Raw genomic sequence first — 53,177 nt, 5'->3', positions numbered from 1 at the left:
GTAGAGTGCTCGCACGGCTTCTTTTTCATGTTCTGTTTGTGTAACGAACATGACTGAGACTTCACTTGAACCTTGCGAAATCATTTCCAAGTTGATGTGTTTATCTGATAGGGCTTTAGTTGCTGTCGCTGTTACCCCAATATGATTCTTCATGTCTTCACCGACAATCATAATGATTGAAAGGTTGTGTTCGATGTCTACTTCATCAACACCAAGCTCTCTTGTAAGATATGAAATGATTTCTTGTTCTTTAATAGGGGTTAGTTCTCGTTCACGAACAATAACTGACATGTCGTCGATACCTGTAGGCATGTGTTCCCAACGGATATTTAAATCTTCGAGAATTTGAAGAACTTTACGACCGAATCCGACTTCACGGTTCATAAGGTATTTAGACATGTTAATACTTGCAAATTCATCGTCTGCTGCAATACCAATGACTGGGACTGTAGGTCCACTGTGTTTTAGGGTGATACGTGTACCTGGGTGTTCTGGGTTATTTGTGTTTTTGATAACGAGAGGAATTTTACCACGGTAAGCAGGAATAAGTGCTTCATCGTGTAGAACAGAAAATCCAGCGTAAGCAAGTTCACGCATTTCACGGTATGTTAATTCTTGGATTGTGTGTGGTTTGTGAACAACACCTGGGTGAGCTGCAAAGATACCGTCAACATCAGTAAAGTTTTCGTATAAATCTGCTTTCACACCAGCTGCAACGATTGATCCCGAAATATCAGAACCTCCGCGAGAGAATGTACAGATTTGATTGTCAACAGTTACACCAAAGAATCCAGGGATAACAAGAATTTCTTCAGAATCGCGCAATTCTTCAAGTTTATCATAACTTGATGGAAGAATTCGTGCATTTCCAGGTTCGCTTGAAACAATAATACCAGCTTCTTTAGGGTGAACGTAACGAGCATTGAGTCCATTTTTACGGAAAAATTCTGCTACGAGTTTAGCGTTATTATCCTCACCAGCTGCTAGGAATGTATCATACAAGAATTCATTGCATTCGATAGGAAGTGTCGCAAGATTTGTAATCGCGCCTGCAATTTTGCTCATGACTGATGAACTAAGTTCAAGTTCATCAGCAATAGCTTGGTAACGGTTAATAATCCATTCTTGTGCAGCAGTGACGTCATCACCTGAGGTGTAGTTCTTGTAATACTTAATAAGAGCATCGGTAACTTTAGTATCTTCTGAGTTACGTTTTCCGGGTGCTGATACAACAACAAAACGTCGTTCGTTATCAGATTTCACAATATTCAAAACTTTTTTCAGTTGTTCAGCCGAAGCCAGTGAACTACCACCAAATTTGATTACTTTCATGACCTTCTCCAAAATTCTAAAATTTGTATACAATTATAGCAAAATTCTGAAAACTTGTCAGTAGTTTTTCAAATAAAAAGATAGTATAATAGAGGAATGGAAAAATTTAAAGCAATTATTTTTGATATGGATGGTGTTTTATTTGATACTGAAACCTTTTATTATCGTCGCCGTGAAAAGTTTTTGGCTGAAAAGGGGATTAGTATAAAGCATCTTCCGCCTAGTTTTTTTATTGGTGGCAATATGAAGCAAATTTGGCCTGATATTTTACGAGATGATTTTGATAAGTGGGATACTGATCAGCTTCAAAAAGAGTACTCTATTTACAAAAAAATTCATCCACTTCCTTATAAAGATTTAATTTTTGAAGATACTTTTGAAGTGATTAAAGGTCTTTTTGATAAAGGGTACCATTTGGGGCTTGCTTCTAGCTCAACTAAGCATGATATTTTGAAGGCACTTGATGAAACAGGGTTAAGAGAGTATTTTTCAGTGATTTTATCAGGTGAGGAATTCGAAAAAGGAAAACCACATCCTGCCATTTATCAAGAAGCAAGACGTCAACTTGGCTTTAATGATGAAGAAACTCTTGTTATTGAAGATAGTGAAAAAGGTATTCAAGCTGGTGTTTCTGCTAATTTACCCGTTTGGGCTATTGAAGATACCTTGTTTGATATGAACCAGAGTAAAGCCACTCGATTAGTGAAAAACTTGACTCAAGTTATTGAAGATTTGTCAAAAAAATAGTAAAAAAGTAGGTTCAAGCCTACTTTTTTTGAATAATAGTTTGATATAAAAAATATTAAAAACTCAAACTAAATTATCAAAAATGCGATTTTTTCTTGATTTATCAATGATTATTATGCTAAAATAGCTTTTGCTAAATAGTTTAATTATCAAACTATTTTTATCACATCTGATGGAGGTAGGTAGATGTCTTTCGATAATGTGATTTATGAAAAGGGAGAAGTTGCAACTTTAACCTTGAATCGCCCAGATATTTCGAATGGTTTCAATATTCCAACTTGTCAAGAGATTCTTGAAGTTATGGAACTTGTAAAAGCAGATAACTCTGTGAAGATTTTGGTCATTAAAGCAGTTGGTAAAGTTTTTTCAATTGGTGGTGACTTAGCAGAAATGCAACGTGCGGTTGAATCTGACAATGTAGAATCTCTTGTTGAAATTGCTAGTTTGGTTAATAAAATTTCTTTTGCAATGAAGAAATTGCCTAAACCAGTCATTATGAGTGTTGATGGTGCGGTTGCAGGTGCGGCTGCTAACATGGCTGTTGCAGCAGATTTTGTAGTGGCAAGTGAAAAAGCTAAATTTATTCAAGCGTTTGTTGGTGTTGGTCTTGCTCCTGATGCTGGTGGTCTTTTCTTGATGAGTCGAGCTATTGGAACAACACGTGCTGTTCAGTTAGCAATGACTGGTGAGGGCTTAAATGCTGAAAAAGCTCTTGATTATGGAATTGTTTACCGCCTTTGTGAGTCTGAGAAGCTTGAACGAACTACGAATCAGTTAACGAAACGTTTACTCCGTGGCTCTATCAATTCTTATCGAGCAATTAAAGAAATGTCTTGGAAAGCCCAATTTGAAGGTTGGGAAGATTATGCGAAACTTGAATTGCAGCTTCAAGAAGAATTAGCGTTTAAGGAAGATTTCAAAGAAGGTGTTCGTGCTTTTGCTGAAAAACGCCGCCCGAAATTTTCTGGAAAATAGTGTAAATAATTGTTTGATTTTCAAATTATTTTTTCAGTTTGAGCCGAAATACCTTGCAAAATATTTTGATGTTTGATATACTTTGATTGTCAAAGTTTATTTAGGAGGTGAAATCTTGGATTATAATAGAATTAATGAATATCTGGTTGATATTTTTAATCGTGTTCAGGTTATTGAAGAGACTAGTTTGCGAACAAGTCAATTCAACGATGTTTCATTAAAGGAAATGCATACCATTGAGATTATTGGTAAGAATTCTAATGTGACTCCAAGTGATATTGCACGTGAGTTGATGTTGACCCTCGGTACAATAACCACTAGTTTAAATAAGCTTGAGGCAAAAGGTTATATTGAAAGACGACGCTCAAAATTAGACCGTCGTGTGGTTCATTTAACTTTGACAAAAAAAGGAAGATTATTAGATAGGCTTCATCATAAATTCCATAAGAATATGGTTTCTCATATTGCTGAGGATATGAATGAAGAAGAACTAGAAGCTCTTTTGAGAGGGCTTAAAAATCTTCATAAGTTTCTTGAGGAGTTAATGTAATAATGGTATTTGCAAGAATTGCTCAGGCAGCAGCCTATGCCCCTGAACAAGTGATTACAAACGATGATTTGTCTGAAATCATGGACACTAGCGATGAATGGATTTCATCACGTACTGGAATTAGAAGACGACACATCACTCGAACTGAAACAACTAGTGATTTAGGGACGCAAGTTGCCAAGCAACTAATTTCAAAAGCTGGTTTGTCAGCTGAGGATATTGATTTCATCATTGTTGCAACAATTACCCCTGATAGTCTTATGCCATCAACAGCGGCTCGTGTTCAAGCCAATGTTGGTGCCGTTAATGCCTTTGCGATGGATATGACAGCAGCATGTAGTGGATTTGTATTTGCACTTGCGACTGCTGATAAATTTATTCAATCAGGTATGTATAAACGAGGAATCGTTATTGGTGCTGAAACATTGTCAAAAACGCTAGATTGGTCAGATCGAAGCACTTCTGTTTTATTCGGTGATGGCGCTGGTGGTGTCTTACTTGAAGCATCAGATACAAAACATTTCCTAGCGGAATCTTTGAACACTGATGGTAGCCGTGGCCTTAGCTTAACTTCAGGAAAAGTTGGCTTATCTTCACCATTTTCTGAAAAAAAAGAGGATGATAAATTCTTGAAAATGGATGGCCGAGCTATTTTTGATTTTGCAATCAGAGATGTGGCTAAGAATATCAAAGCGCTTATTGAAGATTCTGACGTTTCAGCAGATGATTTAGATTATCTGTTCTTACACCAAGCTAATATCCGTATTTTGGATAAAATCGCTAAAAAAGTTGGTGTTGATGTCAGCAAGTTGCCAGCAAACATGATGGAGTATGGTAACACAAGTGCTGCAAGTATTCCGATCTTATTGGCAGAATATGTTGATAAAGGACTTGTAAAATTAGATGGCTCTCAAACAGTTCTTTTCTCTGCTTTCGGTGGAGGTTTGACATGGGGAAGCCTAATTGTTAAAATTTAGTTACAAACTTGTGCATTAGCATGAGATAAATTTATATATATTTATTAAGGAGAAATTAATCATGGCAGTATTTGAAAAAGTACAAGAAATTATCGTTGAAGAACTTGGTAAAGAAGCAGAAGAAGTTAAATTGGAAACTACTTTCGATGAACTTGATGCTGATTCACTTGATGTTTTCCAAGTAATCTCAGAAATCGAAGATGCATTTGATATTCAAATCGAAACTGAAGAAGGTCTTAACACTGTAGGTGACTTGGTTGCTTACGTTGAAGAAAAAACAAAATAATTACATGGATGGAGTTGGAATTAAAAACTAACTCCACTATATATTTAGTTGAAAGGGCTGTGGGATAAGTTGCTAAAGAGCGAAAAACTTATCTTACTCCCTCTCTTCTTATTATGATAGTTTGACTATCAAATTATTGTTTGGTAAAGACTAAGAAGGTTTAACATGAAAACACGTATTACAGAATTATTAAATATCAAATATCCAATTTTTCAAGGTGGTATGGCTTGGGTTGCCGATGGTGACTTGGCTGGTGCCGTTTCAAACGCTGGTGGTTTAGGTATTATTGGTGGTGGTAATGCACCTAAAGAAGTTGTAAAAGCAAATATTGATAAGGTTAAAGAAATTACTGATAAGCCTTTTGGTGTTAATATTATGCTTTTGTCACCATTTGTTGATGATATTGTTGATCTTGTTATTGAAGAAGGGGTCAAAGTTGTTACAACTGGTGCAGGTAACCCAGGTAAATATATGGAACGTTTCCACGAAGCTGGTATTACAGTTATTCCAGTTGTCCCTAGTGTTGCTCTTGCAAAACGTATGGAAAAACTAGGAGCAGATGCTGTTATTGCAGAAGGTATGGAAGCTGGTGGTCACATTGGTAAATTGACAACAATGACACTTGTCCGTCAAGTTGTTGATGCTGTCAACATTCCAGTTATTGGTGCTGGTGGTGTTGGTGATGGTCGTGGTGCAGCAGCAATCTTTATGCTTGGTGCAGAAGCTATTCAAGTCGGAACTCGCTTTGCTGTTTCAAAAGAATCTAATGCACACCAAAATTTCAAAGATAAAATCTTAAAAGCAAAAGATATTGACACAGTTATTTCTGCATCCGTTGTTGGACATCCAGTTCGTGCTGTTAAAAATAAATTGACAACATCATATGCACACGCAGAAAAAGATTTCTTGGCTGGTCGTAAGACTAAAGAAGATATCGAAGTATTGGGAGCAGGCGCTTTGCGTAATGCTGTTGTTGATGGTGATGTTGTGACTGGTTCAGTCATGGCAGGCCAAATTGCAGGTTTGATTCGTAAAGAAGAAACTTGCGAAGAAATCTTAAAAGATCTCTATTATGGTACTCAAGAAGTTATCTTAGAAGAAGCTAAACGTTGGGCTGATATTGAGAAAGATTAATATTTCTATTTAGAAAAATCAAATTCCGTTTGGGAGGATTTAATGACGAAAACTGCCTTTTTATTTGCTGGTCAAGGGGCTCAAAAACTTGGAATGGCAAGTGATTTATATGAAAAATATCCGATTGTTAGGGAGACTTTTGATCAAGCTAGTTCTATTCTTGGCTATAATCTTCGTGATTTAATTGATAAGGAAGAAGATAAATTAAATCAAACACGCTACACACAGCCAGCTATTTTGACGACATCCGTTGCAATTTATCGCTTATTGCAAGAGAAAGGCTTTAAAGCAGATATGGTTGCTGGGCTTTCACTAGGTGAATACTCAGCTTTGGTGGCTTCAGGAGCTTTGAACTTTGAGGATGCTGTTGCTTTAGTGGCAAAACGTGGTGAATTTATGGAGACTGCAGCTCCAGCTGGAACTGGAAAAATGGTTGCTGTCATGAATACGGAAGCATCTCTTATTGAAGATATTTGTCAAAAAGCTTCTATTAAAGGTGTGGTAACACCAGCAAACTATAATACCCCAGCACAAATTGTGATTGGTGGTGAAACAGAAGCTGTTAATTATGCTGTTGAGTTACTTAAGGAAGTTGGAGTGAAACGTTTGATTCCATTGAAAGTTTCAGGACCATTTCACACTGCTTTGTTAGCGCCAGCTAGCAAACGTCTTTCAGAAGTACTTGATAAAGTTACTTTTTCTGATTTTGACATTCCATTGGTTGGAAATACTGAAGCTAAAGTGATGGAATACAGTGATATCAAAGCTTTGCTTGCTAGACAAGTGAAAGAACCTGTTCGTTTTTACGATTCTATTGAAACAATGCGTAAACTCGGAATGACAGAAGTTATTGAAGTTGGTCCAGGTAAAGTTTTAAGCGGATTCCTTCGCAAAATCGATAAAAGTATTTCAACATCAACAGTTGAAGATGAAGCAAGCTTGAATGCTTTGCTAGAAAAATAGGAGATAGTCATGGATATCAAAAATAAGAACGTTTTTGTAACAGGGTCAACCCGAGGAATTGGTTTAGCTATTGCTCATCGTTTTGCTAGCCTTGGAGCTAACGTTGTTCTTAATGGTCGTTCACAGATTTCAGCAGAAGTGATTGATAGTTTTAAAGAGTATCATGTGAAAGTTGTTGCTATTTCTGGTGATGTTTCACAATTTGAAGATGCGAAACGCATGGTTGATGAAGCTATTGCTGAGCTAGGTTCAGTTGATATTTTGGTCAACAATGCGGGTATCACAAATGATAAATTAATGTTGAAAATGACTGAAGCTGACTTTGAATCAGTGCTTAAAGTGAATTTGACTGGTGCTTTTAACATGACGCAATCAGTCTTGAAGCCGATGACACGTGCTCGTCAGGGTGCTATCATTAACTTGTCTAGTGTTGTTGGATTGACAGGTAATGTTGGTCAAGCAAACTATGCTGCTTCAAAAGCTGGTTTGATTGGATTTACAAAATCAGTTGCTCGTGAAGTTGCTGCGCGTGGCGTTCGCGTGAATGCTATTGCACCAGGATTTATTGAATCAGATATGACTGATGCGATTCCTGAAAAAATGCAAGAAGCGATTTTAGCAGGTATTCCAATGAAACGTATTGGTAAAGCAGAGGAAGTAGCTTCTGTAGCTAGCTTCCTTGCTGAGCAAGAATACTTGACTGGACAAGTCATTGCAATTGATGGTGGTATGGCAATGTAAACTATTGTTTGCTTTGCTGTAATAGTTTAAAATTAGAAGTATAATTTCTCTTAAGAGGAGACAAAAATGACATTAAATAGAGTTGTAGTAACAGGTTACGGTTTAACATCACCTATCGGAAATACTCCAGAAGAATTCTGGAACAATCTTCATGACGGTAAAATTGGTATCGGACCAATCACTAAATTTGATAATTCTGAAATTCCTGTACGTAATGCTGGTGAAATCCATGATTTCCCATTTGATAAATATTTTGTTCGTAAAGATAAAAATCGTATGGATCAATACTCACTTTATGCGATTTATGCGACTTTAGAAGCTCTTGAAAATGCAAAACTTGATATGGATACAGTTGATCGTGACCGTACTGGTGTCATCGTATCATCTGGTATCGGTGGTTTGCAAGAAATGCAAGAGCAAATCATTCGTATGCACGAAAAAGGTATCAAACGTATTCAACCAATGTTCATTCCTAAAGCCCTTTCAAATATGGCTGCCGGAAACATTGCTTTGCGTATTGGTGCGCGTGGTGTATGTAAATCAATCACGACTGCTTGTGCCTCATCTAACGATGCTATTGGTGAAGCTTTCCGTGAAATTAAATTCGGTTACCACGATGTTATTTTGGCAGGTGGTGCAGAATCTACAATTAATGAAATCGGTATTGGTGGTTTCAATGCTTTGACTGCTCTTTCAACAACTGAAGATCCTGCTCGCTCAGCTATTCCATTTGACAAAGATCGTAATGGTTTTGTTATGGGTGAAGGTGCTGGTGTCCTTGTTCTTGAAAGTCTTGAACACGCTCAAAAACGTGGTGCAACAATCCTTGCTGAAGTTGTTGGTTATGGTAGCAACTGTGATGCTTATCACCAAACAACTCCAACACCAGATGGTTCAGGTGCTGCTAAAGCTATCCAATTGGCTATTGATGAAGCAGGAATTGCTCCAGAAGACGTTGATTACGTTAACGCACACGGTACATCAACTCAAGCCAATGAAAAAGGTGAAAGTAAAGCAATCGTAACTGTTCTTGGTAAAGATGTTCCAGTTTCTTCAACTAAATCATTTACTGGTCACCTTCTTGGTGCAGCAGGTGCTGTTGAAGCTGTTGCTACAATTGAAGCTATCCGACACAACTATATTCCAATGACAGCTGGTACACGTGAATTGTCAGAAGACATTGAAGCAAATGTTGTCTATGGACAGGGTCAAGAAGCAGAATTGACTTACGCTATTTCAAATACATTCGGATTTGGTGGACACAATTCTGTATTAGCATTTAAACGTTGGGAGGCGTAAACGTGAATATTTCTGAAGTAAAAGACTTGATGGCTCAATTTGACCAGTCAAGCCTACGTGAATTTTCATTTAAAACTGCTGAATCTGAATTATCATTTAGTAAAAATGAATACACAGCTCCTGTAGCGCCTGTTGCTGCTAGCGCAGCTCCAGTTGCTCCAGCTGTTGAAACGGTATCTGCCCCAGCAGCTACAGCAGCATCTACAGATTCAGAAGAAGCAACTGCAGCTGATACTGATATTTTTGCAGAAGGTGAAGAAGTGACAAGCCCTCTTGTTGGTGTGGCTTATCTTGCTCCAGCACCTGATAAACCAGCCTTTGTATCAGTTGGCGATTCAGTTAAAAAAGGTCAAACATTGTTAATCATTGAAGCTATGAAAGTCATGAATGAAATTCCAGCTCCAAAAGATGGTATCGTGACAGACGTTATGGTAGACAACGAAGATGTTGTTGAATTCGGACAAGGATTGGTACGTATTAAATGATTGATATTAAACAAATTCGTGAAGCTTTACCACACCGTTACCCAATGCTTTTGGTTGACCGAGTGCTTGAAGTGAGTGATGATGAAATTGTTGCTATTAAAAATGTGACAATTAATGAACCATTTTTCAATGGACATTTTCCAGAATACCCTGTTATGCCAGGTGTTCTTATCATGGAAGCTCTTGCTCAAACAGCAGGTGTCTTAGAACTTTCAAAAGAAGAAAATAAAGGTAAATTGGTTTTTTACGCTGGAATGGACAAAGTACGTTTTAAAAAACAAGTCGTTCCTGGTGACCAATTGATTATGACAGCGAAATTTGTTAAACGCCGTGGCACAATTGCTGTGGTGGAAGCAAAAGCAGAAGTTGATGGTAAATTAGCAGCTTCTGGCACATTGACGTTTGCTATTGGTAGTTAAGAAATAGTAGTTTAACGTAAACTGTGACAAAAAAAGAATTTTGACTGGAATGCTAAAACATTCCAAATAGGAGGAAAAAGCAGACGTATGTTTAAAAAGATATTAATTGCCAATCGTGGAGAAATTGCGGTACGTATCATTCGTGCGGCACGTGAATTGGGAATCAATACGGTAGCTGTCTATTCTGAAGCTGATAAAAATTCTTTGCATACGATTTTGGCTGATGAAGCAATTTGTATCGGTCCAGCTCGTTCGACAGACTCTTATCTTAATATGAATGCCGTCTTGTCAGCTGCTATTGTAACAGGTGCTGAAGCGATTCACCCTGGTTTTGGATTTTTGAGTGAAAACTCAAAATTCGCAACCATGTGTGAAGAAATGCATATCAAGTTTATAGGACCAAGTGCTGAAATCATGGACAAAATGGGTGATAAAATTAATGCTCGTGCTGAAATGATTGCAGCTAATGTCCCAGTTATTCCAGGATCAGATGGCGAAGTCTTTACAGCTGAGCAAGCTTTAGAAGTTGCTGAGAGACTTGGCTACCCAGTGATGCTTAAAGCTTCAGCTGGTGGCGGCGGTAAAGGTATTCGTAAAGTTGAATCAGCACAAGACCTTGTGCCAGCCTTTGAATCAGCTTCTCAAGAAGCTTTGGCAGCGTTTGGTAATGGTGCCATGTATATTGAAAAAGTGGTTTACCCAGCACGTCATATTGAGGTTCAAATTTTAGGTGATAGTCATGGTAATGTGGTTCACCTAGGAGAACGTGATTGTTCTCTTCAACGTAATAACCAAAAAGTCCTTGAAGAAAGTCCATCCATTGCGATTGGTAAAACACTTCGTGGTAAAATCGGTGAAGCTGCTGTTCGTGCCGCTAAAGCTGTTGGTTATGAAAATGCTGGAACAATTGAATTCTTGCTTGATGAAAAGACTTCACAATTCTATTTCATGGAAATGAATACACGTGTTCAAGTTGAACACCCTGTAACTGAATTTGTCACTGGTGTTGATATTGTTAAGGAGCAAATTCGTATTGCTGCTGGACAAGAATTATCAGTCACACAAGATGACATTAAAATTACTGGTCATGCTATTGAATGTCGTATCAATGCTGAAAATCCGAAATTTAACTTTGCACCAAGTCCTGGTAAAATTACAGATTTGTATTTGCCAAGTGGTGGTGTTGGATTGCGTGTAGACTCTGCTGTTTATAATGGCTATACGATTCCACCATATTATGATAGTATGATTGCGAAAATTATTGTACATGGTGAAAATCGTTTTGATGCATTGATGAAAATGCAACGTGCTCTTTACGAATTAGAAATTGAAGGAGTGACAACTAACGTTGAATTCCAAATGGATTTGATTTGTGATGAGCATGTTATTGCAGGAGACTATGATACTTCATTCTTGATGGAGACATTCTTGCCAAACTACAACAAGGAAAATGATTAGGAGATTTCATGGCTTTATTTAGTAAAAAAGATAAGTACATCCGAATTACTCCCAATAATTCTATTAAACAATCGGAACCTCGTGAAGTTCCTGAGGTTCCTGATGAATTGTTTGCCAAGTGCCCAGCTTGTAAGCACATGATTTATCAAAAAGACTTAGGGGTTGCAAAGATTTGTCCAGCTTGTTCTTATAACTTCCGTATTTCTGCTAAAGAACGTTTGGCGATTACAGTAGATGAAGGAAGCTTTGAAGAACTCTTTACTGGGCTTGAAACAAGTGACCCACTTAAGTTCCCTGGCTATCAAGAAAAATTGGCTAAAATGCGTGAAAAGACTGGCCTTGAAGAGGCTGTCGTTACTGGTAAAACTTTGATTAAGGGAGAAAAGATTGCACTTGCTATCATGGATTCAAACTTTATCATGGCTTCAATGGGAACTGTTGTTGGTGAAAAAATCACTCGTTTGTTCGAGATGGCAATTGATGAAAAATTACCAGTTGTTATTTTTACGGCATCAGGTGGCGCTCGAATGCAAGAAGGTATTATGAGCTTGATGCAAATGGCGAAAGTTTCAGCTGCTGTAAAACGTCATTCTGAAGCAGGTCTGTTCTATTTGACAATCTTGACTGACCCTACAACAGGAGGGGTGACAGCAAGTTTTGCTATGGAAGGTGACATTATTTTAGCAGAGCCTCAAGCTTTGGTTGGTTTTGCTGGTCGACGTGTTATTGAGACAACAGTGCGAGAAAACTTGCCAGAGGATTTCCAAAGAGCTGAATTCCTTTTGGAACATGGCTTTGTTGATGCCATTGTAAAACGTACTGAAATGCCTAATGTTATTGCCAAACTAGTCGCATTTCATGGAGGTGCCAAATGAGTAGTGATGTATCAAGAATTTTGAAAGAAGCGCGTGATCAAGGACGTTTGACAACCTTGGAATACGCTAATTTGATTTTTGATGATTTTATGGAACTTCATGGAGATCGTCATTTTGCAGATGACGGAGCAATCGTTGGGGGAATTGCTCGACTTGCTGGTCGTCCTGTGACAGTTATTGGTATTCAAAAAGGGAAAAATTTACAGGAAAATCTTAAACGCAATTTTGGTCAACCTAATCCAGAAGGTTACCGTAAAGCGCTTCGCTTGATGAAACAAGCTGAAAAATTCGGTCGTCCTGTCGTTACCTTCATTAACACTGCTGGTGCTTATCCGGGTGTTGGTGCCGAAGAACGTGGACAAGGTGAAGCAATCGCGCGTAACTTGCTTGAGATGAGTGACCTTAAGGTGCCAATTATTGCTATTATCATTGGTGAAGGTGGTTCAGGTGGTGCTCTTGCCCTTGCTGTGGCTGATAAAGTTTGGATGCTTGAACACAGCATGTATGCGATTTTGAGTCCAGAAGGCTTTGCATCAATTTTATGGAAAGATGGTTCACGTGCTACTGAAGCTGCTGAACTGATGAAAATAACTGCTGGTGAGCTTTACAATATGGGAGTTGTCGACAAAGTGATTCCAGAACATGGTTATTTCTCAAGTGAAATCGTTGAGATGATTAAGACAAATCTTATTTCTGAATTAGAGGAACTTAGTCAACTTCCTTTAGAGCAATTAATCAAAAATCGTTATCAACGTTTTAGAAAATTTTAAAAATCCCACATTGTACTAACCTCAAGTCAAAGAAAATTATTTCCTTGATTTTGAGGATGGTTCAAGGGGATTTTTTTCTGATAAAAAAACACCTGCTAATCAATGGACTAGCAGGATTGTTTTATTATTTAGGTGAAATAACTTCAGCTCCACCCATGTATGGACGAAGTACTTCTGGAATTGTTACAGAACCATCTTCGTTTTGGTAGTTTTCAAGGATTGCAGCAACTGTACGTCCAACAGCAAGACCTGAACCGTTAAGAGTGTGAAGAAGTTTAACTTTACCATCAGCTTCGTCACGGTAACGGATTTGGGCACGGCGTGCTTGGAAATCTTCTGTATTTGAGCAGCTTGAGATTTCACGGTAAGTGTTTTGTGCTGGAATCCAAACTTCTAAGTCGTAAGTTTTAGCAGCTGAGAATCCCATGTCTCCAGTACATAGTGTGATAACGCGGTATGGTAAACCAAGTCTTTGAAGAATATTTTCAGCGTTAGCAACCATTTTTTCCAATTCATCATATGAAGTTTCTGGTTTTGAGAATTTAACCATTTCAACTTTGTGGAATTGGTGAAGACGAATCAAACCACGTGTGTCACGACCAGCTGAACCAGCTTCTGAACGGAATGATGGGCTCATTGCTGTGAAGTAAACTGGAAGTTCTTTGCCGTCTAGGATTTCACCACGGTAGTAGTTTGTAAGTGGTACTTCAGCAGTTGGGATAAGAACGTAGTCAGAATCAGCCAATTCAAATGTATCTTCTTTGAATTTTGGATATTGACCAGTACCGAACATTGAATCGTGGTTTACCATGTAAGGAGGAATAACTTCTGTGTAACCTTCTTTAGCGTGTTCATCCAACATGAAGTTGTAGATAGCACGTTCTAGGCGAGCACCAAGTCCTTTGTAGAAAAGGAAGCGAGATCCAGTGACTTTCGCACCACGTTCCCAGTCAAGAATATCAAGAGCTTCACCAAGATCCCAGTGAGCTTTGATATCAAAGTCGAATTCACGAGGTGTTCCCCAACGACGAACTTCAACGTTTTCGTCTTCGTCAGCACCGACAGGAACGTCAGCTGCAGGGATATTTGGAAGTGTTGCTGTGAATTCAGATAATTTTTCATCGATTTCAGCTAATTCAGCATCAGTAGCTTTGATGTCTGCTGACAATTTTTGCATAGCAGCGATTTGTTCAGAAGCATCTTCTTTGTTGCGTTTAGCTTGAGCGATAGCAGCAGATGCAGTGTTACGTTCAGCTTTAGCTGATTCAGATTTTACAAGCAATTCACGACGTTTGTCGTCAAGTTCTTTAAGTTCAGCAAGTTTTTCAGCAGCAACGCCACGTGTAGCTAATTTTTTAGCCACTTCGTCGAAATCGTTACGAATACGTTTGATGTCTAACATAAGTTTCCTCCAATGGTTTTTGGTGTTCAGAGGGCCTTATATAGCCCAGAATGAACAAAAAGCACAGCATGTTAACTGCTGGAGCGCAATTGCGCGGTTCCATCCAGCTTCACATCCTGTGCACTTAATTTCTTATTTTAAATGATATAACGGTAGAATTTCGGAATTATCACTCTATCTGCTCACAGCGACCGCAGACTTTCTGAAAGAGCTCAACTCTTACTTATCCGTACTATTTATTATACAAAAATTATTTCTTTTTGACAAATCGTGACAGTTTTGCCATAAGGGTTTGAACTAGGGTAAGCATGCGAACAACCTTATCGTTACCGATATGTTGGCGAGCCACTTTTAAGATTTTTCCTGAGTCTTTTGAGGCAAAGAGAAATTTTCCTTTATCTGTAAAGACTTCAAAGTGACGGCTTACTTTATTGCGAGAAACGTTAGCTCCGATTTTTTCAATGTTTTCCCAAGGAATTTGAATATAATCTTCAACGTTAGCATCGCTATAGAATTCAAGTCCTTTATTACCGAGAAGGAATTTACCAACTTTCCCCCCCATACCAAGGTAAGAAACACCAGTAGTCGTTAATTCCACGGTAGAGTTAAGTGATTGTGCCATGTCATCTCCTCTGATTAAGCTTTTTGTCTATTATAACATAATAAAAAAAGAAGGACCGAAATCCTTCCTTTCTTTTATTACATGATTCCGAAGAAACGTGCGATAATACCAACGATGAACAATCCGATAATGATTGTAATTGGAGAAACTTTTTTCTTAAGTAACCACATGCAAAGGAATGTAAGGGCAAGTCCCATCAAACCAGGAATCAATGAGTTCAATTGGCCTTGAAGTGTGTTAGTTTTTTCAGCTGATAGGCTAAGTCCGCTAGCAACATCACCAAGGATACCTTTCAATTGTTCACCAGTAACGTTTCCTTTAGGGAATTCGATGTAAGCACCTTCTGAAAGTTTAGTTGAAGGAAGATCAACAGTGAAGTTAATTGATACCCAACGTTCAACCAATACAGCAAGGATGAACATACCTAGGATTGAAGCACCTTTAGTGATTTTTTGGATGATACCACCTGAAAGGTCTTTAGTGATTTCAGAACCAGCTTTGTAACCAAGTTCTTGAGTGTACCACAAGAATGCCATACGGATGATGTTCCATCCAAAGAAGAATAGAAGTGGACCAACGATGTTACCTGCCATAGCAAGTGAAGCACCAAGGGCACCAAGGATAGGACGAACTGTAAACCAGAAGACTGGGTCACCAACACCAGCAAGAGGTCCCATCATACCGATTTTAACCCCTTGGATAGCTGTGTCATCAATTTCAGCACCATTTGCACGTTCTTCTTCAAGGGCAAGAGTTACACCGATGATTGGAGCAGCAACGTATGGGTGAGTATTGAAGAATTCCAAGTGACGTTCAAGAGCAGCAGCTCGGTCTTCTTTAGATGTATAAAGTTTTTTGATAGCAGGGATCAAAGCGTATGCCCAACCTAAGTTTTGCATACGTTCGTAGTTCCAAGATCCTTGAAGGAAAGTAGAACGCCACCAAACTTTTTGACGATCAGATTTTGATAATTGAAGTTTTTCAGCCATGTTTGTACCCCTTTCTAGTAGTCTTCCAAGATGTCGCCGATTGGGTCACCAGAACCTGAAACAGTTCCGCCACCGTTTCCACCTTTCGCTGAAAGGTTAAGGTAGATGAAGGCAAGAGCAACACCAATTGTACCAAGGGCGATAAGAGTAAGGTCAGAGATAGCAGCAACGGCAAAACCGATTGCGAAGAAAGGCCATACTTCGCTTGTAGCCATCATGTTGATAACCATAGCATAACCTACGGCAACAACCATACCACCACCGACAGCCATACCACCTGACAACCAGTCTGGCATAGCGTTAAGGATAGATTGTACTGCTGAAGTTGGTACTGCAAGAAGAAGCGCAGCAGGAACAGCAATACGAAGACCTTGAAGGAATAGGGCAACTAAGTGAGTACGTTCTACAGCAGCGATGTTACCATCTTTGGCAGCAGCGTCAGCACCGTGAACAAGGGCAACAGAAGCTGTACGAACAAGCATAGTAAGGAAAAGACCTGCAACTGCAAGAGGGATAGCTGTTGCTGTTGCAACTGCGATACCTTTAGAAGTGAAGTCTCCACCTTTAACCATGATGATAGCAGCAGCTACAGAAGCAAGGGCAGCATCTGGTGCAACAGCGGCACCAATGTTAGCCCAACCAAGAGCGATCATTTGTAGAGAACCGCCAAGGATGATACCTGCTTCAAGGTTACCAGTAACAAGACCGATAAGTGTGCAGGCAACTAGTGGTTGGTGGAATTGGAATTCGTCAAGGATACCTTCAAGACCAGCGAAGAAGGCAACTACAACGACTAAAATCATAGAAATAACTGACATTATTCTAGTTCCTTTCGTTTATAAAAGTTTTCAATGTGCAATTGTAAGCCAGAAACCACGGCTTACATGTTTTGGATAAAACAGAAAGTTTGAATCTTTCTGACAGGTGAAAGCACTTCATAGAAACGCTAACTTTTTGTTCCTGCCTGAAGCATTATTCAAAAATTATTGAACGTTTGCTTTTTTGATTAGATCAAACAAGTCTTTTTTAGAATCATTAGGGACTTTACGAACATCGAATGTTACGCCAAGGTCACGTAATTTTTCAAATGTAGCAACGTCATCTTTGTCCATAGACAATACGTTGTTAACCATTGTTTTACCTGTTGAGTGAGCCATTGAACCAACGTTAAGTTCTTTAATTGGCACACCGCCTTCGATAGCTTCAAGAGCTTCTTGAGGTGTTTCAAACAAGATAAGTGCGTGTGTGTTACCAAAACGAGGGTCTTTAGAAGCTTCAATCAATTTTTTGATTGGAACAACGTTTGCTTTAACACCGTTTGGTGCTGCTTGTTTGATCAAGCCTTTACGCAATTCATCTTTAGATACAGTGTCAGATGCAACGATGATACGGTCAGCTTTAGAAGCTGGTGTCCAGTTTGTTGCAACTTGTCCGTGAAGAAGACGTGTGTCGATACGAGCGAGGTTGATTTTAAGTTTACCATCACCAATGACAGTTCCTTCAGGAATAGCACCTTGAGGGGCAGCTTGTGCAGCAGGTGCAGTAGCTGCTGTTTCAGCAGGGTTGAGTTCTTCAGGAAGTGCTTTAACACCGTCTTTAGACTCTTTAATGATATTTGCGGCAACTTGTTCAACACCTGCATTTGCGTCCATCATACGCTCAGTGTAGGCTTGGATAAGCATTGGCAAATTAAGACCTGTAATGATAGCCATCTTGCGGTCTGGATTTTCACCCATAACGCGACTAGCTTGGTTAAATGGAGAACCACTCCAAAGGTCAGCTAGTACAAGGATTTCATCATCAGCATCAAATTGTGCGATAGCATCGTTGAAGTGTGCATATAAATCATCTGGTCCTTCACTTGGCATGAAAGTTACAACTTGAACTTTTTCTTGGTCACCAAAGATCATAGAACCTGATTGATGAATACCTTCAGCAAATTTACCATGGCTGGCAATAATAATACCGATACCCATTCTTGTTCTTCCTCCTTATGATTATTTTTCGTTGAAACAAAAAAGAATAATCTCCTTCCAGGCAAGCCCGGCAATTCTTTTCCGTTCCAAGGAAATTTTAAGAACGATATTATTGTAAAACGTTTTCACAAAAAATGCAATAGCTTTTTGAGAAAAAATAACAGAAATCATGAAAAATTTTCAGAAACTCGCAAAATAAAGCGATTAAATTGGATAAAACACAAAATAACGTTCGGATAATGCGTTATGATTATTGTGGGATTTATGAAAATGTTTTGAAAACGATGAAAAAAAGAAAAAACTTCCTAAAAAGAAGTTTTTCAGAAATTTATAGAAAAATTTTCGCTAATTCTTTCGCAACACCGTCTTCTTCATTGGTGAAGTCTGTTTGTTTGTCAGCAAATGGTAGGAGAACATCGCTTGCATTTTTCATAGCATAACCAGTTCCTGCTAAAGCAAGCATTTCAGTGTCGTTGTGCTCATCACCAAAGGCAATCAAATCATCTTTGTCCATATTTAGTGTTTTTAGCAGATGTTTGAGGGCGTAAGCTTTGTTGATGCCTTTAGGTGAGAATTCTAAGATATTAAGCGGTCCTCCCCATGAATCAATTTCGATTTCGTGGTTGAAGTATTTGCGCATTTCATCGGCAAGAGCATATTTGTCTTCGTGATGAGTTTGCATCAAAAGACCATTTGGATTTTCGGTAATTTTTGTTACATCAAGTGTCATTTTATCGGTGATTTTATCGACACCAAAAAGTTGTGGATTGATGATGTCGTGATTATCGGCACTGATGAAGAATTTTTTACGGTATTCACTAGCGATAAAGTCTGCTTGGATACTTTTTTGGATGTCTAGGACATCAAGCAGGTATTGTTTATCGATAGTGACGCTGTGTTCAAAGTCCCATTTTTTTTCGGGAAGGTGTGTCAAGGAACCGTTAAAGGTGATCATAGGTGTCTCAAGTTGTAAGCGGCTGTAGTGCTCAAGAGCCATACGGTATGGGCGACCTGTCGCAATAACGACCTTGTGACCTTTTTCTTGTATTTTTTTAATGGTATTAACAGTATAATCTGAAATGGTATTATCACTACGCAGTAGTGTTCCATCCAAATCAAGAGCAATCATTTTTTTCTTTGTCATAGGTGTTATTATAACAAAAAAGACTAGCAAAGAAAAAGAAAAGTATTATGGTATAATGGTTTTAATAAAAAATGAGGTTACAAGTTAATGTATAAAATTTTTTGGAGTCATGTCTTTGCTTTAGGAATTATTTTGAGCATTACGTTTTTCCATGCAAATAGTGATGGTCTTATGAATGATGTGCTATTTTCGTTGTTAACAGTGGAAATGGGATTTTTCTTTTTTTATTTTAAACATATCGTGTTACGTGTAGCTGCATTTGTTTTGTGGTGCTTTTTCTACCCAAATAACTTAAATGTTTTGTTCAGTGTGGCAGATACATCATGGGCAACATCGGTTTTATGGTCATCAGATGGTATGACATCGTTTATGATTTACCTAGCAGTTCTTGTTTTTTCATTGGTTGCAGGAACTTTGAGTTTACGAATGATTTTAAAACCTTTGAAATTAAATCAATACATTCAAGTATTCTTTGTGATGGGAGTAGCTTTTTTTGCTAGTTTGCTATTTCAAGTACTCCGAACATTGGGAATTACTTGGAAGGTTATTGTTAATCAGCATTTGAATATTTTTGAAGAAGCAGCCAAAGCATTATCGACGATTAATATGCCATTTATTATCGGTTTAATGGTTGTTCAAGTAATGATGTTTGTCGTACTTGATAATGATTGATAGAAGTCAAAAGGAGGTGAGAGTTTCTCATCTCCTTTACTTGCTTTTAAGGGTAATTTCAATGCTTTTTTGCTATAATAAGCTTTAAGAAAGGGGGAGAAGATATGGTTAAAAAGAATGTTATGATTCATATCTTTTTTGGAATCATTTCGTTTGGTATTTATTATTATCATTTGCGAGGTCCGGATCTGGTTTGGAATATGTTTCTGGCGCTACTTGCTCTTGATTTTTCACTCCTTTCTTATTTTACAAAACAAAAAGTGGTGAGAGGGGCAAGTAGTCTCTTATGGTTGTTTTTTTACCCGAACACTTTTTATATGTTGACAGATATTGTTCATATGAACTTTACGGATTCGGTTTTATGGAATAAAACTAGCTTGATTTTGTACATGTTGTACGTGTCTAGTATTTTATTTGGAGTTTTATGTGGGATTGAAAGTGTTAAGAACATTGTGGTGACTTTTAAAATCAAAAATTATTATATCCGAATGTTTTTTATTGCAATCCTATCTTTTGTTTCGAGTTTCGCGATTCATATTGGACGCTATGCACGATTAAATTCTTGGGATATTTTTACTAGACCAGGTCTTGTCATTGATGAAATCTTAAATGTCATTAGCTGGAACGCTATTCATTTCGTGCTTGGCTTTACTTTTTTACAGATTTTATGTCTTATCTTTTTAGATCGTGAAAATTTTAAATAAAGTTATTGAAAACTGAACGATCTTTTGATAAAATATATAAGTCGTTCGGAAATAGAAGAAAAAGCGACTATTATTAACCTTATTAAAGGAGAAACCATTTAAAAATGGAAAAGTTTTTTAAACTTAAAGAACATGGTACAGATGTTCGTACAGAAGTAACTGCTGGTTTAACAACATTCTTTGCAATGTCATACGTATTGTTTGTTAACCCATCAATCCTTTCACAAGCTGGAATGCCTGCCCAAGGTGTGTTCCTTGCCACAATTATTGGTGCTGTCGTTGGTACATTGATGATGGCTTTCTACGCTAATCTTCCATATGCACAAGCACCAGGTATGGGACTTAACGCCTTCTTCACATATACAGTTGTCTTTTCACTAGGTTACTCTTGGCAAGAAGCTCTTGCGATGGTCTTCATCTGCGGACTTATCTCACTTGTTATTACAGTAACTAAAGTTCGTAAATTGATTATTGAATCAATCCCAGCAGCATTGAAATCAGCTATTTCAGCTGGTATTGGTATTTTCCTTGCTTATGTTGGTATTAAAAATGCCGGCTTCTTGAAATTCTCTATCGATGCTGGTACTTATACGGTAGCTGGGACTGGTGCTGATAAAGGTCTTGCTTCAATTACAGCTAACGCATCAGCTACACCAGGTTTGGTCGCTTTTAACACACCAGGTGTTATCCTTGCTTTGATTGGTCTTGCTATCTCAATCTTCTTTATCGTTAAAGGAATTCGTGGTGGTGTTATCCTTTCAATTGCTGCAACTACAGTTGTTGGTATTTTGATTGGTGTTGTTGATCTTGGTTCAGTTAACTGGGCTGCAACTAACTTGTCTGCTTCAATCAATGATTTGAAAGAAATCTTTGGTGTAGCTCTTGGTAGTCAAGGTCTTGGTTCATTATTCTCAGATGCTTCACGTATTCCAGGTGTCTTGATGGCAATTCTTGCTTTCTCATTGACAGATATTTTTGATACAATTGGTACACTTGTTGGTACTGGTGAAAAAGTTGGTATTGTTGCCACAACTGGTGAAAATAAAGAATCTAAATCACTTGACCGTGCCCTTTATTCTGATTTGGTTGGTACAACATTAGGTGCGATTGCAGGTACTTCAAACGTAACAACTTACGTTGAATCAGCAGCAGGTATCGGTGCTGGTGGTCGTACTGGTTTGACTGCTCTTGTTGTAGCTGTTCTCTTTGCTATTTCAAGCTTCTTTAGTCCACTTGTTTCAATCGTTCCTACACAAGCAACAGCACCTATCCTTATCATCGTTGGTGTTATGATGCTTTCAAACCTTAAAAATGTTAAATGGGACGATCTTGGTGAAGCAGTTCCAGCATTCTTTACATCAATCTTCATGGGATTTAGCTACAGCATTACTTATGGTATCGCTGCTGGATTCATCACTTACACATTGGTTAAAATTGTAAAAGGTCAAGCAAAAGAAGTTCACGCTATTATGTGGATTCTAGACTTCTTGTTTATTCTTAACTTTGTTAGCTTGGCAATTTTATAAAAATATAGTTTTTGACAAAAAGCTGAAGGTAAAAGTTCTCTCGCCTTCAGCTTTTTTATACATAAAACATGCTGTAAGTCTTGGCCTGGTTGACTTTTTAAAAATTTTTTTATAAAACCACTTGTGAAAAACTGGCGAGACTTGGAAGGTAAGCAGAATTTTGATATAATGGACTCATGTTTTATAGTCATAATGAAGATGAGTTGATGGCATATGGTTATCAGCTCGGTCGAAAGTTACAAGCAGGAGATGTTCTGGTGTTAACAGGAACTCTTGGTGCTGGTAAAACGACATTAACTAAAGGAATCGCAAAAGGGCTTGATATCGATCAGATGATTAAGAGTCCTACCTATACGATTGTTCGGGAATACGAGGGGCGTTTACCGCTCTATCATCTAGATGTTTACCGTATCGGAAATGACCCAGATTCTATTGATCTGGATGATTTCTTGTATGGCGATGGTGTTGCCGTGATTGAATGGGGTGAACTTTTAGAAGAGGATTTACTCGGCGATTACTTAGAAATCATTATCACTCCTTCAGGAGATGGTCGTGACATAGAGTTACAATCTAATGGCCCACGAAGTAAGGAGCTTCTGGAGGCTGTAGAACGTGGCTGAACAAGAGGTAATCGCTGAAGAAGCACAGCTTACTGATGCCAAAGCTTTAGCTAACTTGCTTAAGCAAGTTAGCTTAGAGACAGATTTTGTTGTTGCAGAGACGCTTTTGTCGCAAAAGGATATGGAAATCTTTTTGGAGCGACATCTTGCATCTGTTAATGAAATTTGTTTGGTAGTAAGAGTTGGTCATGAGTTAGCTGGTGTTTTGAATATATCTAGTACTAGCTCACCGCAGACAAATCACATTGGTGATATTTTTATTGCTGTTCAAGAAAAATATTGGGGATATGGTCTTGGCTCGCTTCTTATGGAAGTTGCTCTTGACTGGGCTTGCCACACGCCAGTGATTCGTCGTTTGGAATTAACAGTTCAAGCTAGAAATAGCAGAGCTGTTCACCTTTATGAAAAGTTCGGTTTTAAGATTGAAGCTACTAAGGAACGTGGCGCAAAAACTAAAGATGGAGAATTTCTTGACGTCTACTTGATGAGTAGGTTGATAGACTAAAAGTAAACAAATGAAACTCGGAAAAAAAATACTGCTCATGATAGCAGCAATCTTTGTAACAACAATTGTTGCATTAGGTGTTTATATTACAAGTGCTTACAGTTTTTCAACAAGTGAGCTCTCAAAAACGTTTAAAGATTACAAAACGTCTGGTTCAAGCAGCAATGCTATCAAACAGACAAAACCTTTCTCAATTCTTTTGATGGGGGTCGATACAGGAGATTCTGAACGTCAATCAACTTGGGAAGGTAACAGTGACTCAATGATTTTGGTAACTGTTAATCCTAAAACAAAAACAACGACGATGACTAGTCTTGAACGTGATATTCTAATTGAATTGACTGGTCCTGAAGATAATAATATGAATGGCGCTCAAGCTAAGTTGAACGCAGCTTATGCTTCAGGTGGGGCTCAAATGGCTATCATGACTATTCAGGATTTGTTGGATATTAAGATTGACTATTATATGCAAATCAATATGCAAGGTCTTGTTGATTTGGTTAACGCTGTTGGTGGTATTACAGTAACCAACAATTTTGATTTCCCTATTTCAATTGAAGAAACAGAGCCAGATTATACATCTTCAGTTGAACCAGGAACTCATAAAATTAATGGTGACCAAGCTTTGGTTTACGCACGTATGCGTCACCAAGATCCAAAGGGAGACTATGGTCGTCAACAACGTCAACGCGAAGTTATTCAAAAAGTTCTTAAGAAGATTTTAGCGCTTGATAGTGTATCGTCATACAAGAAGATTCTTTCTGCTGTAAGTAAGAACATGCAGACAAACGTTGAGATTTCATCAAGTACTATTCCAAGTCTTCTTGGCTATGCGGACTCTCTTAAAAATATCGAAACTTATCAATTAGAGGGTGAAGGACAAACAATTAATGAAATTTCTTATCAAATTGTAAGTTCAGATCATTTGCTTGAAGTGCAAAACCGCATCAAGAAACAACTTGGCTTAGAGGAAAGTACCGAACTAAAAACAACAGCTGTTCTTTCTGAGAACCTTTATGGTACATCAGGATATGGTTATAGTTCTGATTACAGTAGCTACAGCGATTATAGCAGTGATGGCTACAGTGATTACATAACTGATACATACTCAGAAGATGCTGCTTACCCATATTAAGATTAAAAAGCCGACCTTTGGTCGGCTTTTTAATTATTTAGTTTGAATAAAAAAGCTTGGAAAAATCCTAGCTCTTTTTATGATTGATCACTTTCTTGATATTTTGCCAAAGTTGTTTTGATTTGTTCGAGTCGACTATTTGTTTCTTGTTCAAATAAGCGACGTTTATAATCTAATTCTTGGCTAATGCTTTGAAGTTTTGGCAATTGCTGATTGATATCGTCAATAGTATGATGAATTTTTGTGATATCTTCAGCGATTTTGTCACTGATTTCATTAGCGTCAGCAATATCTGCTTTGATTTCATCGCGTTTTTGGTAAGTTTTGTAGGCTGCAAAACCAGCGCAGCTTGCAAGGCCAAATGCGACAAGACGGCTTAATTTCATGCTTCTACCTCTTTAGCAATTTGCTCTGCTAATTTTCCAAGAGCTTCGAAATCTGGTTCATGTTCTGTAAAGTTGATGGCAAATTCATCATCTTTGGCATAACGTGGAATAAGATGAACGTGAGCATGGAAAACAGTTTGTCCAGCAATTTCTTCGTTGTTGTTAACGATATTCATCCCAACTGCACCTGTTGCTTTTTGAACAGCACGCGCAACTTTTGGTAAACGTGCAAAGAGTTCTTGTGATGTTTCTTCTGACATTTCAAGGACGTTTTTAACATGTTCTTTTGGAATAAGGAGTGTATGTCCTTTAGTAGTTTGTGAAATGTCTAAGAAAGCTAAGACTTTATCGTCTTCATAAACTTTTGATGACGGAATGTCACCTGCGATAATTTTACAAAAGATGCAATTTTCCATTTGAATCACCTATAATCCTTTGATTTTGTTATAATTATTATATCAAAAAAATGTGGGTATCTTATGTTAAAAATTGAAAATGTCACAGGTGGATACATTAATATCCCTGTTTTAAAAAATATTTCATTTGAAGTTTCTGATGGTGAGTTAGTTGGTTTGATTGGACTTAATGGTGCAGGAAAATCAACAACTATTAATGAAATTATCGGACTTTTGACACCATATCAAGGACAAATTACTTTGGATGGTTTGACTTTGGCTGATAATCAAGCAGACTATCGTAAAAAAATTGGTTTTATTCCTGAAACACCAAGTCTATATGAAGAGTTGACTCTGCGTGAGCATCTAGAGACGGTGGCTATGGCTTATGATCTTGACTTTGAACAAGCAATGGCGCGTGCAAAAGAATTATTAGAGCTTTTTCGTTTGTCTGATAAATTGGATTGGTTTCCGATTAATTTTTCAAAAGGGATGAAGCAAAAGGTTATGATTGTTTGTGCCTTTATGATTGATCCTCATTTATTTATCGTTGATGAACCGTTCTTGGGATTAGATCCGTTGGCAATTTCTGACCTGACTGATTTGTTAGCACAAGAAAAGGCTAAGGGAAAAGCTATTTTAATGTCAACACATGTTTTAGATGCTGCTGAAAAGATGTGTGATCGTTTTGTGATTTTACATCATGGACAAGTACGTGCTATGGGAAATTTGGCTGAATTGCGTCAAGCTTTTGATCAGCCAGATGCTAGTCTAAATGGCATTTATATGGCTTTAACTAAAGAGGGATAGAGATGAAAGAAGTTTTTCTTAAACGACGTAGTCTTTTTTTAGGGCAATGTCTGAAATACTTACGTTATGTATTGAATGATCATTTTGTACTGGTTTTGTTGTTTTTATCAGGGTTCTTAATGGTCCAATACGGGGAATTGCTAAAACATTTTCCAAAGCAGACAATCTGGATTGACGTGATTCTGGTAATTGTGACAGTTCTTCTGCTTAGTCTTGGGAGAATTGCGACTTATATTGAAGCGCCAGATAAGTTATTTTACCTGCCTAAGGAACAAGAAGTGGTTGCTTGGATTCATCTGGCAAGAATTCGTTCTTTTGGAATTTGGGCATTTTTACAAACGGCTGTTTTGCTACTTTTAGCACCAATTTTCTTTAAGTTGGGCGTAACAGTGCCAGTTTTTGCTGCACTTTTGTTAGTGCTGATTGGTATTAAGTGGTTTATCATGCTGAGAAAAGAAAAAGTCTTTTTTAGAGATGGATATTTTTCTTGGGAGGCGGCGATTACTTATGAAAATAAGCGCCGTCAAGCTATCTTAAAATTCTTTGCTCTCTTTACAACAGTTAAAGGAATTTCTGCTAGTGTCAAACGACGCGCTTACTTAGATAAGATTCTTGGTTTGGTTAAAAAACGTCATGATAAAACTTGGTCAAATTTATATTTGCGAGCTTTCCTTCGAAGTTCGGATTATTTAGCACTGACCTTACGTTTGGTACTTCTAAGCATTTTAGCCTTGGTTGTTATTCCGAATCATTTAGTAGCAGCAGGGCTTGCTTTGATTTTTAATTATCTCTTACTCTTTCAGTTATTAGGACTTGGTAGACATTTTGAATATCAATATTTAACACGCTTATACCCTATTTCAGAAATGCAGAAAATGGCTAATTTAAAAGCTTTATTGAAACGTTTGTCTTATTTGATTTGTATGATTGAATTGTTGCTATGCTTTTCTTTGAAAGCAGCAGGGCTTCTTATTTTGATTACAATAATTGTTACAGAATGTTATCTTCCTTACAAAATTGCGAAGATGATTGACTAGGAACTGTAAAACAAGTAAAATAAAAAGTGACGAATCGTATTATATAGGAAAGAAAAGGAGGGCAGACAGGTGACAACAGTATCAGATCAGGAATTGACAATGGCACCACTTCGAGGTAAAAGTGGTAAAGCCTTTATTGGTCAATATCCAAACGGTGAAAAAATCTTTATCAAGTTTAACACGACACCAATTTTACCAGCTCTTGCTAAAGAGCAGATTGCTCCGCAATTATTGTGGGTGCGACGTACAGGTAATGGCGATACAATGAGTGCACAGGAATGGCTTGATGGAAGAATTTTGACTAAAGAGGATATGGGTAGTAAACAAATTGTCCATATTCTTTTGCGTTTACACAAGTCACGACCATTGGTTAATCAATTACTACAGTTAAACTATAAGATTGAAAATCCGTATGATTTATTGGTTGACTGGGAAAAAAATGCACCATTGCAAATTCGTGAAAATACTTATTTGCAAGGTATTGTAAAAGAATTAAAACGTAGCTTGCCAGAATTTCGTTCTGAAGTTGCGACCATTGTACATGGAGATATCAAGCACAGTAACTGGGTCATTACAACAAGTGGTATGATTTATCTTGTTGACTGGGATTCTGTTCGTTTGACAGATCGAATGTACGACGTAGCCTTTCTTTTGAGTCACTATATTCCTTACACACGTTGGGGTGAGTGGTTGAATTATTATGGCTATAAAGACAATGAAAAAGTACGCAGTAAAGTTGCTTGGTACGGACAATTTTCATATCTTTCACAAATTTTGAAATGCTTTGATAAGCGAGATATGGAACATGTCAACCAAGAAATTTACGGCTTACGAAAATTTAGGGAGTTAGTTAGTAAAAAGAAATAATGCGAGTTAGAAAACGTAAGGGTGCTGAGGAGCACTTAGAAAATAACCCACACTATGTTATCTTAAATCCAGAAGAAGCAAAAGGTCATTGGCGTGAAGTCTTTGGTAATGATAACCCAATCCACATCGAAGTTGGTTCAGGAAAAGGAGCATTCATTACAGGAATGGCTTTGCAAAATCCAGATATTAACTATATCGGAATTGACATTCAAGTATCAGTACTTAGCTACGCTTTGGATAAAGTTTTAGATAGTCAAGCACCAAATGTTCGTTTGTTGCTAGTTGATGGTTCTGATTTGACAAATTATTTTGCGGATGGCGAAATTGATTTGATGTATTTGAATTTCTCAGATCCATGGCCTAAAAAGCGTCACGAAAAACGTCGTTTGACTTATAAAACATTTTTAGACACTTATCGTCAAATTTTACCGGAACATGGTGAAATTCACTTCAAAACTGATAACCGTGGCTTGTTCGAATACAGTTTGGCAAGTTTCTCACAATATGGCATGATTTTAAAACAAGTTTGGTTAGACTTACATGCTAGTGATTTTGAAGGAAATGTCATGACTGAATATGAAGAGAAATTTTCTAAAAAAGGTCAAGTCATTTATCGTGTGGAAGCACAGTTTCAGTAAACAGCTAATGTTAGCAAAAAGAAGTTAGGCGACTAATCTTCTTTTGGAGAGGTACTTAGTGGATAGGCGTAAGAAATGCTTAGGCTTTTAGGGGTTCGATTCCCTTCCTCTCCTTACACAATTGAATATAATAAAACGTCCTTTGGTTTTGAAAACAAGTTCAACTGTTTTTTGGGGCGTTTTTTGCATCTTTAAAGATTTTAATTGTCAAGTAATATAAAATCAATTGCATTATGAAAAGGAAAACTCACTAGAGTTAATGGTGGTATGTTGTTAGAAAACGTTATTTAGGTGATATTAGCAAGTGATTTAGAGCTTGCTTAGAATAGTGAGGCTGTATGCTTTTAGGTAGAGTAAAAGAATTATTATATAAGTATCAAGGCTGGTTGACCTATCTTGGGGCTTTAATCGCTTTTAACTTGATGCTTAATTTGGCTTATGATGAGATTGTAGTTAACCATGAAAATCCTGTAAAGTTAATTGTTTCGATTGTTGTATTGGGTGTAGTTATATTCGCCTCTTATATAGGTCGAAGACGGCACATGTTGTCCTACTTTATTCTTGAAAGTTCTGATGACATCAATATGTATGCTCTTGATTTGAATTATCGTTTTATGGCTATCAATCGAAATGATATTCGTCTGATGCAAGAAATCTTTAAATTCACTCCAAAGATTGGTGATTGTCCGCTACGGCATTTAGATGCTGAAAGATCAGCAGAGCTAAAAGCTAATGTCGATAGAGCACTGAAAGGTGAGACTTTTACGTCCTTAGATACTATCGAATATGATGGTAAGACACTTTATTGGCAAAATATGTTTTCACCGATTTATAATCGTCGCAAGAAAATTATTGGAGCTTTTTCAATCGTTGTCGATGTCACCGAGCAGCGCAAACAAGAATTAGCAATGCAAAAGATGGCTTATGAGGATGTTTTAACTCAGGTCCATAACCGCCGTTATATCGAGCTTGCTTTTGACGAATGTGTTCTTAACAAGACTGAAGAGATTACGGTTATCATGTCTGATTTGAATAAATTTAAAGAGGCTAATGACATTTATGGTCATGCTCGTGGGGACCAGATTTTAATTGAATATGGTGAGTTATTAACTAAGGTTATGCCAGAAAATGCTGTAGTTGCACGGCTTGGTGGTGATGAATTTGCAGTTTTACTTTCGGGGGTTACGAAACAACAGGCAGATTTTTTGATCAATCTTGTTAAGATTGAGATGATGGTAAAAGATATGCCTGTAACGGCTTCGCTCGGTTCCTATACAGATTCTTATGAAGCACATAAGACATTTGTTGATTTTTGTGCATGTGCTGATGAGAGAATGTATCGTGATAAAAATCAGAAAGGATAAGGCTTATGATTTATCAAGATCTTGTTATTGTTATTCCTGCCTTTGAACCTGATCATCGTATGTTAGAGTTATTGAGAGATATTCGATTACGAGAAGATAAACCTTTTGAAATTGTTCTTGTCGATGATGGCAGTGGACCAGATTATAAAGCTCTATTTGATGAAGCTAAAGAAAAATATGCTTGTCATTTATTGACGCATTCTGAAAATAAAGGTAAGGGTCGAGCTTTAAAAACAGCCATCTCATACATTATTGAACATTTACCACAAGCTAAAGGTATTGTAACCATTGATTCAGATGGTCAACACACTTATGAAGATACCCTAAAATGTCTAGATGAGTTTTTAAAATATCCAGAGAGCTTAGTGCTTGGGGTTAGAAAATTCGAAAACTCTGTTCCGCTTCGTAGTAAATTTGGTAATTTATTGACTCGTGATGTTTTAGATGCTTTTACTGGTATGAAGGTTTCTGATACTCAAACTGGTCTTCGTGTCTTACCAGCTAGCTGGTTAGAAAGAATGCTCGGGGTCGAGGGGGAACGTTATGAATTTGAGATGAATATGCTTTTAGCGGCTAAAGAAGGTGGTATTCCTATTCGTGAAGTCGGTATTGCGACTATCTATCTTGATGAAAATCAATCTTCACACTTTGATGTTATTCGTGATTCACTTCGCATTTATAAGGTATTCTTTAAGTATATTTTTTCATCACTATTCTCATTCTTAGTAGATATTGTTGCTTTTACGATTTTGATTTCACTCTTTAATGGTCTCAGTCTCAGTGCGGTAACCCTTGCTTCGGTTTTAGCACGTGCCATTTCATCAGTTGTGAATTATATTTTAAATCACAAGGTTGTTTTCAAGAAGGGTAAGGCAAGTAGTGCGGTTAAGTATTTTATCTTGGTTGTTGTACAAATCATGTTATCAAGTCTTTTGGTAACCCTTGTCGGAAATGCTTTGACAGCTGTTCCAATCTCAATTGTGAAAATTGTTGTTGATGGGGCACTCTTCTTCGTTAGCTATTTTGTTCAAAAGCACTTAGTCTTTAGTGGAGGTGGAAATGAAGAAGCTTAAAAACTTACTGTATATTGCCGCCTTTCTCACCACAATCTTTTACTTGACTTGGCGCTTGCTAGCAACAATTCCGTGGCATGATTCTTGGTTTGCTTTGATTTTTGGTCTGCTATTGTGGCTGAGTGAAGTGGTTTCGGCGATTACAGGTTATATTCTGATTTTAAACAAGCAGAAGAATTTTGAACTGGAAAAACCAGAGATTTCTTATGACCGTTATCCTGATGTTGATGTCTTGATTGCCACGCATAATGAAGACCCTGATTTGCTTTACAAGACCATTAATGCCTGTACTTACTTAGATTATCCTGACAAATCAAAGGTTCGCATCTTTGTCTGTGATGATACCAATCGTCCAGCAGTTGCTAAAATCGCAGAAGAACTTGGTGTTGGTTATTTTGGTTTATCTGATAATAAAGATGCCAAATCAGGAAACTATAATAATGCGCTTAGCAAAACATCAGCTCCGCTTGTGGCAACTTTTGATGCGGATATGATTCCATACCGTGAATTTTTGATGGAAGCTGTGCCATATTTCATTGAGCAGGTTGAAGCTTACGAAAGAGGCGATCATTATGACAAGCCAAAAATTGGGTTGATTCAAACTCCACAAAGCTTTTACAATGCGGATATTTTCCAATACAATCTTTTCTCAGAAGAAACTTTGCCGAATGAACAAGATTTCTTCTCAAAAGAAATCAACGTTTTTAACAATGCGCGTGGTGCAGCGGTTTATACTGGGTCTAATACAGTTATTTTTCGTAAGGCTATTGAAGATGTTGGTGGATTTCCGACAGATACCATTACTGAGGATTTTGAACTTGGTGTTCGAATGAATGCAGCAGGTTACGTCAATTATTCAACTAAAAATCCAATGGCTAGTGGTTTAACGCCAACTGACTTAAAGAGTGTTATCAAACAGCGCGTTCGTTGGGGACGTGGGGTTATCAGAAGTAGTTATAACATGAATGTCTTCTTCAATAAAAATTTGACGAAGGGGCAACGTTTGGTTTATATCAATGGTTATCTTTATTGGTGGTCATTCTTTAGACGTTTGTTATATATCTTGGCTCCGATTTTGTACACTGTCTTTCATGTGCGTGTTGTAGTGTCAAATATTTGGTTGCTCTTCTTTTTCTGGTTGCCAAGTTACGCCTTGACACGTTTATCAATGCGTGAAGTTTCAAAAGACTATCGAACACAAGTATGGGGTGAAATTGTTGAAACGATTTTTGCACCGTATTTGGTCATTCCTTTGATGATGGAATCCTTTGGGATTAGTGAAAAGAAATTTAAGGTTACTCGAAAAGGAAATGATTCTTCATGGACTTTGTACTTGTATGCTATTCCTTATGCGATTTTATGGCTGCTTGCTATGTATGGTCTAGTAACCTTTAACTATGGTAAATTTGGTTCGGAACTTTTCTATGGTAGTATCATTAGTTTCTGGCTCTTTTATCACATTGTTAATTTGACATTTGCTATTTTCTGTGCGATTGGTCGTCCAATTTATCGATCAAGCGAACGTTTTATTGTTGATGAACCGATGACTATCGATGTTGATGGAGAGTCTTACCAAGTTAGGGTTTGTGATATTTCAGAAACAGGAATTTCCTTTAGCTCTAACTTGCCACTTTATTTACCAAAAACAAAAGAGATAACACTTCATTTGCAATCGCGAAATTATCGTGCGACTGCAAAAGGATATGTGGTTCGTGTTGTGGTGGGTGAAAATGGCTGGCGATATGGAGTGCAATTCACTGAGGTTGAACTAGCTGATATTCGTGAATTTTATCAATACATTTACGACCGTATCAATCACAATTTGCCAACGCATAAGGATTCTTGGATGACAACTTGGGATGATTTGCTTGAAAACTTTAACCGACGTTTCCAAAGTAATGAACGTCCAGTTTCAGCATACGACCAAATTGCCTTACCAAAAGTGCGTCTAAATGAGGATGTTGAATACAACGGCATAAAACGTCAACTTAGAAAGACGAATTATTATTATATGACTTTTTCTGGGCAATTAGAAAATCCGCGCAGAAAGCCAATAGTTGACTTTATCTATCATGACATGTTCTTCAAGCTTGCCTTTGTCTCTTACGATATTGATAGAGATGAGTCACTCTACCAAGTGGTGAATCTTCCAACTCTGGAAAAATTACCTGCTTTTAAAGCTTTAGCAAATGAATGGAGGGAAAAAGTATGATATCGATTTTGAGATTACTTTTATTCTTTGCTATTACCATGGGTTATGATGCCTTTTTCCGAAATGCTTTGAAGATGAATCGTCGCTTGACGTGGGTTTTCACTTTCTCATTTATTACCTTGATTTTACATCTTGGTAGTTTAGTTGGCGAGATGCTAGAGACGGTTTATGCTATATCCGTTGTTGGTTGTCTCTTAAGTCTTTATCATCTGTGGAATATCTGGAAGAAAAGAATAAAATTCCGTAAGCTAGATTACATTGCCATTGGGATGATGCTTTATTTGCTTTTGTTTGGAGTGACACTTTGGAATTCTCCAATCTTGCATTATGATAATTTTACCCATTGGGCAACGATTGTAAAATTCTTCCACATCAATAACGCTCTTCCAACGCAGTATGATACGATTATTAGTTATTATACTTATCCTGTTGGTAGCTCACTCTTTATTTATTTCTTTACGACTATTGTTGGTTTCTCAGAAGGAAGTATGCTTGTTGGGCAATTCTTCTTAATTGCTTCCTGCCTTTATGCCATGTTTGGAGCATTGCGTGATGAACGTCGCGTTCTGATGGTTGCTATGGTATTTGCATCATTTGCAGTCTTTAATACGTTTAATGTAGCCATTCGATTGAATAACTTGTTGGTGGATTTCTTGTTACCAGTGCTAGCTTTGGCTGCGATAGCGGGTTGTTTTGCCTATCGTAATCGCTTCTGGATGATGTCGCTTCATACGGCAGTTATTCTAGAAATGTTGAGCATTGTCAAGGTCAGTGGATTGTTCTTTGCTTTTCTAGCTTTAGTGGTTTACATTGCATGCATGATACGCTTGTTTATTCGTAGAAGAGCACGATTGAAGGCTTTAGCCATGATGATTTTCACTTTGGTAGCAAGCTTCTTACCGTTTATTATTTGGCAAAAGCATGTGTCTAATAATTTCCCTGACGCGGCTAGTGCTAAGCATGCTGTTTCAATGACAGATTTAAGGCAAATTTTATCAGGTCATGTTGCTGGAGTACCAGAAAAGATTATCAATCTTTTTGTTAAATCAATCTTTGATATTAATAGCTTATCAACGCAGGGCATTATTATCCTTAACTTGATTTTATTGGTTGCCTTTATTATTATTGGTATTCGCTTAAAACATATCAAGAATGTTTTGGTTACATGGTTGTTTATTGATATTTCCATTGTGACTTACTATATTAGTATTCTCTTGATGTATCTAACAGCTATGCCGACAGATGAGGCTTTAGAGTTAGCTGGTTTTGAACGCTATGCTTCAAGTATGGTTATCTTTGCTTTTGGTTATCTGGTTATGGCACTTGCTTGGGAAATGGACAAATCCCTTTATGAACAAACCATTAGTCAACGTAATGCCAAATCCTATAAGAGCTTGTGGAATAAACGCTTGTACCAATACGCAACTTTGGGATTAACAGTTTACGCAGTGGGAATGTTGTTATCTGAAAACAACAGCATTGTCTTTAATAATAATCAAGAAACGAATAAGGTTTCTAAAGAGCTTCACAAGCTCACTGGAAATAACATGAATTCAACGAAAAAACGAATTCTTGTTGTAACAGCTGATAAAGAACATGTAGATAGTTTCTTTGTTCAATATGCTAGTCGTTATTATCTTTGGGATGTTAATGTTGATGCTAGGGAAAATTTTGTCTCAGCAGATAAAGAATTCTTAGATTTGATGAAGTCTTATAATGATAATGCAACAAGTTACTACCTTTGGAATGAAAATATTGAAGCTAGAGATGATTTTAACTTCACAGATAAAGATTTCATTGCCTTATTGAAGACTTACGATGAAGTGGTGATTTTGGATGATCACTACACTTTCAATGCTTTGACTAAGAAACTTTTTGGACGGACGTATGCTCCAGGAGTTTACAAAACATCAGATATTCTTTCTGGTAAAGGATGATTTTTCCTAGTCTAATAAGCTTTTGACTTGTCAAGGACATCAAATTATGTTACTATAATATAAAATAAGTAGAAGGAGGCGGAGTTTGTAACTTCGCCTCTTGTGTGTGCTTAATATCATTTTGGTGTTAAGCATTCTACTAATATCGTTGGTCTGCTTATAAGCTAGCCAATGTGATGAACTTTCTATTTTAATTTTGATAGATGAAGGAGGGGATTCTTATCGCAAACGCAAATACAATCATTGAATTGGTTACTGAAGCTGTTGCACCTGCTATTAAAGATCCGTTCGAATTGGTTGATGTTGAGTACGAAAAAATGGGCAGCGATTATGTCCTTAGTATCTTGATTGATAAACCTGAAGGAATTACAGTAGATGATACAGCTGAATTAACAGAAATTATCAGTCCTCTACTTGATGGCATCAAACCAGATCCATTTCCTGAACAATACATGTTGGAAGTGTCTAGCCCTGGTTTAGAGCGTCCGTTGAAGACTAAAGAAGCCCTTGAAAAGGCTGTAGGTTCTTATGTCAATGTGAGTCTTTACAAAGCTATCGATAAAATTAAGGTATTCCAAGGAGACCTTGTTGCTTTTGATGGTGACACATTGACAATTGATTATTTGGACAAAACACGCAAGAAAACCGTTGAAATTCCATATTCGACAGTTGCAAAAGCGCGTTTGGCAGTGAAATTGTAGTCAAACCACATTAACAAACTACAATCTGATTTTACTTAGATATAAACGAAAGGATTACGCTCTACTTATCCAGTAGAGCAATGAAAAAAATGAGCAAAGAAATGCTAGAAGCCTTCCGTATTTTGGAAGAAGAAAAACACATTAACAAAGACGATATCATCGACGCTGTCAAAGAATCTTTGAAATCAGCATATAAACGTCGTTATGGTCAATCTGAATCATGTGTTATTGAATTCGACGACAAAAAAGGAGACTTTAAAGTCTACACTGTTCGTGAAGTTGTTGAAGAAGTTTTTGATAGTCGTCTAGAAATCAGTTTGTCAGATGCATTAAAAATTAGTTCAGCTTACGAACTAGGTGACAAAATTCGTTTTGAAGAATCTGTTGCTGAATTTGGTCGTGTTGCTGCTCAGTCAGCTAAACAAACAATCATGGAAAAAATGCGTCGTCAAATCCGTGAAGTGACTTACAATGAGTACAAACAACACGAAGGCGAAATCATGACTGGTACAGTTGAACGCTTTGACCAACGTTTCATCTATGTTAACCTTGGTTCACTTGAAGCTCAATTGTCACACCAAGATCAAATTCCTGGTGAAACATGGAAATCACATGACCGTATCGAAGTTTACGTCTACAAAGTTGAAAACAATCCAAAAGGTGTTAACGTCTTTGTAAGTCGTAGCCACCCTCAATTTATCAAACGTATCATGGAACAAGAAATTCCTGAAGTATTTGATGGAACAGTTGAAATCATGAGTGTTTCACGTGAGGCTGGAGATCGTACAAAAGTTGCTGTTCGTAGCCACAATCCAAATGTTGACGCTATCGGTACAATCGTTGGTCGTGGTGGAAGCAACATTAAAAAAGTTATCAGTAAATTCCATCCAAAACGTTATGATGCTAAAGCTGGTGTTGAAGTTCCTGTTGAAGAAAACATTGATGTTATCCAATGGGTTGAAGATCCAGCAGAATTCATCTATAACGCTATTGCACCAGCTGAAGTAGACATGGTTCTTTTCGACGAAGAAGACAGTAAACGTGCTACAGTTGTTGTTCCTGACAACAAATTATCACTTGCTATCGGTCGTCGTGGACAAAACGTTCGCTTGGCTGCTCACTTGACTGGCTACCGTATCGACATTAAATCTGCTTCAGAATATGAAGCCCTTGAAGCTGAACGTGAAGCACATGAAGCACCAGCTGAGGAAGTTGTTGAATCTGCTGATACAGAAGTTGTAGCAAACGACGCAGAATAAGAAAGATAGAGGTGTTTCATGGCTAAAACACGTAAAATACCTTTAAGAAAATCAGTTGTTTCAGGTGAAGTGATTGATAAACGTGATTTACTTCGCATCGTCAAAAACAAAGAAGGAGAGATTTTTATCGATCCAACTGGTAAGAAAAATGGCCGTGGAGCTTATATTAAACTTGATAACGCAGAAGCGCTTCAAGCCAAAGAAAAACGCGTCTTTAACCGTAGCTTTTCAATGGAGGTTCCTGAATCGTTTTATGATGAATTGATTGCTTACGTAGATCACAAAGTCAAAAGAAGAGAGTTAGGTCTTGAATAACCACCAAAGATTGTCAAATTTAATTGGACTAGCACAGCGTGCAGGAAAAGTAATTTCTGGAGAAGAATTGGTCATTAAGGCTATCCAGACTGGAAAAGCTAAGCTTGTTTTTCTAGCAAATGATGCTGGTGATAATTTGACAAAGAAAACAACTGATAAAAGTCATTATTACAAAGTAGAAGTCTCCACAGTGTTTAACACACTGGAATTAAGTGCTGCGCTTGGTAAACCACGTAAAGTGGTTGCCATAGCAGACGCTGGATTTTCAAAGAAAATGAGGACTCTTATGAACTAACAGAATAGGAGGACATCAATTGTCAAAGAAAAGATTATATGAAATCGCTAAAGAACTGGGCAAGTCAAGCAAAGAGGTTGTTGAGTATGCTCAAGAATTAGGACTTGATGTGAAGAGCCATTCTTCTAGCGTTGAAGAATCTGATGCCAAACGAATTGCGGCAAAATTCTCGGGCAATGCTAAACTTGCTGCAGCAAAAGCTAAAGTAGAAAAAGCAGTTGAGAAAACTGTTGTGGAAGCTCCTAAGGCAGCTCCTGCAAAACCTCAAAGCCGTAATTTCAAGGCAGAACGTGAAGCGCGTGCTAAGGCTGAAGCTGAAAAACGGGCTAAAGGCGGCGATAAAAAGCGCAATAACAATCAAGGACGCGACACTCGTTCAAATCGTGACAGACAAGAGAATGCCCAAAATAATCGCAAGCAACGCGATCGCAATTCTCAAAATCATAATCGAAGAGATCAGCAGCGTGATAATCACCAGAGAGATCAACGAAATGATCGCAATCAATCAGCTAAGCCACGTATCGATTTCAAGGCACGTGCAGCTGCATTGAAAGCAGAACAAAATGCTGAGTACTCTCGTCAAAGCGAAAATCGCATTCACGAAAAAGAATCAGCTAAGCGTAAAGCAAAGGCAGTAAAAGAGCAAGAACATAAAGCTCGTGTGGATGCTAAAGCTAAGGCTGAAGAGCATAAAGCAAAAGCAGCAAAACCTGCAGCGCCTGCACCTCAACATGTAGTTGCAGAACAAGCAGCGCCGGCTGTTGATAAACGTCGTAAGAAACAAGTACGTCCTGAAAAATCACGTGATTATGAACGTGATAATGAAGATGGACCACGCAAGAATAGAAAAAACTGGAATAATCAAAACCAAGTGAGAAATCAAAGAAATAGTAACTGGAATAATAACAAGAAAAACAAAAAAGGTAAACATAACAATCGTAACAACGCTCCAAAACCTGTAACTGAGCGTAAGTTCCACGAATTACCTAAAGAATTTGAATACACTGAAGGCATGACAGTCGCTGAAATCGCAAAACGTATTAAACGCGAACCAGCTGAAATCGTCAAAAAACTCTTCATGATGGGTGTTATGGCAACTCAAAACCAATCCCTCGACAGCGATACAATCGAATTGTTGATGGTTGATTACGGTATTGAAGCACATAAAAAAGTCGAAGTCGATGAAGCTGATATTGAACGCTTCTTCGCAGATGAAGGTTACCTCAACCCTGATAAAATGGTTGAACGTGCTCCTGTCGTAACAATCATGGGACACGTTGACCACGGTAAAACAACCCTTCTTGATACTCTTCGTAATTCACGTGTCGCTACAGGCGAAGCTGGTGGTATCACTCAACATATCGGTGCTTACCAAATTGTTGAAAATGGTAAGAAAATTACTTTCCTTGATACACCAGGACACGCGGCCTTTACATCTATGCGTGCACGTGGTGCGTCAATCACAGATATCACTATCTTGATTGTTGCCGCAGATGATGGTGTTATGCCTCAAACAGTTGAAGCTATTAACCACTCTAAAGCCGCTGGTGTACCAATCATCGTTGCTATCAACAAGATTGATAAACCAGGTGCTAACCCAGAACGTGTTATTGGTGAATTGGCAGAACACGGAATCATCTCAACTGCTTGGGGTGGTGATTGTGAATTCGTTGAAATTTCAGCCAAATTCGGTAAAAACATTGATGAATTGCTAGAAACAGTTCTTCTTGTTGCTGAAATGGAAGAATTGAAAGCTGACCCAACAGTTCGTGCTATCGGTACAGTTATCGAAGCTCGTCTTGATAAAGGTAAAGGTGCTATTGCAACACTTCTTGTTCAACAAGGTACCCTTCATGTTCAAGACCCAATCGTTGTAGGTAACACATTCGGTCGTGTACGTGCCATGGTTAATGATCTTGGACGTCGTGTTAAAGTAGCTGAACCATCAACACCAGTATCAATTACTGGTCTGAATGAAGTTCCTATGGCTGGTGACCACTTCGCTGTTTATGAAGATGAAAAAGCTGCACGTGCAGCTGGTGAAGAACGTGCTAAACGTGCTTTGATGAAACAACGTCAAGTTACACAACGTGTTAGTCTTGAAAACCTCTTTGACACACTTAAAGCTGGTGAAGTTAAGACTGTTAATGTCATCATCAAAGCCGACGTACAAGGTTCTGTTGAAGCCCTTGCTGCATCACTTCTTAAGATTGATGTTGAAGGTGTTAAAGTCTCAGTTGTTCACTCAGCTGTAGGTGCTATCAATGAATCAGATGTTACTTTGGCGGAAGCTTCAAACGCCTTCATCATTGGATTTAACGTACGTCCTACACCACAAGCACGTCAACAAGCTGAAACTGATGAAGTAGATATTCGTCTTCACTCAATTATCTATAAAGTTATTGAAGAAGTTGAAGATGCTATGAAAGGTATGCTTGACCCTGAATACAAAGAAAAAATCATCGGTGAAGCTATCATCCGTGAAACATTTAAAGTATCTAAAGTTGGTACAATCGGTGGATTCATGGTTACAAGTGGTAAGATTACTCGTGATGCTAGCGCACGTGTCATCCGTGACGGTGTTGTTATCTTCGACGGTAAACTTGCTAGTCTTAAACACTTCAAAGATGACGTTAAAGAAATCGGAAACGGCCAAGAAGGTGGTTTGATGATTGAAAACTACAACGATATTAAAGTTGATGACGTTATCGAAGCTTACGTTATGGAAGAAATTAAACGTTAGGGAGTAAGACAGAACCCCAAAAAGCAGGTTCGCCGTCTTACCCCCGCACGGTTGAGTAGGGTTGTAAAAGCTGATTTATCAGCGTATTAGAATCCACTCAACTACTGCGCCAAGTATTGTGGCTGAAGCCACTAATACTTGTACGGCAAGCACTATGGTGCCTTGCCTAAACGTTACACTAGTCTAAAACTTTCAGTATAATCGACTGAAAGTTTTAGACGTCGAAACGCTCCATTTTCTATGAGACTAAAATCTCCAACGAGAATACGGCAAGCACTATAGTATCTTGCCTAAACGTTACAGTTATAAATGAATAAAAGCTAGGCTTGCTTAGCCTAGCTTTTTCAAAAAGATTAGAAAGGAAATGATTATGGCTAATCATCGTGTCGACCGTGTTGGTATGGAAATCAAACGCGAAGTCAATGAAATTTTACACAAAAAAGTTCGTGACCCACGTGTTCAAGATGTGACAATTACTGATGTTCAAATGCTTGGAGACCTTTCAATGGCTAAAGTGTATTACACAATTCACTCTGAACTTGCATCAGATAATCAAAAAGCACAAATTGGTCTTGAAAAAGCTAAAGGTACAATCAAACGCGAACTTGGTCGCAACTTGACAATGTACAAAATTCCAGATTTGACATTCATTAAAGATGAGTCAATCGAATACGGAAATAAAATTGATCAAATGCTTCGTGATTTGGAAGCTAAAAAATAATTTAAAATCATATATTCAAAAGTGGGCTGCCAATTGGCGGCCCTTTTTGAGTGTGATATAATGAAAGTGGTTTAGCGAGGAATATTGAGAAGATGAAAATTACGGTTTATTTGGGTTCTAGTTTTGGAAAGGACCCTATTTATAAGAAAGCAATTGTTGAGTTAGGTCATTGGTTAGTAAAAGAGCACCATCAATTAGTCTACGGTGGTAGTAAAGATGGCTTAATGGGAGTTCTGGCGGATACTGTTTTAGCAGATGGAGGTGAGGCATATGGCATCATCCCTCTTGATTTTAAAAAACGTGAAAAAGCCCATCTTCATTTAACAGAACTGACTCTGGTAGCGGATATGGATGAGCGTAAGCGACTTTTAATGGAAAATGGCGACGTTTTCTTAGCTTTTCCAGGCGGTCCTGGGACATTAGAGGAAATTATTCAGGCTTTTTCATGGGCCCGTATTGGTCTTCACCATAAGCCTTGTATTTTTCTTAATATAAATGGTTACTACAATCCTTTAAAAGAGTTTTTTGATCAAATGGTGGCGACAGGATTTTTAAATCAATCTGATTGTGATAAGGCTATTTTTGTTAATGATTTACAAGAATTATCAGCGTTTATGGTTGCCTATCGGAAAGAAAAGTAGGTGATAAGTCGATGGATATCAGAGAGCTTTTTTCACAAGACGATGATTTGATGACGATTTTTAGAATAATAGAGCAGCTTGATTTAAAGGATTCGTGGCTAGCTGCGGGTACGTTACGTAATTATATCTGGAATGTTCTATCAGGAAAACCTGGATTATCAGATACCAGTGATCTTGATGTCGTCTTCTATGATCCAGAAGTTACTTACGAAGAAACATTAGCGCTACAAAATCAGCTTCAGTTACGTTATCCGAATTATCAATGGGAAGTCAAAAATCAAGTGTTAATGCATATTCATAGTCCGCACACTAAGCCATATCAAAGTGCGACCGATGCCATTAGCAAATACCCAGAGCGTTGTACGGCAATTGCAGCGCGACTTAAAGATGAGCATTTGGAAGTTTTTTTACCTTATGGGGCTGCTGATATTTTTGATTTTGTTGTGCAACCAACCCCACATTTTTTAGCTGACTCAGAACGTATGGAGGTTTATCATAAACGACAACAAAAGAAAAATTGGCAAAAGAAATGGCCACGTTTGCAAATTATGGATGAAAGAATTAGAATGTGAAGTGTAAAGTCTCTTAATTACTCATAGACTCAGTGCCTTTGGGTATTGTTAAAAAAGCTCGAAATAGTTTGTTTCGAGTTTTTTTAGTAGTTATAGTTGACAAATGTAGACTATAGAAATATAATTAATTTACAAATGTAAACTAAATGATTTTTTTAGAAAGGAATGCTATGTCAATTTCAAAATCGGAGTGGGAAATCATGCGAGTGATTTGGACTAAAGAAGAGGCAACTAGTGGGCAGATTCTTGAGATTTTAGGAAATAAAAATGACTGGACAGCTTCAACGGTTAAAACTTTTTTAAAGCGCTTAGTCGATAAAGGTTATCTGGTAAGAACAAGGTCTGGTAAGTCTTATCTTTATTCAAGTACTCTCACTGAACAAGATGCTATGAACCAACAGGTTGATGACTTATTTGATAAATTTTGTCAGCGTAAGCACACAATGATTCTTAAGCATCTACTCAAAGAAACTCCCATGACCTTAACTGACATCGCTGATTTGCAAGCTCTGCTATTAGCCAAAAAAGAAGAAGCTTTGGATGAAGTGCCTTGTAATTGTATTCCTGGACAATGTCGTTGTAAAGAACATGTTGGTCTTTAATGGTTGATTTGTGATATTTTGACAGAAAGGTGTCTTATGGAAAAAGAAGAAGTCTTTGTCATTGATGGCATGACCTGTGCGGCCTGTGCTTTAACTGTCGAAAATGCTGTCAATAAAATAGATCATGTCGATTCGGCTGTTGTCAATCTAACAACAGAGAAAATGATTGTCCGCTACAATCCTGATTTAGTCAGTGAGGCAGAAATTGAAAAAGCGGTGGTTGACGCTGGTTATGGCGCTTGTGTCTTTGACCCGACAACAGCTAAAAGTCAATCAGAACGTCAAAGTGAAGCCACTCATAACATGTGGCACAAATTTTTATGGTCTGCTTTATTTGCTGTTCCTTTGCTTTATCTTTCAATGGGAAGTATGATGGGACTCTGGGTTCCACAAATCGTTAGCTTGTCAGTTCATCCGTTGGCTTATGCGCTGGTTCAGCTAGCTTTGACTTTACCCGTCATGTATTTTGGGCGTCGCTTTTATGTTAATGGTTTTCGTGCTTTAGCTAAAGCTCATCCCAATATGGATTCCTTGGTTGCTTTAGCGACAAGTGCTGCCTTTTTATACAGTCTTTACAGCACTTACCACATCGCCTTAGGGCATGTACACCACGCGCATATGCTTTACTTTGAATCAGTTGCGGTGATTTTAACTTTGATTACTTTGGGAAAATACTTTGAAACTCTTTCAAAAGGACGTACTTCAGATGCTATTCAAAAGTTATTAACGCTGTCAGCCAAAGAAGCAACAGTTATTCGTGGTGGTATTGAGCAAACTGTACCAATTGATCAAGTACTTGTTGGTGACTTTATCTTGGTTAAACCAGGTGAAAAAATTCCTGTTGATGGCATTGTGGTTTCAGGACATTCAGCCATCGATGAATCGATGCTAACTGGTGAGAGTATTCCTGTTGAAAAAAATGCTGATGATAAGGTCTTTGGTGCTTCTATTAATGGACAAGGTTCGCTAACTATTCGAGCTGAAAAAGTCGGTGACGAAACGCTTTTAGCACAGATTGTTAAATTGGTAGAAGATGCTCAACAAACTAAAGCACCTATCGCCAAGATTGCTGATAGGGTTGCTGGGGTCTTTGTGCCAGCAGTTATGACTATTGCTTTGGTCACTTTCTTATTCTGGTATTTTGCCAAGGGTGAAAGTTTCGTCTTTGCCCTTCAAGTCGCTATCGCCGTTTTGGTGATTGCTTGTCCATGTGCTCTTGGACTTGCCACACCAACAGCCATCATGGTCGGAACTGGTCGAGGCGCTGAAAATGGGATTCTTTACAAACGTGGTGATGTCCTTGAAAATGCTCATCACATTGATACTATGGTCTTTGATAAGACAGGAACCATCACGCAAGGAAAACCACAAGTTGTTGATATTATTGCCTATCACGGTGACGAAAGTAAGCTACTTGGCCAGGTTGCATCTATTGAAAAATATTCAGAACACCCACTTAGTCAGGCAATCGTAGAAAAAGCTGCCGCTGCTAAGTTATCTTTGACAGAAGTTGAAGAGTTTACTTCACTAACAGGACTTGGACTTCAAGCTAGCGTTAATGGTCAGACGATTTCGGTTGGTAATCGCAGACTAATGGAAAATCACCATGTTGATTTAAGTAGAAGTGAAGAAGCAGTACTAGCTGCGACTCAAAAAGGCCAAACACCAATTTATGTTTCGGCTAATCAGCAGCTTCTGGGTGTGATTACAGTGGCAGATTTATTAAAAGCAGATAGCAAAGAGACTGTTGCTAAATTACAAGAACAAGGCATTGATGTTGTCATGTTAACAGGTGATAATAGTAAAACTGCGCAAGCAATAGCTAATCAAGCGGGAATTAAGACCGTCATTAGCGAAGTTTTACCAGACCAAAAATCACAAGCCATCAAAGATTTGCAAAGTCAAGGGAAAATGGTTGCTATGGTTGGAGATGGGATTAATGATGCGCCGGCTCTGGCTAGTTCAGATATCGGGATTGCAGTAGGAACTGGAACGGATATTGCTATCGAGTCAGCTGATATTATTCTGATGAAACCGAAAATTTCGGATGTTCTTAAAGCTTTGAGTATCAGTCGTTTAACTATTAAAGTGGTTAAAGAAAATCTTTTCTGGGCTTTCATTTATAATATCTTGGCGATTCCAATTGCTATGGGAGTCTTGTATCTCTTTGGAGGACCGTTACTTAATCCGATGATAGCGGGTCTTGCCATGGGATTTAGCTCAGTTTCAGTCGTTTTAAATGCACTTCGCTTAAAATATATAAAAATAGATTAATGCTTAAAAAAGGAGTTTCACATGGAAAAAACATATGAAGTTACTGGCATGAAATGCCAAGGATGTGTCACAAAAGTGACTGAAAAATTATCAGCTGTTCCTGGCGTGAAAGCAGTTAATGTTGATTTAGAGAAAAAACAAGCCACTATCACAGGACGTCCATTTAAGTTCTTTTTAAAACGTGCGCTTAAAGGAACAAAATTTAGCCTCGGAAAAGAAATTAAGTAAAATTTAGAAAAACAGAGCTTGCTCTGTTTTTTTACTTCTTTAAAAATGATAAACTAGTCTAGTAAGAAAAAATATAGTTTGGAATCAAAATGACGATGAATGTTTGGGATTTATTGAGTATCATTGGTTCTATTGCTTTTGCTTTGTCTGGAGCAATTGTAGCAATGGAAGAAGATTTTGATATACTTGGGATTTTTATCCTAGGGTTTGTGACTGCTTTTGGCGGTGGGGCGATTCGTAATCTTTTAATTGGTTTGCCTATCAGTGCCCTCTGGTCACAAAGTCAGTGCTTTTATTTTGCTCTAGCGGCCATGTTGTTTATCATGATATTTCCAAATATCATTACGCATAAAGGTTGGAGAAAAGCTGAAGTCTTAACGGATGCTATCGGATTAGCAGCTTTTAGTGTTCAAGGGGCTATGTACGCTGTTAAATTACATCAACCTTTAAGTGCAGTGATTGTAGCAGCTGTTTTAACAGGTGCCGGTGGCGGTATCGTTCGAGATATTTTAGCAGGTCGGAAACCAAGTGTCCTTAGAAGTGAAGTATATGCTGGTTGGGCAATTTTAGCAGCGCTAGCCATTTATTTTAAAATCGTTCATAATGATCCTGGCTATTATTTATTAGTTGTAATTCTGACAATCTTACGTATGATAGGCTACTGGCGTCAGTGGCATTTGCCAAAAATTAAACGGAAGGTCTCTAAAAATGATTAAATTAATTGCAATCGATTTAGATGGAACATTACTAAATTCAGATAAAAAAATTCCTGAAGAAAATATTAAAGCAATCCAAAAAGCAGCACAAGCTGGTGTTAAAATCGTTCTTTGTACAGGACGTCCAAAATCAGGAATTCTTCCCTATTTTGAAAAATTAGGACTGACTGATGAAGAGTACATCATTATGAACAATGGTTGTACGATTTACAATACAAGAAATTGGGAATTGGTTAGTTATGCTCAAGTGTCAAATGACGAATTAGATAAGCTTAATCATGCTATTTCAGAATATCCAGATGTTTGCTTAACGTTGACAGGTGAAAAACATTATTACGCTGTTGGAAACGAAGTCCCAGAATTAGTTCAATACGATGCAGGGCTTGTTTTTGATACAGCAATTGCAGCTAGTCTAGAAGAAATGAAAGCAACATCAGAAGTAATTTTCCAAGCTATGTACATGGCGAGAGCCCCTCAACTAGATCCTTTCCAAGAAGCTAAAGAAGAAGCTTTAGCAAAAGAATTTAGTGTGGTTCGTAGTCAAGAATATATCTTTGAAGCTATGCCAAAAGGCTACACGAAAGCAACTGCTTTAAAAGCTTTATCAGAAAAACTTGGCTTTTCTCCATCTGAAGTCATGGCACTTGGTGATGCAGCAAATGATTTAGAAATGCTAGAATTTGCAGACCACAGTGTCGCTATGGGAAATGCGACAGATGAAGTGAAAGCTATTTGTCGCTATGAAACAACAACTAACGACCAAGCGGGTGTTGCTCAAGCTATCTATGACTACGTTTTAAAATAATAACTAAGAAAATAAAAAAGACCGCCCAAGTTTAACTTGGGCGGTCTTATCTTCTTATAAGAAAAGCGGTAAACCGATTGCGGCAACTTCCTCTGCTGGGATACGCATATCATCAGCTACCCAGTTAGAGATTACTGAGATAATGGCGTTGCTCCAGAACGAATTGGTGTAGCGGGAATCGTGTTTTTTCTTGAACCTTTGATAAGCTTTTAGACGTTTAGAGACAATGCTCGTCAAAAGTTTTTCTAGGTGTTGCTCAAAAATCGTGCAAAGAACTTGCGCTTCTTTTTTAGCTTCGGTCAATATGAAAAGCCAAGCTTGGGAGAGCTGACTTTTCAAATCGAATTCTTTGAGACCACGAAAAATACGACGAACGATTTGGGTTAGAATAGACTCTAAAATAGCTTCTTTAGATTTGTAATTACGATAGAATGCGTTGCGTGAGACACCTGCTTTAGCAACGAGTTCAGAGATAGTAATTTGGCTCAAGGTTTTCTTTTCAAGAAGGAGCAAAAGTGCCGTTTCTAAAGCCTCACGAGTGAGTTTTCGAGATTCTTTATTAGAAACTTGCAGATTTTGCAAGGACTTTTTTGAAATTGTCTTTTCCGTCATGACAAAAACCTCTTACTTGTGACATCTGATTGTTTTTAATACTAAGATAAAGGCATTAATGATATAATTTTAGGTGAAAATACTTTGTTTGTCAAATAAATTTTAAATTCAAATGGATTGGAGGAAATAGCTATGACTTGGAAAATCGTTACAGATTCTGGATGCGACCTTCGCCGTATTGAAGGGCTTGCAGAACACACAGAATTTCAAAATGTACCATTGACGATTCAAATTGGTTCAGAACTTTTTGTGGATGATGAAGGATTAGATGTTGCTGATATGATGACAACGATGTACGCAAGTCCAGTTTCATCAAAATCAAGCTGTCCTAGTCCAGATGCCTTTTTACAAGCTTACCAAGGTGCTGAAAATGTTATTGCTATTACCATTACAGGTAATCTTTCAGGAAGTCACAATAGTGCACAAGTTGCAAAACACATGCTCTTAGAGGAACACCCAAATGTGAATGTTCACGTGATTGATTCTCTTTCAGCAGGTGGCGAAATCGATTTGATTGTTCTTGAGTTGAATCGCTTGATTGCGCAAGGATTAAGCTTTGATGAAGTGGTTGAAGCTATCACAGCTTATCAAGAAAAGACAAAATTATTGTTTGTTTTAGCACGTGTGGATAACCTTGTTAAAAATGGTCGCTTGAACAAATTAGTCGGAAAAGTTGTTGGACTTTTGAACATTCGCATGGTTGGTAAAGCAAGTAACGAAGGAAAATTGGAACTTCTTCACAAGGCACGTGGCCAGAAAAAAGCTGTTCAAGCAACAGTTGATGAGATGTTCAAAGAAGGTTACCAAGGCGGAAAAGTGATTATTACGCATGCTAACAATGAAAAAGCTTGTCAACAATTGAGCGATAAAATCAAAGAAAAATACCCTCAGGCTGATGTTACCTTTGTACCAGCATCAGGTCTTTGCAGTTTTTATGGTGAAGATGGTGGTATCTTATTGGGGTACGAAACAGTGTAAGTTAAAAAAGCTAGGACAATGTCCTAGTTTTTTTAGTAAAAGAACTGTATTTTATGATGGCAATTAAAGTAGTAATAGTAATAACAATATCCATAAATAATGCTGGATAAGCTTTGATAGTAAAGTCATAAAATGACCAGAGCAACATATTTTCAACAGTGACCCAACGAAGCCATTGCACCTTATTAGTAGCAAAAGAAATAATAGTATAAGACACAGATGAAATTAGGGGAAGCAAACCAATTAATCCTAGATTATTGAAATACGTTCCAGCAGAAACCTGTATAATCACCAAAATAATGGTTGTGTAGATAGAATCCCATTTTTTAATCATAAGTGTGTTACGAATAATGGATACGCTGATAGAAATCGCACCAGTGTAGCCACCAAGTAAAAAATTAGCAATCATCGTGAAGAAATAATCCGATAATTGCCAAGTTAACATACTTTTTTTGGTTTTAGCAAATGATGATGTTGCTAAACAAGTTGCTCCAATCGCAGAAAAGATAAGTCCGATTGTCATCGATTAATAACTGTATGAGTTGTAATTGCCATTAGTTACAGTTGTTGAATCGGTAGTATTGTCAGTTGAGTTTGTTGTATTCAAAGAAGTTGTTGTATCGACACTTGAAATTGCGTTAGAAACAGCATCAAGTCGAGCTTGTAGTTGATTTTTTTTATCTTGATTAGTTACAGCGTCAATAGCAGCTTGTGCAGCACTAACATTGTCACTTGTTTGTTCAGATTCGGCAGTAGCAACAGCATTTTCTGCATTGCTTTGATTGGTAACCTCTGCTGAAACAGCGTCTAATTGAGATTGTAAATCTGTCTTTTTAGCTTCATCAGAAATTTTATTAATAGCAGCTTGTGCGTTAGTCACAGCATCTGCTGAAGGATTAGCTTTAGCTTGATCCAACAATGATTGGGCATTAGCTTCTAAATCAGCTTCACTTGATGATGACGAAGATGTAGCAGAAGTTCGTGGTTCTGAACTTGAAGTACTCGTATGCGTATTACCAAAGAAAAGATAAATACCACCTGCAAAGGCAATTAAAATAATACTTAGAATAAAATAAGTAACTTCACTTCTTGATGTTTTCATAAAAGCTCCTTTTATAAAAAAATTAAATATGATGTGATAAAAAAACGATATTACAAGTCTGGTAAATAAACAGATTTAGTAGTGTTACGTGATAAGCACGATATCTCTAACTATTATAACATATAAATGGGAGCACATTAGTTTTTTTCTAAAAAGCTCCATTATTTTTAGCTTTTTTTATCATTTTTATTTGGAAATGCTGCTTTAGCATGAAGAAAAATCCCCTTTCTTAAAAGATTGGTATTATTCAGTTAGTTATCATTTTAGAAAAAAGCTTAAAAAATACTTGTTTGTTTTCTGCGAATACATTAAAATGGAGGTATCGGGGTTTTTTTCCGAGAAAATTATGATATTGAGGATAAGACTGTGTCAGTAAATTGGCAAGAAATTGCTTTTGGTTTTTTTGGAGGTCTAGGACTCTTTCTCTTTAGTATTAAATACATGGGAGACGGTCTTCAACAGGCTGCGGGAGATAGACTTCGTTTTTATATCGACAAATATACGAGTAATCCTTTCTTAGGAATTCTTGTTGGTTTAGCCATGTCAGCCCTAATCCAATCAAGTTCAGGGGTAACAGTTATTACTGTTGGACTGGTGTCAGCGGGACTTTTAACCTTAAGACAAGCGATTGGTATTGTCATGGGAGCCAATATTGGGACGACTGTAACGTCCTTTCTGATTGGTTTTAATTTGGGTGACTATGCACTTCCAATGATCTTTCTTGGTGCCGCTTTGCTATTTTTTACGTCAAATCGACGTTTGAATAATATCGGGCGTATCATCTTTGGTGTAGGAGGAATTTTCTTTTCACTAAACATTATGGGTGATGCTATGGAACCGCTGAAATCTGTTTCAGCCTTTCAAGATTATTTAGCAACCTTGGGTGACAAACCAATTATGGGGGTTTTGATTGGGACTGGCTTGACTATGCTTATCCAATCATCAGCAGCAATCATCGGTATTTTACAAGGATTGTATGCTGGTCATTTACTTGATCTTCAAGGGTCAATTCCAATCCTTTTGGGAAGTAATATCGGTACTTGTATCACAGCCGTGCTTGCAGCGATTGGTTCTAACATCGCAGCAAAACGAGTGGCTGGGGCTCACGTTCTTTTCAACGTTGTCGGAACAGTGCTCTTTATGGTTTTATTGGTGCCATTTACTAGCTTAATGCAGTGGATGGAAGTTCATTTCAATTTAACACCAGCCATGACAGTTGCTTTTGCACATGGTACTTTTAATATTACAAATACCATTTTGCTCTTCCCATTTATCGGAACTTTGGCATTTGTTGTGACAAAATTAATTCCTGGTGAAGATGAAGCTGTTAAATACAAAGCTGTTTACCTTGATAAGATTATTTTAAAACAAGCGCCAGCTATTGCCCTTGGTAACGCTAAAAAGCAATTGATTCACTTGGGTGCTTTTGCAACGCAAGCTTTTGAAGCAGCATTCTTATTTGTTGAAACATGCAATGAAAAATATGCTGATAAAACGCAAAAATTTGAGGATACAATTAATAATGTCGATGAAGAATTGACAAAATACTTAATTGATCTTTCAAGTGAACAATTGAATCAACACGAAAGTGAAATTTTATCAAGTATTTTAGATTCATCACGTGATTTAGAACGCATTGGAGATCACAGTATTAGCCTAGTTCACTTGATGGAACATAATATTTCAAAAGATATTACCTTCTCACAATCAGCTGTTCAAGAAATCGATAAACTTTATCATGAAACACATCGTATGATTTTGGATTCATTGAAAGTTATCATTGATAATGACCTAGAATTGGCAGGAGAGTTGGTGGAACGTCATAAAGAAATTGCGCATTTGGAACGTCGCATTCGCAAAAATCACATTAAACGTATGAACAATGGCGAATGTACACCGCTTGCAGGGGTTAACTTTATCGACTTAATCACACCATGTACACGTATCACTGACCATGCTTTGAACTTGGTTGAAAAAGTACTTGAAAATCAAATTTAATAATAAATCGAACATCTTTGAGGCAGTGATGCTTCAAGGGTGTTTTTTTTTGGATAAAGACCAATATAAAATTGGTCTAATTTTGGTATATACCATTTACAAAAAAGCGCTTTTATTTTATAATATAAACATGGAGGCGATTCAAATGACAAAATATATTAAAGCAGATGAATTTTACTATCCTTACCATGTTAAAGGGGCAGGCTACTTGGCTATCGAAGGAAATGATTTCGGTGAATGGCAAGAAGAAGCACCGCATGGCGCAGAAATTATAGATTATACAGGTTTTAGTGTGGCACCTGGCTTAGTAGACACACACATTCATGGTTTTGCTGGTGTTGATGTCATGGATAATAATCAAGAAGCTTTCGAAACGATGAGTAAAGCACTTTTAGGAGCTGGAGTGACAAGCTTCTTGCCAACTGCCCTGACAGCATCTTTTGAAACACTTGATGATATTTGTCGTACGGTAGCTGATTTTGCAGGTCAAGAAAGTGGAGCACGTATTCAAGGATTGTTCTTTGAGGGACCATATTTCACAGAGAAATATAAAGGGGCTCAAAATCCATCTTACATGCGAAATCCATCTATAGCTGAACTAGATCAATGGCTTGAAAGTTCAAAAGGACTATTGAAAAAGATAGCTTTAGCACCTGAACGTGATGAGGTAGAAGACTTTATCAATTATGCAAATAGTAAAGATGTTATCGTTGCTCTAGGGCATTCAGATGCGACTTATGAACAAGCAGTTCAAGCCGTTGAAGCAGGTGCTTCTGTCTGGGTTCATGCCTATAATGGCATGCGTGGACTTAATCATCGTGAACCAGGTATGGTTGGTGCGATTTATGAGCTGCCAAATACTTATGCTGAATTAATTTGTGATGGACATCATGTGCATCCATCAGCTTGTGATATTTTGATGCATCAAAAAGACCACGAACATGTGGTTTTGATCACTGACTGCATGAGTGCTGGTGGTCTTGAAGATGGTGACTATATGCTGGGTGAATATCCGGTTACTGTTGAAAAAGGAACAGCACGCCTAAAATCAAATGGAGCACTTGCTGGGTCTATCCTTCAACTGAAAGATGCTGTTAAAAATGTTGTGAATTGGGGAATTGCTTCAAAAGCACAAGCTATTGGCATGGCGAGTCTTGCAGCAGCTATTTCGGTTGGTATTGACGATAAATGTGGTCAGATTAAAAAAGGACACAAAGCTGATTTTATCATTTTGGATAAAGATCTTGATCTTCGAGCAACATACCTTGGTGGACAGGAAGTCTGGAATGCGTAGAAAATAAGAAGAAGTTGACTTTACTAGCTTTTAGTAAAATCAGCTTCTTTTGTTATCCACTAGACACTCAATTACATTTGTGCTAAAATAGCTGGTAAAGAGAGAAAGCCTCATGGTGTTTCTTAGCGAGTCCGAGGTGGTGGAAGTCGGATGGAACTGAAGTGAGTCGCTGGCGCTTTCGCTTAGCAATGCTAAGTTAAAATCAGATAAATGAAGTAATAAAATAGGGTGGAACCGCGTTTTAACGCCCCTTATGAGGTATCATATGGGTGTTTTGGCGGTTCTTTTATTATGGA

The 53,177-nt window shown here is 37.7% G+C and carries 56 protein-coding genes and 1 tRNA gene; 45 read left to right on the top strand and 12 right to left on the bottom strand.

Translation table 11 applies throughout. The features are described from left to right. Positions 1 to 1,332 (bottom strand): aspartate kinase (locus B4D49_RS09335; RefSeq protein WP_286784189.1); only part of this gene is annotated, 1,332 nt, incomplete at its 3' end. Between the two features lie 96 nt (positions 1,333 to 1,428). Between B4D49_RS09335 and B4D49_RS09330 the strand changes: the two genes are divergently transcribed. The 14 genes from B4D49_RS09330 (at position 1,429) to B4D49_RS09265 (ending at position 13,011) form a co-directional block, all read left to right on the top strand. Further along, on the top strand, positions 1,429 to 2,079 hold the full coding sequence (locus B4D49_RS09330) for an HAD family hydrolase (protein ID WP_286784188.1): 651 nt from the start codon (positions 1,429 to 1,431) through the stop codon (positions 2,077 to 2,079). 186 nt (positions 2,080 to 2,265) lie between these two features. After that, positions 2,266 to 3,054, top strand: a complete 789-nt coding sequence (locus B4D49_RS09325; RefSeq protein WP_199544752.1) for an enoyl-CoA hydratase — start codon at positions 2,266 to 2,268, stop codon at positions 3,052 to 3,054. 115 nt (positions 3,055 to 3,169) lie between these two features. Continuing rightward, entirely contained in the window at positions 3,170 to 3,604 is a 435-nt protein-coding gene (locus B4D49_RS09320) for a MarR family winged helix-turn-helix transcriptional regulator (RefSeq protein WP_039695988.1), read from the top strand. A 2-nt stretch (positions 3,605 to 3,606) separates the two neighbouring features. Next, positions 3,607 to 4,581: a beta-ketoacyl-ACP synthase III gene (locus B4D49_RS09315; RefSeq protein WP_286784187.1), complete on the top strand. Its 975-nt coding sequence runs from the start codon at positions 3,607 to 3,609 to the stop codon at positions 4,579 to 4,581. A gap of 61 nt (positions 4,582 to 4,642) precedes the next feature. Continuing rightward, the gene (locus B4D49_RS09310) at positions 4,643 to 4,867 is read left to right on the top strand and encodes an acyl carrier protein (RefSeq protein WP_006531079.1); all 225 of its coding nucleotides are present in this window, start codon (positions 4,643 to 4,645) and stop codon (positions 4,865 to 4,867) included. A 165-nt stretch (positions 4,868 to 5,032) separates the two neighbouring features. Next, a complete protein-coding gene (gene fabK / locus B4D49_RS09305) occupies positions 5,033 to 6,001 on the top strand; it encodes an enoyl-[acyl-carrier-protein] reductase FabK (protein ID WP_286784186.1) in 969 nt (322 codons plus the stop codon). Between the two features lie 42 nt (positions 6,002 to 6,043). Then, positions 6,044 to 6,964 (top strand): ACP S-malonyltransferase, encoded by a 921-nt coding sequence (gene fabD, locus B4D49_RS09300; RefSeq protein ID WP_132868849.1) that lies wholly within the window; start codon positions 6,044 to 6,046, stop codon positions 6,962 to 6,964. A 9-nt stretch (positions 6,965 to 6,973) separates the two neighbouring features. Then, positions 6,974 to 7,705, top strand: coding sequence for a 3-oxoacyl-[acyl-carrier-protein] reductase (gene fabG, locus B4D49_RS09295; RefSeq protein WP_286784185.1), 732 nt, complete (start codon positions 6,974 to 6,976; stop codon positions 7,703 to 7,705). 66 nt (positions 7,706 to 7,771) lie between these two features. Beyond that, on the top strand, positions 7,772 to 9,004 hold the full coding sequence (gene fabF, locus B4D49_RS09290; protein WP_286784184.1) for a beta-ketoacyl-ACP synthase II: 1,233 nt from the start codon (positions 7,772 to 7,774) through the stop codon (positions 9,002 to 9,004). 2 nt (positions 9,005 to 9,006) lie between these two features. Next, positions 9,007 to 9,489 carry an acetyl-CoA carboxylase biotin carboxyl carrier protein gene (accB, locus tag B4D49_RS09285; RefSeq protein WP_286784183.1) on the top strand — a complete coding sequence of 161 codons (483 nt, stop codon included), beginning with the start codon at positions 9,007 to 9,009 and terminating at the stop codon, positions 9,487 to 9,489. Beyond that, entirely contained in the window at positions 9,486 to 9,908 is a 423-nt protein-coding gene (gene fabZ / locus B4D49_RS09280; protein ID WP_074629165.1) for a 3-hydroxyacyl-ACP dehydratase FabZ, read from the top strand. The genes accB and fabZ overlap by 4 nt, the downstream gene beginning before the upstream one ends. An 87-nt stretch (positions 9,909 to 9,995) precedes the next feature. Further along, positions 9,996 to 11,366, top strand: a complete 1,371-nt coding sequence (locus B4D49_RS09275; RefSeq protein ID WP_132868853.1) for an acetyl-CoA carboxylase biotin carboxylase subunit — start codon at positions 9,996 to 9,998, stop codon at positions 11,364 to 11,366. Positions 11,367 to 11,374: 8 nt separating this feature from the next. Then, positions 11,375 to 12,241: an acetyl-CoA carboxylase, carboxyltransferase subunit beta gene (gene accD, locus B4D49_RS09270; protein ID WP_286784182.1), complete on the top strand. Its 867-nt coding sequence runs from the start codon at positions 11,375 to 11,377 to the stop codon at positions 12,239 to 12,241. After that, positions 12,238 to 13,011, top strand: a complete 774-nt coding sequence (locus B4D49_RS09265) for an acetyl-CoA carboxylase carboxyl transferase subunit alpha (protein ID WP_132868855.1) — start codon at positions 12,238 to 12,240, stop codon at positions 13,009 to 13,011. Before accD ends, B4D49_RS09265 begins: the two co-directional genes overlap by 4 nt. Before the next feature lie 124 nt (positions 13,012 to 13,135). Here the strand turns inward: B4D49_RS09265 and serS are convergent, their stop codons facing one another. From serS to B4D49_RS09235, 6 genes are all read right to left on the bottom strand, one after another. Further along, positions 13,136 to 14,413, bottom strand: a complete 1,278-nt coding sequence (gene serS / locus B4D49_RS09260; protein WP_286784181.1) for a serine--tRNA ligase — start codon at positions 14,411 to 14,413, stop codon at positions 13,136 to 13,138. Between the two features lie 250 nt (positions 14,414 to 14,663). Continuing rightward, complete coding sequence (locus B4D49_RS09255; RefSeq protein WP_132868857.1) at positions 14,664 to 15,035, bottom strand: DUF956 family protein; 372 nt, start codon at positions 15,033 to 15,035, stop codon at positions 14,664 to 14,666. Between the two features lie 77 nt (positions 15,036 to 15,112). After that, entirely contained in the window at positions 15,113 to 16,024 is a 912-nt protein-coding gene (locus B4D49_RS09250) for a PTS system mannose/fructose/sorbose family transporter subunit IID (protein WP_286784180.1), read from the bottom strand. A gap of 14 nt (positions 16,025 to 16,038) precedes the next feature. After that, positions 16,039 to 16,842 (bottom strand): PTS mannose/fructose/sorbose transporter subunit IIC, encoded by an 804-nt coding sequence (locus tag B4D49_RS09245; protein ID WP_132868858.1) that lies wholly within the window; start codon positions 16,840 to 16,842, stop codon positions 16,039 to 16,041. 165 nt (positions 16,843 to 17,007) lie between these two features. Continuing rightward, positions 17,008 to 18,000 (bottom strand): PTS sugar transporter subunit IIB, encoded by a 993-nt coding sequence (locus B4D49_RS09240; RefSeq protein WP_286784179.1) that lies wholly within the window; start codon positions 17,998 to 18,000, stop codon positions 17,008 to 17,010. 328 nt (positions 18,001 to 18,328) lie between these two features. Further along, positions 18,329 to 19,144: an HAD family hydrolase gene (locus B4D49_RS09235; RefSeq protein WP_286784178.1), complete on the bottom strand. Its 816-nt coding sequence runs from the start codon at positions 19,142 to 19,144 to the stop codon at positions 18,329 to 18,331. 87 nt (positions 19,145 to 19,231) lie between these two features. Between B4D49_RS09235 and B4D49_RS09230 the strand changes: the two genes are divergently transcribed. The 6 genes from B4D49_RS09230 to brpA all read left to right on the top strand — a co-directional run bounded on the left by B4D49_RS09230 (position 19,232) and on the right by brpA (position 24,306). Next, positions 19,232 to 19,816: a hypothetical protein gene (locus B4D49_RS09230; RefSeq protein WP_199544764.1), complete on the top strand. Its 585-nt coding sequence runs from the start codon at positions 19,232 to 19,234 to the stop codon at positions 19,814 to 19,816. 104 nt (positions 19,817 to 19,920) lie between these two features. After that, the gene (locus B4D49_RS09225) at positions 19,921 to 20,520 is read left to right on the top strand and encodes a DUF1361 domain-containing protein (RefSeq protein WP_199544766.1); all 600 of its coding nucleotides are present in this window, start codon (positions 19,921 to 19,923) and stop codon (positions 20,518 to 20,520) included. 104 nt (positions 20,521 to 20,624) lie between these two features. Continuing rightward, the gene (locus tag B4D49_RS09220) at positions 20,625 to 22,046 is read left to right on the top strand and encodes an NCS2 family permease (RefSeq protein WP_132869667.1); all 1,422 of its coding nucleotides are present in this window, start codon (positions 20,625 to 20,627) and stop codon (positions 22,044 to 22,046) included. Positions 22,047 to 22,222: 176 nt separating this feature from the next. Next, the gene (gene tsaE, locus B4D49_RS09215; protein ID WP_132869666.1) at positions 22,223 to 22,666 is read left to right on the top strand and encodes a tRNA (adenosine(37)-N6)-threonylcarbamoyltransferase complex ATPase subunit type 1 TsaE; all 444 of its coding nucleotides are present in this window, start codon (positions 22,223 to 22,225) and stop codon (positions 22,664 to 22,666) included. Next, positions 22,659 to 23,171 carry a GNAT family N-acetyltransferase gene (locus B4D49_RS09210; RefSeq protein WP_286784177.1) on the top strand — a complete coding sequence of 171 codons (513 nt, stop codon included), beginning with the start codon at positions 22,659 to 22,661 and terminating at the stop codon, positions 23,169 to 23,171. The genes tsaE and B4D49_RS09210 overlap by 8 nt, the downstream gene beginning before the upstream one ends. 10 nt (positions 23,172 to 23,181) lie before the next feature. After that, positions 23,182 to 24,306 (top strand): biofilm formation/cell division transcriptional regulator BrpA, encoded by a 1,125-nt coding sequence (gene brpA / locus B4D49_RS09205; protein WP_286784176.1) that lies wholly within the window; start codon positions 23,182 to 23,184, stop codon positions 24,304 to 24,306. Positions 24,307 to 24,383: 77 nt separating this feature from the next. Here the strand turns inward: brpA and B4D49_RS09200 are convergent, their stop codons facing one another. Beyond that, positions 24,384 to 24,692, bottom strand: coding sequence for a hypothetical protein (locus B4D49_RS09200; protein WP_132869663.1), 309 nt, complete (start codon positions 24,690 to 24,692; stop codon positions 24,384 to 24,386). Beyond that, positions 24,689 to 25,108: an HIT family protein gene (locus tag B4D49_RS09195; protein WP_132869662.1), complete on the bottom strand. Its 420-nt coding sequence runs from the start codon at positions 25,106 to 25,108 to the stop codon at positions 24,689 to 24,691. Before B4D49_RS09195 ends, B4D49_RS09200 begins: the two co-directional genes overlap by 4 nt. Before the next feature lie 63 nt (positions 25,109 to 25,171). Between B4D49_RS09195 and B4D49_RS09190 the strand changes: the two genes are divergently transcribed. The 22 genes from B4D49_RS09190 (at position 25,172) to B4D49_RS09085 (ending at position 46,897) form a co-directional block, all read left to right on the top strand. Beyond that, complete coding sequence (locus B4D49_RS09190; RefSeq protein WP_286784175.1) at positions 25,172 to 25,897, top strand: ABC transporter ATP-binding protein; 726 nt, start codon at positions 25,172 to 25,174, stop codon at positions 25,895 to 25,897. A 2-nt stretch (positions 25,898 to 25,899) separates the two neighbouring features. Continuing rightward, entirely contained in the window at positions 25,900 to 26,934 is a 1,035-nt protein-coding gene (locus B4D49_RS09185; protein WP_286784174.1) for an ABC transporter permease, read from the top strand. A gap of 69 nt (positions 26,935 to 27,003) precedes the next feature. Then, the gene (gene ccrZ, locus B4D49_RS09180) at positions 27,004 to 27,801 is read left to right on the top strand and encodes a cell cycle regulator CcrZ (protein WP_414717977.1); all 798 of its coding nucleotides are present in this window, start codon (positions 27,004 to 27,006) and stop codon (positions 27,799 to 27,801) included. Then, a complete protein-coding gene (gene trmB / locus B4D49_RS09175; RefSeq protein ID WP_039695961.1) occupies positions 27,801 to 28,439 on the top strand; it encodes a tRNA (guanosine(46)-N7)-methyltransferase TrmB in 639 nt (212 codons plus the stop codon). The genes ccrZ and trmB overlap by 1 nt, the downstream gene beginning before the upstream one ends. Positions 28,440 to 28,484: 45 nt before the next feature. Then, positions 28,485 to 28,553, top strand: a tRNA-Ile gene (locus B4D49_RS09170). Positions 28,554 to 28,777: 224 nt separating this feature from the next. Continuing rightward, positions 28,778 to 29,803, top strand: a complete 1,026-nt coding sequence (locus tag B4D49_RS09165) for a sensor domain-containing diguanylate cyclase (RefSeq protein ID WP_132869219.1) — start codon at positions 28,778 to 28,780, stop codon at positions 29,801 to 29,803. Between the two features lie 5 nt (positions 29,804 to 29,808). Next, complete coding sequence (locus tag B4D49_RS09160) at positions 29,809 to 30,876, top strand: bifunctional glycosyltransferase family 2/GtrA family protein (protein ID WP_199544778.1); 1,068 nt, start codon at positions 29,809 to 29,811, stop codon at positions 30,874 to 30,876. Next, positions 30,863 to 33,088 carry a glycosyltransferase family 2 protein gene (locus B4D49_RS09155; protein ID WP_286784173.1) on the top strand — a complete coding sequence of 742 codons (2,226 nt, stop codon included), beginning with the start codon at positions 30,863 to 30,865 and terminating at the stop codon, positions 33,086 to 33,088. The genes B4D49_RS09160 and B4D49_RS09155 overlap by 14 nt, the downstream gene beginning before the upstream one ends. Beyond that, positions 33,085 to 35,025, top strand: coding sequence for a hypothetical protein (locus tag B4D49_RS09150; protein WP_286784172.1), 1,941 nt, complete (start codon positions 33,085 to 33,087; stop codon positions 35,023 to 35,025). Before B4D49_RS09155 ends, B4D49_RS09150 begins: the two co-directional genes overlap by 4 nt. A 203-nt stretch (positions 35,026 to 35,228) precedes the next feature. After that, positions 35,229 to 35,726 (top strand): ribosome maturation factor RimP, encoded by a 498-nt coding sequence (rimP, locus tag B4D49_RS09145; RefSeq protein WP_074482633.1) that lies wholly within the window; start codon positions 35,229 to 35,231, stop codon positions 35,724 to 35,726. An 89-nt stretch (positions 35,727 to 35,815) separates the two neighbouring features. Next, positions 35,816 to 36,985 carry a transcription termination factor NusA gene (gene nusA, locus B4D49_RS09140; RefSeq protein ID WP_286784190.1) on the top strand — a complete coding sequence of 390 codons (1,170 nt, stop codon included), beginning with the start codon at positions 35,816 to 35,818 and terminating at the stop codon, positions 36,983 to 36,985. Between the two features lie 18 nt (positions 36,986 to 37,003). Continuing rightward, the gene (gene rnpM / locus B4D49_RS09135; protein WP_074482634.1) at positions 37,004 to 37,300 is read left to right on the top strand and encodes an RNase P modulator RnpM; all 297 of its coding nucleotides are present in this window, start codon (positions 37,004 to 37,006) and stop codon (positions 37,298 to 37,300) included. Next, the gene (locus B4D49_RS09130) at positions 37,293 to 37,595 is read left to right on the top strand and encodes a YlxQ-related RNA-binding protein (protein ID WP_132869159.1); all 303 of its coding nucleotides are present in this window, start codon (positions 37,293 to 37,295) and stop codon (positions 37,593 to 37,595) included. Before rnpM ends, B4D49_RS09130 begins: the two co-directional genes overlap by 8 nt. 19 nt (positions 37,596 to 37,614) lie before the next feature. Continuing rightward, complete coding sequence (gene infB / locus B4D49_RS09125; RefSeq protein ID WP_286784171.1) at positions 37,615 to 40,338, top strand: translation initiation factor IF-2; 2,724 nt, start codon at positions 37,615 to 37,617, stop codon at positions 40,336 to 40,338. Between the two features lie 370 nt (positions 40,339 to 40,708). After that, entirely contained in the window at positions 40,709 to 41,059 is a 351-nt protein-coding gene (rbfA, locus tag B4D49_RS09120; RefSeq protein WP_003067449.1) for a 30S ribosome-binding factor RbfA, read from the top strand. A gap of 92 nt (positions 41,060 to 41,151) precedes the next feature. Then, entirely contained in the window at positions 41,152 to 41,700 is a 549-nt protein-coding gene (locus B4D49_RS09115) for a TIGR00730 family Rossman fold protein (RefSeq protein WP_286784170.1), read from the top strand. 11 nt (positions 41,701 to 41,711) lie between these two features. Beyond that, complete coding sequence (locus B4D49_RS09110; protein WP_286784169.1) at positions 41,712 to 42,272, top strand: nucleotidyltransferase family protein; 561 nt, start codon at positions 41,712 to 41,714, stop codon at positions 42,270 to 42,272. Between the two features lie 170 nt (positions 42,273 to 42,442). Beyond that, complete coding sequence (locus B4D49_RS09105) at positions 42,443 to 42,874, top strand: CopY/TcrY family copper transport repressor (protein ID WP_286784168.1); 432 nt, start codon at positions 42,443 to 42,445, stop codon at positions 42,872 to 42,874. A 36-nt stretch (positions 42,875 to 42,910) separates the two neighbouring features. Further along, entirely contained in the window at positions 42,911 to 45,148 is a 2,238-nt protein-coding gene (locus B4D49_RS09100) for a heavy metal translocating P-type ATPase (RefSeq protein ID WP_286784167.1), read from the top strand. Between the two features lie 21 nt (positions 45,149 to 45,169). Further along, a complete protein-coding gene (locus tag B4D49_RS09095) occupies positions 45,170 to 45,376 on the top strand; it encodes a heavy-metal-associated domain-containing protein (RefSeq protein WP_133017836.1) in 207 nt (68 codons plus the stop codon). An 89-nt stretch (positions 45,377 to 45,465) separates the two neighbouring features. Continuing rightward, positions 45,466 to 46,092 (top strand): trimeric intracellular cation channel family protein, encoded by a 627-nt coding sequence (locus tag B4D49_RS09090; protein ID WP_199544792.1) that lies wholly within the window; start codon positions 45,466 to 45,468, stop codon positions 46,090 to 46,092. Then, complete coding sequence (locus B4D49_RS09085) at positions 46,085 to 46,897, top strand: Cof-type HAD-IIB family hydrolase (RefSeq protein WP_286784166.1); 813 nt, start codon at positions 46,085 to 46,087, stop codon at positions 46,895 to 46,897. The genes B4D49_RS09090 and B4D49_RS09085 overlap by 8 nt, the downstream gene beginning before the upstream one ends. Before the next feature lie 54 nt (positions 46,898 to 46,951). Here B4D49_RS09085 and B4D49_RS09080 read toward each other — a convergent pair whose 3' ends face one another. Further along, positions 46,952 to 47,509 (bottom strand): TetR/AcrR family transcriptional regulator, encoded by a 558-nt coding sequence (locus B4D49_RS09080; protein WP_286784165.1) that lies wholly within the window; start codon positions 47,507 to 47,509, stop codon positions 46,952 to 46,954. 132 nt (positions 47,510 to 47,641) lie between these two features. Between B4D49_RS09080 and B4D49_RS09075 the strand changes: the two genes are divergently transcribed. Continuing rightward, a complete protein-coding gene (locus tag B4D49_RS09075) occupies positions 47,642 to 48,487 on the top strand; it encodes a DegV family protein (protein WP_286784164.1) in 846 nt (281 codons plus the stop codon). 10 nt (positions 48,488 to 48,497) lie between these two features. On the opposite strand, the gene B4D49_RS09070 is transcribed toward B4D49_RS09075, so the two are convergent. Both B4D49_RS09070 and B4D49_RS09065 read right to left on the bottom strand, forming a co-directional pair. Further along, positions 48,498 to 49,010 (bottom strand): YgjV family protein, encoded by a 513-nt coding sequence (locus tag B4D49_RS09070; protein ID WP_286784163.1) that lies wholly within the window; start codon positions 49,008 to 49,010, stop codon positions 48,498 to 48,500. Between the two features lie 3 nt (positions 49,011 to 49,013). After that, the gene (locus B4D49_RS09065) at positions 49,014 to 49,589 is read right to left on the bottom strand and encodes a peptidase (RefSeq protein WP_199544805.1); all 576 of its coding nucleotides are present in this window, start codon (positions 49,587 to 49,589) and stop codon (positions 49,014 to 49,016) included. A 366-nt stretch (positions 49,590 to 49,955) separates the two neighbouring features. Between B4D49_RS09065 and B4D49_RS09060 the strand changes: the two genes are divergently transcribed. Then, entirely contained in the window at positions 49,956 to 51,587 is a 1,632-nt protein-coding gene (locus tag B4D49_RS09060; protein WP_199544807.1) for a Na/Pi cotransporter family protein, read from the top strand. Between the two features lie 145 nt (positions 51,588 to 51,732). Continuing rightward, a complete protein-coding gene (gene nagA, locus B4D49_RS09055) occupies positions 51,733 to 52,881 on the top strand; it encodes an N-acetylglucosamine-6-phosphate deacetylase (RefSeq protein WP_286784162.1) in 1,149 nt (382 codons plus the stop codon). The last annotated feature ends 296 nt before the right edge of the window (positions 52,882 to 53,177 follow it).

The sequence above is a fragment of the Streptococcus sp. UBA4344 genome (genome assembly GCF_002393675.1).
Classification (GTDB): domain Bacteria; phylum Bacillota; class Bacilli; order Lactobacillales; family Streptococcaceae; genus Streptococcus; species Streptococcus vicugnae.
Note: the sequence above shows the minus strand (reverse complement) of the source record. Positions and strands in the feature narration are given on the sequence as shown.

What these genes read in the sequence shown, in the direction of transcription:
- accD (WP_286784182.1), top strand. Translation starts at nt 11,375, where the DNA reads ATGGCTTTATTTAGTAAAAAAGATAAGTACATCCGAATTACTCCCAAT.
- fabD (WP_132868849.1), top strand. Translation starts at nt 6,044, where the DNA reads ATGACGAAAACTGCCTTTTTATTTGCTGGTCAAGGGGCTCAAAAACTT.
- nusA (WP_286784190.1), top strand. Translation starts at nt 35,816, where the DNA reads ATGAGCAAAGAAATGCTAGAAGCCTTCCGTATTTTGGAAGAAGAAAAA.
- B4D49_RS09090 (WP_199544792.1), top strand. Translation starts at nt 45,466, where the DNA reads ATGACGATGAATGTTTGGGATTTATTGAGTATCATTGGTTCTATTGCT.
- rnpM (WP_074482634.1), top strand. Translation starts at nt 37,004, where the DNA reads ATGGCTAAAACACGTAAAATACCTTTAAGAAAATCAGTTGTTTCAGGT.
- B4D49_RS09100 (WP_286784167.1), top strand. Translation starts at nt 42,911, where the DNA reads ATGGAAAAAGAAGAAGTCTTTGTCATTGATGGCATGACCTGTGCGGCC.
- B4D49_RS09115 (WP_286784170.1), top strand. Translation starts at nt 41,152, where the DNA reads ATGAAAATTACGGTTTATTTGGGTTCTAGTTTTGGAAAGGACCCTATT.
- B4D49_RS09070 (WP_286784163.1), bottom strand. Translation starts at nt 49,010, where the DNA reads ATGACAATCGGACTTATCTTTTCTGCGATTGGAGCAACTTGTTTAGCA.
- B4D49_RS09330 (WP_286784188.1), top strand. Translation starts at nt 1,429, where the DNA reads ATGGAAAAATTTAAAGCAATTATTTTTGATATGGATGGTGTTTTATTT.
- B4D49_RS09095 (WP_133017836.1), top strand. Translation starts at nt 45,170, where the DNA reads ATGGAAAAAACATATGAAGTTACTGGCATGAAATGCCAAGGATGTGTC.
- B4D49_RS09325 (WP_199544752.1), top strand. Translation starts at nt 2,266, where the DNA reads ATGTCTTTCGATAATGTGATTTATGAAAAGGGAGAAGTTGCAACTTTA.
- brpA (WP_286784176.1), top strand. Translation starts at nt 23,182, where the DNA reads ATGAAACTCGGAAAAAAAATACTGCTCATGATAGCAGCAATCTTTGTA.
- B4D49_RS09065 (WP_199544805.1), bottom strand. Translation starts at nt 49,589, where the DNA reads ATGAAAACATCAAGAAGTGAAGTTACTTATTTTATTCTAAGTATTATT.
- B4D49_RS09105 (WP_286784168.1), top strand. Translation starts at nt 42,443, where the DNA reads ATGTCAATTTCAAAATCGGAGTGGGAAATCATGCGAGTGATTTGGACT.
- B4D49_RS09195 (WP_132869662.1), bottom strand. Translation starts at nt 25,108, where the DNA reads ATGGAAAATTGCATCTTTTGTAAAATTATCGCAGGTGACATTCCGTCA.
- nagA (WP_286784162.1), top strand. Translation starts at nt 51,733, where the DNA reads ATGACAAAATATATTAAAGCAGATGAATTTTACTATCCTTACCATGTT.
- B4D49_RS09265 (WP_132868855.1), top strand. Translation starts at nt 12,238, where the DNA reads ATGAGTAGTGATGTATCAAGAATTTTGAAAGAAGCGCGTGATCAAGGA.
- B4D49_RS09155 (WP_286784173.1), top strand. Translation starts at nt 30,863, where the DNA reads ATGAAGAAGCTTAAAAACTTACTGTATATTGCCGCCTTTCTCACCACA.
- B4D49_RS09275 (WP_132868853.1), top strand. Translation starts at nt 9,996, where the DNA reads ATGTTTAAAAAGATATTAATTGCCAATCGTGGAGAAATTGCGGTACGT.
- B4D49_RS09240 (WP_286784179.1), bottom strand. Translation starts at nt 18,000, where the DNA reads ATGGGTATCGGTATTATTATTGCCAGCCATGGTAAATTTGCTGAAGGT.
- B4D49_RS09230 (WP_199544764.1), top strand. Translation starts at nt 19,232, where the DNA reads ATGTATAAAATTTTTTGGAGTCATGTCTTTGCTTTAGGAATTATTTTG.
- B4D49_RS09150 (WP_286784172.1), top strand. Translation starts at nt 33,085, where the DNA reads ATGATATCGATTTTGAGATTACTTTTATTCTTTGCTATTACCATGGGT.
- fabG (WP_286784185.1), top strand. Translation starts at nt 6,974, where the DNA reads ATGGATATCAAAAATAAGAACGTTTTTGTAACAGGGTCAACCCGAGGA.
- B4D49_RS09255 (WP_132868857.1), bottom strand. Translation starts at nt 15,035, where the DNA reads ATGGCACAATCACTTAACTCTACCGTGGAATTAACGACTACTGGTGTT.
- serS (WP_286784181.1), bottom strand. Translation starts at nt 14,413, where the DNA reads ATGTTAGACATCAAACGTATTCGTAACGATTTCGACGAAGTGGCTAAA.
- B4D49_RS09200 (WP_132869663.1), bottom strand. Translation starts at nt 24,692, where the DNA reads ATGAAATTAAGCCGTCTTGTCGCATTTGGCCTTGCAAGCTGCGCTGGT.
- B4D49_RS09235 (WP_286784178.1), bottom strand. Translation starts at nt 19,144, where the DNA reads ATGACAAAGAAAAAAATGATTGCTCTTGATTTGGATGGAACACTACTG.
- B4D49_RS09310 (WP_006531079.1), top strand. Translation starts at nt 4,643, where the DNA reads ATGGCAGTATTTGAAAAAGTACAAGAAATTATCGTTGAAGAACTTGGT.
- fabZ (WP_074629165.1), top strand. Translation starts at nt 9,486, where the DNA reads ATGATTGATATTAAACAAATTCGTGAAGCTTTACCACACCGTTACCCA.
- B4D49_RS09110 (WP_286784169.1), top strand. Translation starts at nt 41,712, where the DNA reads ATGGATATCAGAGAGCTTTTTTCACAAGACGATGATTTGATGACGATT.
- B4D49_RS09315 (WP_286784187.1), top strand. Translation starts at nt 3,607, where the DNA reads ATGGTATTTGCAAGAATTGCTCAGGCAGCAGCCTATGCCCCTGAACAA.
- B4D49_RS09225 (WP_199544766.1), top strand. Translation starts at nt 19,921, where the DNA reads ATGGTTAAAAAGAATGTTATGATTCATATCTTTTTTGGAATCATTTCG.
- B4D49_RS09085 (WP_286784166.1), top strand. Translation starts at nt 46,085, where the DNA reads ATGATTAAATTAATTGCAATCGATTTAGATGGAACATTACTAAATTCA.
- trmB (WP_039695961.1), top strand. Translation starts at nt 27,801, where the DNA reads ATGCGAGTTAGAAAACGTAAGGGTGCTGAGGAGCACTTAGAAAATAAC.
- B4D49_RS09245 (WP_132868858.1), bottom strand. Translation starts at nt 16,842, where the DNA reads ATGTCAGTTATTTCTATGATTTTAGTCGTTGTAGTTGCCTTCTTCGCT.
- B4D49_RS09165 (WP_132869219.1), top strand. Translation starts at nt 28,778, where the DNA reads ATGCTTTTAGGTAGAGTAAAAGAATTATTATATAAGTATCAAGGCTGG.
- rbfA (WP_003067449.1), top strand. Translation starts at nt 40,709, where the DNA reads ATGGCTAATCATCGTGTCGACCGTGTTGGTATGGAAATCAAACGCGAA.
- fabK (WP_286784186.1), top strand. Translation starts at nt 5,033, where the DNA reads ATGAAAACACGTATTACAGAATTATTAAATATCAAATATCCAATTTTT.
- B4D49_RS09080 (WP_286784165.1), bottom strand. Translation starts at nt 47,509, where the DNA reads ATGACGGAAAAGACAATTTCAAAAAAGTCCTTGCAAAATCTGCAAGTT.
- fabF (WP_286784184.1), top strand. Translation starts at nt 7,772, where the DNA reads ATGACATTAAATAGAGTTGTAGTAACAGGTTACGGTTTAACATCACCT.
- B4D49_RS09075 (WP_286784164.1), top strand. Translation starts at nt 47,642, where the DNA reads ATGACTTGGAAAATCGTTACAGATTCTGGATGCGACCTTCGCCGTATT.
- B4D49_RS09190 (WP_286784175.1), top strand. Translation starts at nt 25,172, where the DNA reads ATGTTAAAAATTGAAAATGTCACAGGTGGATACATTAATATCCCTGTT.
- B4D49_RS09250 (WP_286784180.1), bottom strand. Translation starts at nt 16,024, where the DNA reads ATGGCTGAAAAACTTCAATTATCAAAATCTGATCGTCAAAAAGTTTGG.
- B4D49_RS09160 (WP_199544778.1), top strand. Translation starts at nt 29,809, where the DNA reads ATGATTTATCAAGATCTTGTTATTGTTATTCCTGCCTTTGAACCTGAT.
- tsaE (WP_132869666.1), top strand. Translation starts at nt 22,223, where the DNA reads ATGTTTTATAGTCATAATGAAGATGAGTTGATGGCATATGGTTATCAG.
- B4D49_RS09185 (WP_286784174.1), top strand. Translation starts at nt 25,900, where the DNA reads ATGAAAGAAGTTTTTCTTAAACGACGTAGTCTTTTTTTAGGGCAATGT.
- rimP (WP_074482633.1), top strand. Translation starts at nt 35,229, where the DNA reads ATGAAGGAGGGGATTCTTATCGCAAACGCAAATACAATCATTGAATTG.
- B4D49_RS09220 (WP_132869667.1), top strand. Translation starts at nt 20,625, where the DNA reads ATGGAAAAGTTTTTTAAACTTAAAGAACATGGTACAGATGTTCGTACA.